The organism is Enterobacter sp. N5-15 (assembly GCF_057221635.1).
In genome coordinates this window covers 4,754,798-4,812,468 of record NZ_CM170150.1, presented here as the reverse complement: position 1 = coordinate 4,812,468, position 57,671 = coordinate 4,754,798, and the positions used below count along the sequence as shown (strand labels likewise).

Annotated in this window: 48 protein-coding genes (2 of these 48 running past the window's edge); 23 read left to right on the top strand and 25 right to left on the bottom strand. The window is 56.3% G+C overall.

The window, feature by feature from the left end; translation table 11 throughout:
* A protein-coding gene (dsbA, locus tag AC2TE5_RS22755) for a thiol:disulfide interchange protein DsbA (protein WP_484612418.1) crosses the window boundary here: on the top strand, positions 1 to 340 show its 3' portion. Its footprint begins 284 nt before the window's first position; only the last 340 of its 624 coding nucleotides appear in the window; its start codon lies off the left edge, out of view; the stop codon is at positions 338 to 340.
* A 23-nt stretch (positions 341 to 363) separates the two neighbouring features.
* On the opposite strand, the gene AC2TE5_RS22750 is transcribed toward dsbA, so the two are convergent.
* A complete protein-coding gene (locus tag AC2TE5_RS22750) occupies positions 364 to 1,272 on the bottom strand; it encodes an acyltransferase (protein ID WP_484612417.1) in 909 nt (302 codons plus the stop codon).
* A gap of 440 nt (positions 1,273 to 1,712) precedes the next feature.
* Here AC2TE5_RS22750 and polA point away from each other — a divergent pair, with 440 nt between their 5' ends.
* Together polA and spfP are read left to right on the top strand one after the other, a co-directional pair.
* The gene (gene polA / locus AC2TE5_RS22745; RefSeq protein ID WP_484612416.1) at positions 1,713 to 4,505 is read left to right on the top strand and encodes a DNA polymerase I; all 2,793 of its coding nucleotides are present in this window, start codon (positions 1,713 to 1,715) and stop codon (positions 4,503 to 4,505) included.
* Between the two features lie 166 nt (positions 4,506 to 4,671).
* Positions 4,672 to 4,719, top strand: a complete 48-nt coding sequence (gene spfP, locus AC2TE5_RS22740; protein ID WP_071892919.1) for a small protein SpfP — start codon at positions 4,672 to 4,674, stop codon at positions 4,717 to 4,719.
* A 97-nt stretch (positions 4,720 to 4,816) separates the two neighbouring features.
* On the opposite strand, the gene yihA is transcribed toward spfP, so the two are convergent.
* Positions 4,817 to 5,446, bottom strand: a complete 630-nt coding sequence (yihA, locus tag AC2TE5_RS22735; protein ID WP_023309768.1) for a ribosome biogenesis GTP-binding protein YihA/YsxC — start codon at positions 5,444 to 5,446, stop codon at positions 4,817 to 4,819.
* A gap of 577 nt (positions 5,447 to 6,023) precedes the next feature.
* Between yihA and yihI the strand changes: the two genes are divergently transcribed.
* Positions 6,024 to 6,539: a Der GTPase-activating protein YihI gene (yihI, locus tag AC2TE5_RS22730; protein ID WP_033146972.1), complete on the top strand. Its 516-nt coding sequence runs from the start codon at positions 6,024 to 6,026 to the stop codon at positions 6,537 to 6,539.
* Between the two features lie 188 nt (positions 6,540 to 6,727).
* The gene (gene hemN / locus AC2TE5_RS22725; RefSeq protein ID WP_484612415.1) at positions 6,728 to 8,101 is read left to right on the top strand and encodes an oxygen-independent coproporphyrinogen III oxidase; all 1,374 of its coding nucleotides are present in this window, start codon (positions 6,728 to 6,730) and stop codon (positions 8,099 to 8,101) included.
* A 100-nt stretch (positions 8,102 to 8,201) separates the two neighbouring features.
* On the opposite strand, the gene AC2TE5_RS22720 is transcribed toward hemN, so the two are convergent.
* The 4 genes from AC2TE5_RS22720 to glnA form a co-directional block, all read right to left on the bottom strand.
* Positions 8,202 to 8,312 carry a YshB family small membrane protein gene (locus tag AC2TE5_RS22720; RefSeq protein ID WP_484612414.1) on the bottom strand — a complete coding sequence of 37 codons (111 nt, stop codon included), beginning with the start codon at positions 8,310 to 8,312 and terminating at the stop codon, positions 8,202 to 8,204.
* A gap of 111 nt (positions 8,313 to 8,423) precedes the next feature.
* On the bottom strand, positions 8,424 to 9,836 hold the full coding sequence (gene glnG / locus AC2TE5_RS22715; protein WP_023309765.1) for a nitrogen regulation protein NR(I): 1,413 nt from the start codon (positions 9,834 to 9,836) through the stop codon (positions 8,424 to 8,426).
* A gap of 11 nt (positions 9,837 to 9,847) precedes the next feature.
* A complete protein-coding gene (gene glnL / locus AC2TE5_RS22710; RefSeq protein ID WP_023333897.1) occupies positions 9,848 to 10,897 on the bottom strand; it encodes a nitrogen regulation protein NR(II) in 1,050 nt (349 codons plus the stop codon).
* 170 nt (positions 10,898 to 11,067) lie between these two features.
* Positions 11,068 to 12,477, bottom strand: coding sequence for a glutamate--ammonia ligase (glnA, locus tag AC2TE5_RS22705; protein ID WP_484612413.1), 1,410 nt, complete (start codon positions 12,475 to 12,477; stop codon positions 11,068 to 11,070).
* Positions 12,478 to 12,855: 378 nt separating this feature from the next.
* On the opposite strand from glnA, the gene typA reads away from it, so the two are divergent.
* Positions 12,856 to 14,679, top strand: coding sequence for a ribosome-dependent GTPase TypA (typA, locus tag AC2TE5_RS22700; protein ID WP_029741474.1), 1,824 nt, complete (start codon positions 12,856 to 12,858; stop codon positions 14,677 to 14,679).
* A gap of 54 nt (positions 14,680 to 14,733) precedes the next feature.
* On the opposite strand, the gene AC2TE5_RS22695 is transcribed toward typA, so the two are convergent.
* Positions 14,734 to 17,580: an autotransporter outer membrane beta-barrel domain-containing protein gene (locus AC2TE5_RS22695; protein ID WP_484612412.1), complete on the bottom strand. Its 2,847-nt coding sequence runs from the start codon at positions 17,578 to 17,580 to the stop codon at positions 14,734 to 14,736.
* A gap of 71 nt (positions 17,581 to 17,651) precedes the next feature.
* Positions 17,652 to 18,269, bottom strand: a complete 618-nt coding sequence (locus tag AC2TE5_RS22690) for a helix-turn-helix transcriptional regulator (RefSeq protein WP_121423251.1) — start codon at positions 18,267 to 18,269, stop codon at positions 17,652 to 17,654.
* A 102-nt stretch (positions 18,270 to 18,371) separates the two neighbouring features.
* Here AC2TE5_RS22690 and AC2TE5_RS22685 point away from each other — a divergent pair, with 102 nt between their 5' ends.
* The 7 genes from AC2TE5_RS22685 (at position 18,372) to fabY (ending at position 23,009) form a co-directional block, all read left to right on the top strand.
* Complete coding sequence (locus AC2TE5_RS22685) at positions 18,372 to 18,746, top strand: hypothetical protein (RefSeq protein WP_213329839.1); 375 nt, start codon at positions 18,372 to 18,374, stop codon at positions 18,744 to 18,746.
* A 69-nt stretch (positions 18,747 to 18,815) separates the two neighbouring features.
* Positions 18,816 to 19,559: a winged helix-turn-helix domain-containing protein gene (locus AC2TE5_RS22680; protein WP_484612411.1), complete on the top strand. Its 744-nt coding sequence runs from the start codon at positions 18,816 to 18,818 to the stop codon at positions 19,557 to 19,559.
* Entirely contained in the window at positions 19,556 to 20,026 is a 471-nt protein-coding gene (locus AC2TE5_RS22675; protein ID WP_213329835.1) for a hypothetical protein, read from the top strand. The genes AC2TE5_RS22680 and AC2TE5_RS22675 overlap by 4 nt, the downstream gene beginning before the upstream one ends.
* Before the next feature lie 88 nt (positions 20,027 to 20,114).
* Complete coding sequence (gene yihX, locus AC2TE5_RS22670) at positions 20,115 to 20,714, top strand: glucose-1-phosphatase (protein ID WP_032662695.1); 600 nt, start codon at positions 20,115 to 20,117, stop codon at positions 20,712 to 20,714.
* Complete coding sequence (locus AC2TE5_RS22665) at positions 20,708 to 21,589, top strand: virulence factor BrkB family protein (RefSeq protein WP_063144322.1); 882 nt, start codon at positions 20,708 to 20,710, stop codon at positions 21,587 to 21,589. The genes yihX and AC2TE5_RS22665 overlap by 7 nt, the downstream gene beginning before the upstream one ends.
* A complete protein-coding gene (dtd, locus tag AC2TE5_RS22660) occupies positions 21,586 to 22,023 on the top strand; it encodes a D-aminoacyl-tRNA deacylase (protein ID WP_008501836.1) in 438 nt (145 codons plus the stop codon). The genes AC2TE5_RS22665 and dtd overlap by 4 nt, the downstream gene beginning before the upstream one ends.
* 44 nt (positions 22,024 to 22,067) lie before the next feature.
* Positions 22,068 to 23,009, top strand: coding sequence for a fatty acid biosynthesis protein FabY (gene fabY, locus AC2TE5_RS22655; RefSeq protein ID WP_008501835.1), 942 nt, complete (start codon positions 22,068 to 22,070; stop codon positions 23,007 to 23,009).
* An 8-nt stretch (positions 23,010 to 23,017) separates the two neighbouring features.
* Here fabY and AC2TE5_RS22650 read toward each other — a convergent pair whose 3' ends face one another.
* The 8 genes from AC2TE5_RS22650 to fdnG form a co-directional block, all read right to left on the bottom strand.
* Positions 23,018 to 23,938 carry an alpha/beta hydrolase gene (locus AC2TE5_RS22650; RefSeq protein WP_484612410.1) on the bottom strand — a complete coding sequence of 307 codons (921 nt, stop codon included), beginning with the start codon at positions 23,936 to 23,938 and terminating at the stop codon, positions 23,018 to 23,020.
* A 442-nt stretch (positions 23,939 to 24,380) separates the two neighbouring features.
* A complete protein-coding gene (locus tag AC2TE5_RS22645) occupies positions 24,381 to 31,784 on the bottom strand; it encodes a hemagglutinin repeat-containing protein (protein WP_484612409.1) in 7,404 nt (2,467 codons plus the stop codon).
* 19 nt (positions 31,785 to 31,803) lie between these two features.
* The gene (locus AC2TE5_RS22640) at positions 31,804 to 32,316 is read right to left on the bottom strand and encodes a toxin-activating lysine-acyltransferase (RefSeq protein ID WP_484612408.1); all 513 of its coding nucleotides are present in this window, start codon (positions 32,314 to 32,316) and stop codon (positions 31,804 to 31,806) included.
* A gap of 2 nt (positions 32,317 to 32,318) precedes the next feature.
* On the bottom strand, positions 32,319 to 34,004 hold the full coding sequence (locus AC2TE5_RS22635) for a ShlB/FhaC/HecB family hemolysin secretion/activation protein (protein ID WP_484612407.1): 1,686 nt from the start codon (positions 34,002 to 34,004) through the stop codon (positions 32,319 to 32,321).
* A gap of 197 nt (positions 34,005 to 34,201) precedes the next feature.
* On the bottom strand, positions 34,202 to 35,131 hold the full coding sequence (gene fdhE / locus AC2TE5_RS22630; protein ID WP_063144324.1) for a formate dehydrogenase accessory protein FdhE: 930 nt from the start codon (positions 35,129 to 35,131) through the stop codon (positions 34,202 to 34,204).
* Entirely contained in the window at positions 35,128 to 35,763 is a 636-nt protein-coding gene (fdoI, locus tag AC2TE5_RS22625; protein ID WP_008501832.1) for a formate dehydrogenase cytochrome b556 subunit, read from the bottom strand. The genes fdhE and fdoI overlap by 4 nt, the downstream gene beginning before the upstream one ends.
* Positions 35,760 to 36,662, bottom strand: coding sequence for a formate dehydrogenase subunit beta (gene fdxH, locus AC2TE5_RS22620; protein WP_152082874.1), 903 nt, complete (start codon positions 36,660 to 36,662; stop codon positions 35,760 to 35,762). Before fdxH ends, fdoI begins: the two co-directional genes overlap by 4 nt.
* A 12-nt stretch (positions 36,663 to 36,674) precedes the next feature.
* Positions 36,675 to 39,725 carry a formate dehydrogenase-N subunit alpha gene (fdnG, locus tag AC2TE5_RS22615; protein WP_484612406.1) on the bottom strand — a complete coding sequence of 1,017 codons (3,051 nt, stop codon included), beginning with the start codon at positions 39,723 to 39,725 and terminating at the stop codon, positions 36,675 to 36,677.
* Positions 39,726 to 40,097: 372 nt separating this feature from the next.
* On the opposite strand from fdnG, the gene fdhD reads away from it, so the two are divergent.
* The gene (gene fdhD / locus AC2TE5_RS22610; protein ID WP_484612405.1) at positions 40,098 to 40,934 is read left to right on the top strand and encodes a formate dehydrogenase accessory sulfurtransferase FdhD; all 837 of its coding nucleotides are present in this window, start codon (positions 40,098 to 40,100) and stop codon (positions 40,932 to 40,934) included.
* 114 nt (positions 40,935 to 41,048) lie between these two features.
* Complete coding sequence (locus tag AC2TE5_RS22605; protein WP_047345526.1) at positions 41,049 to 41,261, top strand: YdgH/BhsA/McbA family protein; 213 nt, start codon at positions 41,049 to 41,051, stop codon at positions 41,259 to 41,261.
* Between the two features lie 39 nt (positions 41,262 to 41,300).
* Here AC2TE5_RS22605 and AC2TE5_RS22600 read toward each other — a convergent pair whose 3' ends face one another.
* Positions 41,301 to 41,624, bottom strand: a complete 324-nt coding sequence (locus AC2TE5_RS22600; protein WP_484612404.1) for an AzlD domain-containing protein — start codon at positions 41,622 to 41,624, stop codon at positions 41,301 to 41,303.
* On the bottom strand, positions 41,624 to 42,283 hold the full coding sequence (locus tag AC2TE5_RS22595; protein ID WP_484612403.1) for an AzlC family ABC transporter permease: 660 nt from the start codon (positions 42,281 to 42,283) through the stop codon (positions 41,624 to 41,626). Before AC2TE5_RS22595 ends, AC2TE5_RS22600 begins: the two co-directional genes overlap by 1 nt.
* A gap of 103 nt (positions 42,284 to 42,386) precedes the next feature.
* On the opposite strand from AC2TE5_RS22595, the gene AC2TE5_RS22590 reads away from it, so the two are divergent.
* The 4 genes from AC2TE5_RS22590 to AC2TE5_RS22575 all read left to right on the top strand — a co-directional run bounded on the left by AC2TE5_RS22590 (position 42,387) and on the right by AC2TE5_RS22575 (position 47,498).
* Positions 42,387 to 42,935, top strand: coding sequence for a helix-turn-helix domain-containing protein (locus AC2TE5_RS22590; protein WP_484612402.1), 549 nt, complete (start codon positions 42,387 to 42,389; stop codon positions 42,933 to 42,935).
* A 17-nt stretch (positions 42,936 to 42,952) separates the two neighbouring features.
* Positions 42,953 to 43,948 (top strand): LacI family DNA-binding transcriptional regulator, encoded by a 996-nt coding sequence (locus tag AC2TE5_RS22585; RefSeq protein ID WP_484612401.1) that lies wholly within the window; start codon positions 42,953 to 42,955, stop codon positions 43,946 to 43,948.
* A 104-nt stretch (positions 43,949 to 44,052) separates the two neighbouring features.
* Complete coding sequence (locus tag AC2TE5_RS22580) at positions 44,053 to 46,176, top strand: alpha-galactosidase (protein ID WP_484612400.1); 2,124 nt, start codon at positions 44,053 to 44,055, stop codon at positions 46,174 to 46,176.
* Positions 46,177 to 46,220: 44 nt separating this feature from the next.
* A complete protein-coding gene (locus AC2TE5_RS22575; RefSeq protein WP_484612399.1) occupies positions 46,221 to 47,498 on the top strand; it encodes an oligosaccharide MFS transporter in 1,278 nt (425 codons plus the stop codon).
* Here the strand turns inward: AC2TE5_RS22575 and rhaM are convergent.
* The 5 genes from rhaM to rhaB all read right to left on the bottom strand — a co-directional run bounded on the left by rhaM (position 47,486) and on the right by rhaB (position 52,640).
* Positions 47,486 to 47,800 (bottom strand): L-rhamnose mutarotase, encoded by a 315-nt coding sequence (rhaM, locus tag AC2TE5_RS22570; protein WP_213329805.1) that lies wholly within the window; start codon positions 47,798 to 47,800, stop codon positions 47,486 to 47,488. The genes AC2TE5_RS22575 and rhaM overlap by 13 nt on opposite strands.
* Positions 47,797 to 48,945 (bottom strand): lactaldehyde reductase, encoded by a 1,149-nt coding sequence (gene fucO / locus AC2TE5_RS22565; protein WP_213329803.1) that lies wholly within the window; start codon positions 48,943 to 48,945, stop codon positions 47,797 to 47,799. The genes rhaM and fucO overlap by 4 nt, the downstream gene beginning before the upstream one ends.
* A 41-nt stretch (positions 48,946 to 48,986) precedes the next feature.
* On the bottom strand, positions 48,987 to 49,817 hold the full coding sequence (gene rhaD / locus AC2TE5_RS22560) for a rhamnulose-1-phosphate aldolase (protein WP_484612398.1): 831 nt from the start codon (positions 49,815 to 49,817) through the stop codon (positions 48,987 to 48,989).
* A 97-nt stretch (positions 49,818 to 49,914) separates the two neighbouring features.
* The gene (gene rhaA / locus AC2TE5_RS22555) at positions 49,915 to 51,174 is read right to left on the bottom strand and encodes an L-rhamnose isomerase (RefSeq protein ID WP_484612397.1); all 1,260 of its coding nucleotides are present in this window, start codon (positions 51,172 to 51,174) and stop codon (positions 49,915 to 49,917) included.
* Positions 51,171 to 52,640: a rhamnulokinase gene (gene rhaB, locus AC2TE5_RS22550; protein WP_484612396.1), complete on the bottom strand. Its 1,470-nt coding sequence runs from the start codon at positions 52,638 to 52,640 to the stop codon at positions 51,171 to 51,173. Before rhaB ends, rhaA begins: the two co-directional genes overlap by 4 nt.
* 301 nt (positions 52,641 to 52,941) lie before the next feature.
* Between rhaB and rhaS the strand changes: the two genes are divergently transcribed.
* Positions 52,942 to 53,778 (top strand): HTH-type transcriptional activator RhaS, encoded by an 837-nt coding sequence (rhaS, locus tag AC2TE5_RS22545; protein ID WP_484612395.1) that lies wholly within the window; start codon positions 52,942 to 52,944, stop codon positions 53,776 to 53,778.
* 73 nt (positions 53,779 to 53,851) lie between these two features.
* The gene (gene rhaR, locus AC2TE5_RS22540) at positions 53,852 to 54,700 is read left to right on the top strand and encodes an HTH-type transcriptional activator RhaR (protein ID WP_484612394.1); all 849 of its coding nucleotides are present in this window, start codon (positions 53,852 to 53,854) and stop codon (positions 54,698 to 54,700) included.
* On the opposite strand, the gene rhaT is transcribed toward rhaR, so the two are convergent.
* On the bottom strand, positions 54,701 to 55,735 hold the full coding sequence (gene rhaT / locus AC2TE5_RS22535; protein ID WP_484612393.1) for an L-rhamnose/proton symporter RhaT: 1,035 nt from the start codon (positions 55,733 to 55,735) through the stop codon (positions 54,701 to 54,703).
* Between the two features lie 288 nt (positions 55,736 to 56,023).
* On the opposite strand from rhaT, the gene sodA reads away from it, so the two are divergent.
* Together sodA and yiiM are read left to right on the top strand one after the other, a co-directional pair.
* Entirely contained in the window at positions 56,024 to 56,644 is a 621-nt protein-coding gene (gene sodA / locus AC2TE5_RS22530) for a superoxide dismutase [Mn] (RefSeq protein ID WP_010436906.1), read from the top strand.
* A 71-nt stretch (positions 56,645 to 56,715) separates the two neighbouring features.
* A complete protein-coding gene (gene yiiM, locus AC2TE5_RS22525) occupies positions 56,716 to 57,390 on the top strand; it encodes a 6-hydroxyaminopurine reductase (RefSeq protein ID WP_213329793.1) in 675 nt (224 codons plus the stop codon).
* Between the two features lie 53 nt (positions 57,391 to 57,443).
* Here the strand turns inward: yiiM and cpxA are convergent, their stop codons facing one another.
* Positions 57,444 to 57,671: the end of an envelope stress sensor histidine kinase CpxA gene (gene cpxA / locus AC2TE5_RS22520; RefSeq protein WP_023309731.1), read on the bottom strand. The gene runs 1,146 nt beyond the window's last position; only the last 228 of its 1,374 coding nucleotides appear in the window; the start codon falls outside the window, past its right edge; its stop codon occupies positions 57,444 to 57,446.

Sequence of the window (57,671 nt, the reverse complement as noted above, 5' to 3'; positions counted from 1 at the left end):
GGTAGCTATCGCGCTGGGCGTTGAAGATAAGGTAACGTCCCCAATGTTTGAAGCCGTGCAGAAAACCCAGACCGTTCAGACCACTGCGGATATCCGTAAAGTGTTCGTTGATGCCGGCGTGAAAGGTGAAGATTACGACGCAGCCTGGAACAGCTTTGTGGTGAAATCCCTGGTGGCTCAGCAGGAAAAAGCGGCTGCTGACCTCCAGCTTCAGGGCGTTCCGGCGATGTTTGTTAACGGCAAATACCAGCTGAACATGCAGGGCATGGACACCAGCAGCATGGATATCTTCGTACAGCAGTATGCTGATACCGTGAAATACCTGGTTGAGAAGAAGTAATTTCGCTGATGTTAAAACGCCGGTCACTGACCGGCGTTTTTGTATGAAGATTTAATCTTGTCTATCTGTTCGTCTTTCTCTTTCCAGAGCGTATTGAGCCACTGCTGGAAACGACGTTTGAAATTCTTATCGTTAACGTAGTCACCGTGCAGTCCGGCATCTATCGGGACCAGATCGACACGCACAACAATGCGCGTCAGTTTGCCGCTGAGCATATCGAAGAACGGCGTCTTATCATTTTCCGGATAGCAGAGCGTGACGTTCAGGAGTTTATCGAACTGTGCTCCCAGCACGTTAAGCGCCATCGCAATACCCGCCGCCTTCGGCGGCAGCAGATGCTGATAAGGAGAGCGGGTTTGTTGATGCTTCTCTTCCGTAAACCGGGAGCCTTCAACAAAGTTCACGATGGTTGTTGGATGCGCGCGAAACTTTTCGCAGGAACGGCGCGTGGTCTCCACATCTTTGCCGCGACGCTCGGGATGACGAATCAAATAGCTGCGCGAATAGCGTTTCATAAACGGCATATCGAGCGCCCAGCAGGCCAGCCCGATAAAAGGCACCCAGGCGAGCTGCTGTTTCAGAAAGTATTTATTCATCGGAATGTGTTTGCGAAACAGTACGCATAACACCACGATGTCCGCCCAGCTGTGGTGATTGCAGATCAGCAGATACCAGTTCTTCTTGTTAAGGCTCTCCAGCCCTTTAATATCCCACTTCAGATGCGGGTTCAGGCACAGCAGGATCGCCAGTCCTTCGCACCAGCAGTACATCATGAAGTTACAAAATGCGGACACGGCTCGCCACACCGCGGGGACAGGCAGCAGCAGTTTAGTGATCCCGGCGAGAATGATCGGCACAGAGCAGGCGACCGTCACCAGAATAGTTAAAATGATGCTTAACAGTAATGTTATTGCAGCGAGCAATCTCGGCATGATGAGCTTTTTCAGGTAGTTAGCTGTAAGTGAGCGGCCGGCAATGCGACGCTGGGCGCTGATTTTACCAGAAAACAGGCAAATTAATGGCGCTTTCACGTGATGATTTGGCCGCTTTTACCCTGTCGTAGACGATTTCACTGTCATTCGGCGCTTATCAAGGCTTATATCCACATAGACTAAATTGCCATCAGTTGGCCATATAGATAAGATCTAATGACATAACAATATGATAATTAAGATCTAAAAATTATCGCATATGTGATTTTTGCGTCTGTTATTCATATGAAGTGAAAATATGCACAAACTTATCCACAGTTTGATTTTTGCGAGCGATCCTCACGATCGCAAAATCTTTTCCTGTATCAGGCGCTAATAACTGATGTTTTCATCCTTCTGTGGCATCCTTTACCCATAAATTGATTAAAGGCACGGACATTATGGTTCAGATCCCAGAAAACCCTCTTATTCTCGTCGATGGCTCTTCTTACCTGTATCGGGCATACCATGCGTTTCCTCCTCTGACCAATAGCGCAGGGGAACCCACCGGCGCAATGTACGGCGTGCTGAATATGCTGCGCAGCCTGATCCTTCAGTATCAGCCAACCCATGCGGCTGTGGTCTTTGATGCGAAAGGTAAAACTTTCCGCGATGAGCTGTTTGAGCATTACAAATCTCACCGTCCGCCAATGCCTGACGATCTGCGTGCGCAGATTGAGCCGCTGCACACCATGGTAAAAGCGATGGGGTTGCCGCTGCTGGCCGTCTCCGGCGTTGAAGCCGATGACGTCATCGGTACGCTGGCGCGTGAAGCAGAAAAGATAGGGCGTCCTGTACTGATCAGCACCGGTGATAAAGATATGGCGCAGCTGGTGACGCCAGGTATCACCCTGATTAACACCATGACCAACACCATTCTGGGGCCTGAAGAGGTGGTCACTAAGTATGGTGTGCCGCCCGAGCTGATTATCGACTTCCTCGCGTTGATGGGCGACTCCTCCGATAATATCCCGGGTGTCCCTGGCGTCGGTGAAAAAACCGCGCAGGCGCTGCTTCAGGGGCTGGGCGGTTTGGATACGCTGTACGCGGAATCAGATAAAATCGCCGGGCTCTCCTTCCGTGGCGCAAAAACCATGGCCGGAAAACTGGAAGAGAACAAAGAGGTGGCTTATCTCTCCTATAAGCTGGCGACAATCAAAACCGATGTCGAACTGGAGCTGGGCTGTGAGCAGCTTGAAGTGCAACAGCCTTCCGCTGACGATCTGCTGAGCCTGTTTAAGAAATACGAATTCAAGCGCTGGATCACTGACGTCGAAGCCGGTAAATGGCTACAGGCAAAAGGGGCCAAACCTGCTGCAAAGCCGAAGGAGACGATCGTCGTTGACGCAGAAGAGCAGGCGGAAGAAGAAGTCGTGGCGCTTTCCTTCGACAACTACGAAACCATTCTTGAAGAGTCGCAGCTGATCGCCTGGATCGAGAAACTGAAAAAGGCACCGGTCTTTGCCTTTGATACCGAAACTGACAGTCTCGATAACATCTCAGCCAATATGGTTGGCCTGTCATTTGCGACAGAGCCGGGTATTGCCGCCTACGTTCCTGTGGCGCACGATTACCTGGATGCGCCGGAGCAAATTTCCCGTGAACGCGTGCTTGAGCTGCTGAAGCCGATCCTGGAAGACGAAAAGGCGCTCAAGGTTGGGCAAAACCTCAAGTACGACCGCGGCATTCTGCAAAACTACGGCATTGAACTGCGCGGGATTGCCTTCGACACCATGCTTGAATCCTACATTCTGGACAGCGTCGCGGGTCGTCATGATATGGATTCCTTATCTGACCGCTGGCTCAAGCACAAAACCATCACCTTTGAAGAGATTGCCGGTAAAGGGAAAAATCAGCTCACCTTTAACCAGATTGCTCTTGAAGAGGCGGGGCGCTACGCGGCGGAAGATGCTGATGTCACGCTGCAGCTGCACCTGAAGATGTGGCCAAAACTGCAGAAGCATGAGGGTCCGATGAACGTGTTCCAGCATATCGAGATGCCGCTGGTGCCCGTGCTGTCACGCATTGAACGTAACGGCGTGAAAATCGACCCAACGGTGCTGCATAACCACTCCGGGGAGCTGGCGCAGCGTTTGACCGAGCTCGAGCAAAAAGCGCATGAGCTTGCAGGCGAGCCGTTTAACCTCTCTTCACCGAAGCAGCTGCAAACCATTCTGTTTGAAAAGCAGGGCATCAAGCCGCTGAAGAAAACCCCAGGCGGCGCACCGTCAACCTCTGAAGAGGTGCTGGAAGAGCTGGCGCTGGATTACCCGCTGCCAAAAGTGATTCTGCAGTACCGTGGTCTCGCGAAGCTAAAGTCTACCTACACCGACAAGCTCCCGCTGATGATCAATCCGAAAACGGGTCGCGTGCACACGTCGTATCATCAGGCTGTCGCGGCGACCGGTCGTCTCTCATCTACCGATCCTAACCTGCAGAACATCCCTGTACGTAACGAAGAAGGCCGCCGTATTCGCCAGGCTTTCATCGCACCAGAGGATTATCTGATTGTCTCTGCTGACTACTCGCAAATTGAGCTGCGCATTATGGCGCATCTGTCCCGCGACAAAGGCCTGCTGACCGCGTTTGCGGAAGGGAAGGACATCCACCGTGCAACCGCGGCCGAAGTCTTCGGTTTGCCGCTGGACAGCGTGACCAACGAGCAGCGCCGCAGCGCTAAAGCGATCAACTTCGGCCTGATTTACGGTATGAGTGCATTTGGTCTTTCGCGCCAGCTCAATATTCCGCGTAAAGAGTCGCAGAAGTATATGGATCTCTACTTCGAGCGTTATCCGGGCGTGCTGGAATATATGGAACGTACCCGCGCGCAGGCGAAGGAAAAAGGTTACGTCGAAACCCTGGATGGCCGCCGTCTCTACTTACCGGACATCAAATCCAGCAACGCGGCGCGTCGCGCTGGCGCAGAGCGTGCGGCGATCAATGCCCCGATGCAGGGTACCGCGGCGGACATTATTAAGCGTGCAATGATCGCCGTTGATGCCTGGCTGGAAAAAGAGAAGCCTCGCGTGAAAATGATCATGCAGGTACACGATGAACTGGTATTTGAAGTGCACAAAGACGACCTCGAGGCCGTGTCGAAGAAGATCCACGAACTGATGGAAAGCAGCATGACGCTTGACGTGCCGTTGCTGGTGGAAGTGGGAAGTGGCGAAAACTGGGATCAGGCTCACTAACGGTTCTTCGCATAACGCGCTTTTTATGTAAGTTTGCAACATAACAACGCGCGTTTTGTGACGATCATTAGAATTCCCTATGTAAAGAATGAAAAAAAACTACAAAAAGTGCTTTTTCTGCAGCACAAAAAGGGGTAGAGTTATCGACGTAGGGTACAGAGGTAAGATGTTCTATCTTTCAGACCTTTTACTTCACGTAATCGGATTTGGCTGAATATTTTAGCCGCCCCAGTCAGTAATGACTGGGGCGTTTTTTATTGCGGCAAAGAAAAATTCTGGCAAAAAAAACGCGGCCATCGCCGCGTTCGGTATTACTCTTCTTCCGCTTCCGTCGCGGGTTCCAGCTCGCTAAACCAGGTGTCGAGCTTCTGACGCAGCTTGTCCACGCCCTGCTTTTTCAGGGAGGAGAACGGTTCAACCTGCACATCACCGTTGAACGCCAGCACCGCTTCGCGAACCATATTCACCTGCGCTTTGCGCGCGCCGCTTGCCAGCTTATCGGCTTTCGTCAGCAGCACCAGCACGGCGATATCGCTTGCTACAGCCCAGTCGATCATCTGCTGATCCAGATCTTTCAGGGGATGGCGAATATCCATCAGCACCACCAGACCTTTCAGGCACAGGCGTTTTTCCAGGTATTCACCCAGCGCACGCTGCCACTTGATTTTCATCTCTTCCGGTACCTGCGCGTAACCGTAGCCCGGTAAGTCGACCAGGCGTTTGCCCTCAGCGACTTCAAACAGGTTGATCAGCTGGGTACGGCCAGGTGTTTTTGAGGTACGCGCCAGGCTCTTCTGATTGGTCAGCGTATTCAGGGCGCTGGATTTCCCCGCATTGGAGCGGCCAGCAAATGCCACTTCAATACCGGTATCAGAAGGAAGGTGGCGAATATCGGGCGCACTGGTGACAAAATGCGTCTGTTGGTAGTTCCAGGTAGTCACGTGGTCGTCTCCAAAATCGTAATCTGAAGGGGATTATACCCGAATGCAGGCAAAAGGCTTTTCTGATTGCTATGACCTGTAGGCGAATGCCCCAACCGGTGTGAGAGATCGGCCTGTGATGCTATGGGAGATTTCAGAGAATTCGCAGGCGTCAAAAAAGCCAAACTGTTTTAAATCATAAGCTTATTTCCGGGTAATTGTCTGAAAATCCCTTTTTGTACCGTTTCGTTGCTTGTTAGTTTAACGGAACAAGGTAAAGTGTGCGTCAGGGCGAGGAAGCCAACAGGATATCGACTTAAGGACAAGGGTCAGGAACGCCAGGAGGCGAAGACGCAGGATTGTCAGGATGACCAGCGCCTGGAGGCGTTTTAACAGGAAACGGAACCGTATCACGGACGGTATTTGCCAAGGGATAAACAGGGTTTGTTGTTGGCAAACATGGAATGTCTGACCCGCTAAGGGTTGTGAGTCAGGAAAAAAGGCGACAGATTGCTCTGTCGCCTTTTTTCTTTGCTTGCTTTCTGCTAGATTTCGCCGCAATTCTATACTGAAGAAAACGACTTAAAGATAAAACATCATGAAAAAACCAACCTCCGCTGCGGGCGCGAAACGCCCTGCAAAAGCACGCCGCAAAACGCGCGAAGAACTGAACCAGGAAGCGCGCGATCGTAAACGCGACAAAAAACATCGCGGTCATACTGCGGGTAGCCGTGCCAACGGTGGTGGTGCAGCGGGTGCTTCTGCAAAAGGCAAACAGCAGAAAGACCCTCGTATCGGCAGTAAAACTCCCATTCCACTGGGCGTGACAGACACCCCGGTCACTAAGCAGCACAAACCAAAGAGCGAGAAACCTATGCTTTCACCGCAGGCTGAGCTGGATTTGCTGGAGAACGATGAGCGCCTGGACGCGCTGCTGGAACGTCTTGAAGAGGGGGAAACCCTGACCGCTGAAGAGCAGTCATGGGTGGATGCCAAGCTGGATCGTATCGATGAACTGATGCAGAAGCTGGGCCTGTCATACGACGATGACGAAGATGAAGAAGAAGACGAGAAGCAGGAAGATATGATGCGTCTTCTGAAGGGTGGAAACTAACATTTGCACCCGGCAGGCACGATAGTCCTGCTTATAACCCTTCCGGTTATATGTTATCTGGTGTGGTTATTCGTTAAACTACGGCGGTTGTCGCGGCGACAGAAGTGGCTGCGCACCCGAGTGATGGCCCGCAACGGGGCCAGAACGGGCCGCCGTATACGAACGCGACACCAACGGAAGGAGTGAGCATGTCAGCACCAACTATCGACTGGGATTTGGCCCTAATCCAGAAATATAACTATTCCGGGCCGCGTTATACGTCATACCCCACCGCGCTGGAGTTCTCCGATGCCTTCGGCGAGCGTGATTTCCAGCAGGCTGTCGCGCGCTATCCTGAGCGTCCGCTGTCGCTCTACGTCCATATTCCGTTCTGCCATAAGCTGTGTTACTTCTGCGGCTGCAATAAAATCGTTACCCGTCAGCAGCATAAAGCCGACCAGTATCTTGATGCGCTCGAACAAGAAATTGTCCATCGCGCACCGCTGTTTGCTGGCCGTCACGTCAGCCAGCTTCACTGGGGCGGCGGCACGCCAACCTATCTGAACAAAGCGCAAATCAGCCGCCTGATGACCCTGCTGCGCGGCAATTTCAGTTTTAACGCCGACGCTGAAATCTCGATCGAAGTCGATCCGCGTGAAATTGAGCTGGATGTACTGGATCACTTACGCGCCGAAGGCTTCAATCGTCTGAGCATGGGCGTGCAGGATTTCAATAAAGAGGTTCAGCGTCTGGTGAACCGCGAGCAGGACGAAGAATTTATCTTCGCCTTACTCAACCACGCGCGTGAGATTGGTTTCACCTCGACCAATATCGACCTGATTTACGGCCTGCCAAAGCAGACGCCGGAGAGCTTCGCCTTCACCCTGAAGCGCGTGGCCGAACTCAACCCGGACCGCCTGAGCGTCTTTAACTATGCGCACCTGCCGACGCTCTTTGCCGCCCAGCGCAAAATCAAAGATGCCGATCTTCCTTCTGCCCAGCAGAAGCTGGATATTCTGCAGGAAACCATCACCTCGCTGACCGAAACCGGCTATCAGTTTATCGGGATGGATCACTTTGCCCGTCCGGATGACGAGCTGGCGATTGCTCAGCGGGAAGGCGTTCTGCACCGCAACTTCCAGGGCTACACGACACAGGGCGATACCGATTTGCTGGGGATGGGCGTCTCCGCCATCAGTATGATTGGCGACTGTTACGCGCAGAACCAGAAAGAGCTGAAGCTCTACTACCAGCAGGTTGATGAAACGGGCAACGCGCTGTGGCGCGGCATTGCGTTAACGCGCGACGACTGCATCCGTCGCGATGTCATTAAGGCGCTCATCTGCAACTTCCGTCTCGATTTCAGCGACGTTGAGTCGCAGTGGGATCTGCATTTTAGCGATTATTTTGCGGAAGACCTGAAGCTGATTGCACCGCTGGCGAAAGACGGGCTGGTGGATGTGTCGGAAAGCGCGATTGAGGTCACGCCGAAAGGGCGTCTGTTGATTCGTAACATCTGCATGTGCTTTGACGCCTATCTGCGTCAGAAAGCGCGCCTGCAGCAGTTCTCGCGGGTGATTTAAACTGCGATGCCGGGTGGCGGCTTCGCCTTACCCGGCCTACAAAAATGCGAAATGTAGGCCGGGTAAGCGAAGCGCCACCCGGCTTTTCATTGACAGCTCGCTAGCTAAACAGCCCAACCAGCGCCGCGCACAACATAGCCGCAACGGCTGTTTGTGGCGTGTGGCTTTCAGCGGCTACGCTAGAGAGCATATTCACGATTGTTTCCAGCATGATGTTCACCCCCAATTTCCGGGCACGATCATACAAAACTCATCGGAACAGTAAAGCGCAAAATAACGGCAATTTGCGCTCAATTAATAACCTTTACACGGCGGCGTACGATCACTCCATTCCCAGCTCTTTAAGCTTGCGCGTCAGGGTATTACGTCCCCATCCCAACAGGCGAGCGGCTTCCTGCTTATGACCCTGCGTATGGCGAAGCGCGGTGGTTAACAGCGTACGCTCCATCTCTGGCTGAGCTTCAGACAGCAGGTTTTGATGACCGGAACGCAGCGCGCGGTCGGCCCACTGTGCCAGCAGCGTCGCCCAGCTGTCCGGCAGCGCGTGCCCGGTACTGCTTTCAGGCGCGGTTGCTTCAAACAGCTCGGCCGGTAAATCCTGAATCAGCACTTCCTGCCCGGCGGCCATCACGGTTAACCAGCGGCAGGTGTTTTCCAGCTGACGCACGTTGCCCGGCCACGCCAGACGCGTCAGAGCGGCATCGGTTTCCGGGTGAAGCTGCTTGGCTTCCACACCCAGCTCGCGGGCGGCCACCTGCAGGAAATGGCGTGCCAGGCGGGGAATATCTTCCCGACGCTCACGCAGCGGCGGCAGATGAACGCGGATGACGTTCAGACGGTGGAATAAATCCTCGCGGAATTTCCCTTCCTGCACGCGTTGCTCCAGGTTCTGGTGGGTCGCGGCGATAATACGCACGTCCACCTTCACCGGCGCATAGCCGCCCACGCGATAAAACTGCCCGTCGGCCAGCACGCGCAGCAGGCGGGTCTGGACATCCAGCGGCATATCGCCGATTTCATCCAGGAACAGCGTGCCGCCGTCAGCCTGTTCGAACCGCCCCTGACGAATGGTATTTGCGCCGGTAAATGCCCCTTTTTCATGGCCGAACAGTTCGGACTCAATCAAATCCTTCGGGATCGCCGCCATATTCAGGGCGATGAACGGCGCTTTTGCCCGCGGGCTGTGGCGGTGCAAGGCATGCGCCACAAGCTCTTTACCGGTTCCGGATTCACCGTTAATCAATACGCTGATGGACGAGCGGGACAAACGACCAATAATGCGAAACACGTCCTGCATCGCCGGCGCTTCGCCGATGATGTCTGTCGTTGGCCCAAAATCGGGCGCGTGGCGCGGCTGTTGCTGCTCCTGATAATGGCTAATCGCGCGCTCAACCAGCGCCACCGCTTCGTCGATATCAAACGGTTTGGGCAGATAATCGAACGCCCCTTGCTGGTAGGCGCTCACTGCGGCATCCAGATCGGAGTGCGCGGTCATTATGATGACCGGAAGCATAGGGTGGCGTTGTTTGATCTGCTTTAACAGCGCCAGCCCGTCCATGCCCGGCATACGAATATCCGAAAGCAGAACATCTGGCGTTTTGGTGGTGAGTGCGTCGAGCACTTCGCTGCCGCTCTCAAACGTCGTGCAGCTTAATCCCGCCCCTGTGAGCGCGCGTTCAAGCACCCAACGGATGGAGCTATCGTCATCGACTACCCAGACTATCCCTCGTTGCATAAACGTCACCTTTATTTTTTAATCGGCAGGAAAACCGAAAACTCGGTATGTCCCGGCCAACTGGTAAATTCAATTTTCCCGGAGTGTTGATCGATCAAACTGCGGGCAATGGATAAGCCCAGGCCGGTACCGCCTTCGCGACCGCTTACCATCGGGTAGAACAGGGTATCCTGTAGATGCGATGGAATGCCGGGCCCGTTATCCTCAACGTCGATTCGGGCCGCCAGCCGGTAGCGCACGCCGTGTAACGTGAGCTGGAAGGCGGTGCGGGTGCGTAAAATAATCTCGCCCCCTTCGGGTCCCAGCGCCTGCAGGGCATTACGCACAATATTCAACAGGACCTGCTCAATCTGGTCCGGATCATGGGCCAGTTCCGGCAGGCTTGGGTCGTAATCACGTACCAGGGTGACGTTCTCCGGCAGCTCCATTGAGACGAGCTTCACCACCCGCTCAGCCACTTTATGGATGCTTTCAGTGACGTGCATTCCCGGCTGCTGAGGACCGAGAAGACGGTCTACCAGATTCCGCAGACGGTCCGCCTGCTCAATGATGACGTTGGTATACTCCGCCAGCGCGGGGTCGGGCAGCGCCTTGGTCAGAAGCTGCGCCGCGCCGCGTAATCCACCCAGCGGGTTTTTGATTTCATGTGCCAGACCGCGCACCAGGTCACGGGCGGCAATTTGCTGCGCATGCTGAAGCTGCTCCTGGCTCAGTCGACGCTGGTTATCCATCGGCGCCATTTCCAGCAGGATCATCCCATCGGGAAGACGCTGCGCGGTCAGCGACAGAATGTGCGAGCGCCCGTCGATCACCAGCGTCACTTCGTTATCGGTAAACCCCTGGCCAGCCTGCAAACTTTCCTGCATCAGGCCAATATTCAGCGAAAAATAGCTCAGGAGTTCAGGAAGCGGGGTGCCGAACAGTTTACGTGCGCTTTGGGCGAGCAGCTGCTGCGCCGCCGGGTTGGCGTAATGAACGGCCAGCTCGTCATCGACCAGCAAAATGCTGTTAATCAAAGAATTGAGGATCTGCCCAGCATCGGGCAGCGTGCCAGTTGCCATTCAGCAGTCTCCTGGAGTTGTTTGCACTGTTTTAGTGCAGTATAGCGTTTTCGGTGTAAAAAGCGCGTGAGATCAGGTTGTTGGTGGAGAAAAAAGCCCATCCGGAGATGGGCTAAAAGTTTCCACGGCAACTACCCCCGGCGCTTATCACGCCGGGTAAAACAACTTTATTAAACGCTGTAGTACAGCTCGAACTCAACCGGGTGTGGAGTCATACGTACACGGTCGTTCTCTTCAATACGCAGAGCGATGTAAGCGTCGATCGCTTCATCAGTAAACACACCGCCCGCAGTCAGGAACTCACGGTCTGCGTCCAGCGCCTGCAGGGCTTCTTCCAGAGAGCCAGCAACCTGTGGGATCTCTTTCGCTTCTTCTGGCGGCAGGTCGTACAGGTTTTTGTCCATCGCTTCGCCCGGGTGGATCTTGTTCTTGATACCGTCCAGACCGGCCATCAGCAGTGCTGCGAAGCACAGGTATGGGTTAGCCGCTGGATCCGGGAAGCGCACTTCGATACGACGTGCTTTCGGAGAAGCAACAACCGGGATACGGATAGAAGCAGAACGGTTACGTGCAGAGTAGGCCAGCATCACTGGCGCTTCGTAGCCCGGGACCAGACGCTTGTAGGAGTTAGTGGTTGGGTTCGCCAGGGCGTTGATCGCTTTAGCGTGTTTGATAACACCACCGATGTAGTGCAGCGCCTGCTCGGACAGACCGGCATATTTGTCGCCAGAGAACAGGTTGGTACCGTTCTTGGACAGAGACATGTGGCAGTGCATACCGGAACCGTTATCGCCAAACATTGGTTTTGGCATGAAGGTCGCGGTTTTACCGAAACGGTGCGCAACGTTGTGCACGACGTATTTGTAGATCTGAATCTCATCCGCTTTCTTGGTCATGGTGTTGAAGCGGGTAGCGATTTCGTTCTGGCCAGCGGTCGCCACTTCGTGGTGGTGCGCTTCAACAACCAGGCCCATCTCTTCCATGATCAGACACATGGTAGAACGGATGTCCTGTGAAGAATCGACCGGAGGAACCGGGAAGTAACCGCCTTTCACGCCAGGACGGTGACCTTTGTTACCACCTTCGTATTTGGTGGAAGAGTTCCATGCGCCTTCGATGTCGTCGATAGCCACGTGGGAACCAGAAATTGAAGCGCCGAAACGGATGTCGTCAAACAGGAAGAACTCTGGCTCTGGCCCGAACAGAACGGTGTCTGCGATGCCGGTAGAACGCAGGTACTCTTCAGCACGTTTTGCGATAGAACGTGGGTCGCGGTCGTAGCCCTGCAGCGTGCCTGGCTCGAGGATGTCGCAACGGATGATCAGGGTTGGTTCTTCGAAGAACGGGTCAATGAGCGCAGTGGTCGGGTCCGGCATCAGAACCATGTCGGATTCGTTAATGCCTTTCCAGCCGCCAATGGAGGAGCCGTCAAACATTTTGCCTTCTTCAAAGAATTCGGCGTTCACCTGATGAGCAGGGATTGTGACGTGCTGTTCTTTACCTTTGGTATCGGTGAAGCGCAGATCAACAAACTTCACTTCATGTTCGTTCAGCATCGTCAAAACGTGTTCAGCGGACATACTTAACTCTCCAGATTGGTCATTGTCGTCGTGGTAACGAGGTCTTCAATTTCTGTTTGTACTGGCTGTTGCCATGTATTTTTTATAAAGCGAAATCTGTGCCAACTTTTAAAACACCCCAAAAAGGCGTTATCATGCGCACCATAGTGCAAAAGGGCTGCACCACGATGGATTTGTTGCACCAGTATAGTGCTTCAATGTGAACATTGAGCACCATATTGGTGCAATTTACGTTAAAGTGCCCTTTTACCGCTCCGTGAAAGCGATCACAAAGCATCTCTGCAAAACTTGTTTGCGGGGGATGTTTGTGATCCTGTTTTGTAGTGCGATTAATCCGTGTACAATAACGCGCTATTTCTAAATGCCTGAGGCAAAGTTGTGATCGAAAATTTGCGTAACATCGCCATCATCGCGCACGTAGACCATGGTAAAACTACCCTGGTTGACAAGCTGCTGCAGCAATCCGGTACGTTTGATGCGCGTGCCGAAACCCAAGAACGCGTGATGGACTCCAACGATTTGGAGAAAGAGCGTGGGATTACCATCCTCGCGAAAAACACCGCGATTAAATGGAATGACTACCGTATCAACATCGTTGATACCCCAGGGCACGCCGACTTCGGTGGTGAAGTTGAACGTGTAATGTCCATGGTAGACTCCGTTCTGCTGGTCGTTGACGCAATGGATGGCCCAATGCCACAGACGCGCTTCGTGACCAAAAAAGCTTTTGCCCATGGTCTGAAGCCAATCGTTGTTATCAACAAAGTTGACCGCCCTGGCGCGCGTCCTGACTGGGTTGTTGACCAGGTCTTCGACTTGTTCGTTAACCTCGACGCGACCGACGAGCAGCTGGACTTCCCTATCGTTTACGCCTCTGCGCTGAACGGTATCGCAGGTCTGGACCACGAAGACATGGCTGAAGACATGACCCCGCTGTATCAGGCGATTGTTGACCGTGTTCCTGCGCCAAACGTCGATCTCGACGGCACCCTGCAGATGCAGATCTCTCAGCTCGACTACAACAACTACGTTGGCGTAATCGGCATTGGTCGTATCAAGCGCGGTAAAGTGAAGCCTAACCAGCAGGTTACTATCATCGATAGCGAAGGCAAAACCCGTAACGGTAAAGTTGGTAAAGTACTGACTCACCTGGGTCTTGAGCGTATCGAGAGCGACATCGCTGAAGCGGGCGACATCATCGCTATCACCGGTCTGGGTGAGCTGAACATCTCCGACACCATCTGCGATCCGCAGAACGTCGAAGCGCTGCCAGCCCTATCCGTTGATGAACCAACCGTAACCATGTTCTTCAACGTCAACACCTCTCCGTTCTGTGGTAAAGAAGGTAAGTTCGTTACCTCTCGTCAGATCCTTGACCGCCTGAACAAAGAGCTGGTGCACAACGTTGCGCTGCGCGTTGAAGAAACCCCGGATGCAGACGCATTCCGCGTTTCTGGTCGTGGTGAGCTGCACCTGTCTGTTCTGATCGAAAACATGCGTCGTGAAGGTTTCGAAATGGCGGTTTCCCGTCCGAAAGTAATCTTCCGCGAGATCGATGGCCGTAAACAAGAGCCATTCGAAAACGTAACGCTGGACGTTGAAGAGCAGCACCAGGGTTCTGTGATGCAGGCTCTGGGTGAGCGTAAAGGCGACCTGAAAAACATGAATCCAGATGGCAAAGGCCGCGTACGTCTCGACTACGTGATCCCAAGCCGTGGTCTGATCGGCTTCCGTTCAGAGTTCATGACCATGACCTCCGGTACCGGTCTGCTGTACTCCACCTTCAGCCACTACGACGACGTGCGTCCGGGCGAAGTGGGCCAGCGTAACAACGGCGTGCTGATCTCCAACGGTCAGGGTAAAGCGGTTGCGTTTGCGCTGTTCGGTCTGCAGGATCGCGGTAAGCTGTTCCTGGGTCACGGTGCTGAAGTTTATGAAGGCCAGATCATCGGTATTCACAGTCGTTCTAACGACCTGACCGTAAACTGCCTGACCGGTAAGAAACTGACCAACATGCGTGCGTCCGGTACTGACGAAGCAACGGTTCTGGTTCCACCGATCAAGATGACTCTGGAGCAGGCTCTGGAATTCATCGATGATGACGAACTGGTAGAAGTGACTCCACAGTCAATTCGTATCCGTAAACGTCACCTGACCGAGAACGATCGTAAACGTGCGATGCGCGGTCCGAAAGAAGACTAATACGGCTAATGCGTATTAAAAAAAGCCGCTGAGAAATCAGCGGCTTTTTTGTTGTTATTTGAAGCTGTATTTCACCCCCAGCATCCCCTGGGTATCGCTGTAGCCTTTGTCGCCTATCTGCTGAGCGACATTGCCCCATACGCTAAGCTGCGGCGTAATTTGTCCTTCTACACCTGTCTTAAGTTCACCGATATTGCGAGTACCGCGCATTTCATTGCTGACGTCATCCATGCGGATGCGCGTGGTCTGGGTATTGTGGATCCAGTTCGCTTCGATAAACGGCTGGAAGGTGCGGGCTTTACCGTCGTCAATCGCGTTATGTCCGCTGATATAGGCCTTCACGCCGAGACGTGTCATCAGGTTCCCCTGAGTCTCGTCTTTCACCCGCGTGCCGTTGCGCTCGCGATGGTCGTCAGCCTGCACGTCCATCCAAACGGCCTGCGCCTTCGGCTGGAGCCAGTAGCTGTTGCGGCCGCTTTCGCCCATCTTAACGCTATAGCCAGCTTCTACAGAGGCGGTTACGCCGCTGGAGCGATAACGCTCAGTCGCCTGATCCTGCCCCATCACCTTATTGTCGAACCAGTTATACAGCATCCAGCTATCAACGTAGGTACCGCTTTTATCCGCGTCGTTTGCGTACCAGGTGCCGTACAGGCCTACGCTATAGCCATTCACTTCGCCACGTGAGTGGTATCCGGTCAGGCTGGAAGCACTCCGGCTCTGGCTGTTGCCGTAGCCCGCCATCAGGCCGAGATGCCACCGATCCAGGCCGTCTGTGCTCCACTGGGCGACATCACCACCCAGTTGCAGCACGTAGCGATTGGCGGTCGTTTTTAACTGGCCGCTGCCGTCTCTGAAACGCGTATGGCCGCCGACGTTACGCATCCACAGGCTCGTTACTTTTTGCTCGCCGGTGAGCAGGTCGGTGTACTGCGTTTCACCCAGACGGTCGTGCAGGCGGGTCATAAACAGCGTATTTGCCGCATAGCTGTTCGCCTGATAGCTACCAAATTCCGGGCGGTACTGATGCTCGCTTTTCGGTGGTGCAGCAGGAGGGACCGGTTCCTGCGGCGGAATCACCGGGTCGACGGGTGGATCTACCGGGTCGACTGGCGGGTCCACAGGGTCAACCGGTGGGTCAACGGGCTCAACCAGGCTGGTCAGAAACCAGTTTTTACCTTTTTGCACAACGTTATAGTCATAGCCTCCCGCCACGATACGGTTGGCCTTCTCAAACGTTCCGTCAGAGTTGCCGCCCACGCTGACAATTTCAATCCCTTCTACGGTTTGTGCGCCAGTACCGCCAATGTTGTTCACTTCCACCCCGGTATGACCGGAGGTGTTCCCTTCAACGATCAGTTTGTCCGTTTCCGAGGTATCGTCAAACAGCACGGTATTGAAAACCAGCTTGCCGCCGTTGCCGATAAAATCGTCACTGATGGTCAGGGTTTGCCACGCCGCATCCTCAGCATGCTGGAAGTTAATCGTGCCGCCCGCATTCAGCGTCAGGCTGGTCAGCGTCGAGCTGTCGCGCATATTCCACACGGCATCATTCATCGTAAGCGCTATAGTCCCGGTACCGTTGGCGTTGCTCTCAATGTAAGACGCCCCGTTCCAGAGTGAGTTATCCTGCATGGTTAGCGCGATCGCGCTGTTCTGCGCTGCGGCAGTGCTGGTGGCCGCGACGCCGCCTGCGGAGAGGATATCGCCGTTGAGGACGAATTTTCCGCCCGCAGAGGCATCAATCACGCCACCGTTGCCGGCGTTCAGGGCATAGCTTCCGCTGTCGCGCTGGCCTGCGGCGGTAACGGTTGCACCACCCTCGAGCGTAATCACGCCGCGTGACCAGGCATACATCCCGTGCGGCGCCTGCGCGGAGCTGCTGGTTTTCTCGCTGCTGTTGACCGCAATCGTGACCTTATCTCCAAGATTCACCGCGCCTGTGTACGCATAGACGCCATGCGCGCTGGCTCCGTTGGTGGTGATGGTCGCGCCCTCATCAAGGGTGATGGTTGACGAGCCGGTAGAATAAACCCCGGAGGCGCTGGCCGCGTCGGTGGTTATCGCCGCTTTTTTTCCCAGCTCAATTTTAGATGCGGAACCTGCATACAGGCCGTAGGCCGATGTGCCGTACGTTTCGATGGCGGCCTCATTCCCCAGACGAACGTATGAGCCGCTCTGGTTGGTACGAATCCCCTCGGCGTAGGTACCACGCGTTACAATATGCGCACGATCGCCGACGATAACGTTATTTTTGGCCTTTGACGCATCATTCAGTGCATAGGCGCTGATGCCTCGACCGGTACTGCCGGTGGTTTCGATATAGAGATCGTCACCCACATAAATATTGGCGGAGCCGAGAGAGCCCTGGCTGAAGGAGCTGTATCCGGCATTGATGCCGTCACCGCTTTGGCCATTGACGTAAATATGGGTGCGGTCGCCGGTAATGATAAACACCGGGTTGTCCGGCGTGTTCATACCATGGGTGCGAATGCCGTCCACGTCTTTACCATTATTGGCGGCCACTTTTGACTGGGTGCGAATAGTGAGATCGTTACCAAATATCACCCCCGGGCTGCCGGACGTGGAGTTCTGAATAACGGTGACCGAATGCTCAAAGGCTTCCGCCCCTGGTCCTTCGAGGGTGATCCCATCTCCGTAGATCGGGATATTACCCGCGCTGTACTGGTAGACATAGTTAGGATCGCCGGTATTTTTGCTAAAGTTCGCGTTTGCCGTTGCAGGAATCAACGCCTGTATTTCTGCAGGCAAATCCGTTACTGCTCCAGAGGCAGGTAAATTAGCAAAATCTATTACCGCCGCATGTGCGGTAAATAGCGCTGACGATAACGCCAGAGAAATCGCAGCGGCGATTGGTGAGTGTTTCATTAAATATGGCATAGATAGCCCCTTTCTTTCAGGCGTAGAACATCCTCCACAGCATTAAATGTGGGTATGTTAAGTGGTTGAAATTACAAAATAGAAACGAGAATTTTATGAATACTGGTACCTAACTTCCTCTCAAGTCGTATTTTATGAACATAAATTTTTTTAACATCAATGCTATCTGTTTTTATAATCTCCTGGAGGCACGCTCCTGATAAAAATCGGTTAAGTAAAGTGAATTCGACGGTATTCAACGTACTTCCTCGTCTGCTATTCACCCTTCTACCGGAGAAAAGATGGCTAATTTTTTCCTGTAATATAACGTCATTATCATCCGAATAAATAACTCCCTTTATTTCACTGCGGTGATTGAATAAATAATTAGCTAGCGCCTCCAGCCTGCGGTCCGTGATAATCACGATGTTCATGTTGGTTATCGCCAGACGTTCAATCCATTGCGGATCGGCAAGTACGCGCAGGTTGTACATCGAAAAATCTACAAAAATAAATCCACGTGATAAGTGATTCTTATTCCCGTGCAATATTTTATTTTCAACTGCAGTCTGCAGGAAATGGTTACCAACCGGCCAAACCGCGAACGAGGCGTTGCCACAGTATTGTGAACGTACTGCGTTGTCTGGATATAACTGACAGGACAATTCACAGCTTATACAGCGGACAACCTTTTGCGACGATGTTATCATCCAGTCCACTCCTGTCTTATTTTCATAGTCAATATTTCACTGCCGCTCAAATGTGTCAATCTTGAAACATATTTGGTGAACCTGCCTTATTTACGAAAAACAATGGCAGGGAATATAAATTCCTGGTGGTCTCTATTCCGTCAGGCCGTCGTCAAAGCGAAAGAACATCAGCTGGCAGAAGAAACCAGGAATATTCATCAATCCTTTAAGATTATTCGACAAAAAAAAGTCGAAAAGGAGATTTACGAAATAGCACTAATAGCTAAAGATTCGTTTCTTCTTTCTGCCGTTACGTCAGCCTTTTCTCTGGTTGCGGCTCAATATAGTTATTTAGCCTGGCGAAGTGTAATGAAATCTCATTATGTCGTTTTAGATGAGGTAAGCCTAAGAAAAGCAGCTTGTAACAGATTGAAAAGTAATACGTTGTTTTTAATTTTAGGTGGGGTGGTATCGCGTCCTAATCCATCTGACCTATAATGTTGTTAAATATACGTATATGTTTTTAGCGTATAAAGTTAAGCATTGTTATTGCAGAGGAAAGGAAAATTGTATCTCATTAACAAGTTGGTCGAGTATGATCCAGAAAACAAAACGCTGGTGAATCATATTACCGGGCGCTCGATACAATTGCAGCTTCCTGCCAATCTCTGTTTTCTTTATCTCGTCACTCATCCTGGGGAAATTATTTCGCAAAACCAGTTAATGGTGGTGGGGTGGGGGGAGCGCAATGACGTCACCACACCGAATACCTTTTACCAGGCCATTTTGACATTACGCAATGCTCTGGCTGAGGTGGGGTTACCGCGCGATACGGTAAAAACGATTTCTCGCCGCGGGCTGATGCTTTCCGAAGCCACTCAGGTTGAAGTATTTAGCCCAACCGCTGAGCTGACAATCGTCAATAAAGACGTGGCAATAGCCGAAAGCACCGCGAGGCAGAAGCCGGCCTGGTTGATAATTATCACCGCGACGCTTTTGCTGATCGCGCTTATCAACGGGGTGATATTATATAAACACCACCAGAACATGCCGTTTAGTCACTTCATTCCACTTTCAACGGGCAGCACGACCAACGCCTGCCAGCTTTTTTATGCACCTAATGAACATATTCAGGATCATTACTTGACCCTGTTAAAAAACAATCCCGGTCTGTGCGCCGAAAAACAATACGTTTTTCTCATCGGCTATAGTAAAACGGAGCGGATCGCGGCGTTTGTCTGTAATAACGATGCGCGACGGGACGCGGCAGCATTATGTACCACGCATTATTTTTGGGCGCATGAGCAATGAAGACACTCCGGAACCGTATTATTTTGCTGGCTGCGTTTCTGATGGCCGCTATCACCAGCGGCTGGTTAGCGTATTCGCATTTTTCGAGTACGCCGATACGCTGTACGGGAGATGTGGAATGGACGATTGGTAAAAACCGATTTGTGGGTACGGTGTCCTGGCGGATGCAGCATCGGGAGGGGTCTACCGTCATTAACGGTAAATTATTTGGTCAGACGGTTTCTGAAGTTAACCGGACCATCTATTTTCACTACAGCTATCATCAGAACGCGCGCGTATTAAATAACGATCGGATTGTTAAAACCTTCGCCGATGATGCGGATGAGGTTGATATCAACGCAACGCTGCCGGGTTTTTATCGTACGCCGGGAAGAGAGCTGAGCCTGATGATCGATGAGTATCGCGGGGCCTGGCTTTTCGCCGCGTCAAACGTCCCTTCACTTTACTGTCGTAAAAACGTGCCGTAGAAATCGATCGCACACCTTAGACGGCACGCATAGTCAAATCTCTCTATTCCCGCTACAGTTACTTCTCCACGGCGAGCAGGAGATAACCATGCTTTATATCTTTGATTTAGGAAACGTAATCGTCGATATCGATTTTAATCGCGTGCTGGGTGCATGGAGCGACTTTAGCCGCGTTCCGCTGGCGACACTGAAGCAGAATTTCGCGATGGGCGAAACCTTCCATCAGCATGAACGCGGCGAGATCGACGATGAAGAATTCGCTGAACGTTTCTGTCAGGAGATGGATTTACCCTTAAGCTACGAGCAGTTTTCACACGGCTGGCAGGCAGTATTTGTCGCCATCCGGCCTGAAGCGATCGACATCATGCATAAGCTTCGCGAGCAGGGCCATCGGGTCGTTGTGTTGTCAAATACCAACCGTCTGCACACCACGTTCTGGCCTGAGGAATACCCTGAAGTTAAGGCGGCGGCCGACAAGATCTATCTTTCGCAAGAGATGGGGATGCGTAAGCCTGAAGCGCGAATTTATCAGGCTGTTCTGCAGTCAGAGGGATTCACCGCGGCCGATGCGGTCTTTTTCGACGACAACGCCGATAATATAGAGGGAGCTAACCAGTTGGGTATAACGTCAATTCTGGTGACCGGAAAAGAGACGATACCAAACTACTTCGCGAAGCAGCTATGCTAAAAACCGTTCATCAAAAAGCCACGCATCATACTCGCCCGCTGAGGGCCTGGCTGAAACTGCTCTGGCACCGTATTGATGAGGACAACATGACCACGCTGGCGGGTAACCTCGCCTACGTGTCGTTGCTCTCATTAGTGCCGCTGGTGGCGGTCATCTTTGCCCTGTTTTCCGCCTTTCCGATGTTTGCGGACGTCAGCCTGCAGCTTCGTCATTTTGTCTTCGCGAATTTCATTCCTGCAACCGGGGATGTCATCCAGAACTACATTGAGCAGTTTGTCGCCAACTCCAGCAAGATGACGGCAGTGGGGGCATGCGGTCTTATCGTCACGGCGCTGCTGTTGATGTATGCCATCGATAACGCGCTGAACACGATCTGGCGGAGTAAAAAAGCGCGGCCAAAAGTGTATTCCTTTGCCGTGTACTGGATGATCCTCACGCTGGGGCCGCTGCTGGCCGGGGCGAGCCTGGCAATCAGTTCGTATCTCCTTTCCTTGCGCTGGGCGAGTGATCTAAACGGCGCTATTGATAATGCGCTTCGCATCTTTCCGTTGATCCTGTCGTGGCTCTCGTTCTGGCTGCTCTATAGCGTCGTGCCGACCACGCGCGTGCCTAACCGCGATGCGGTTGTGGGGGCGCTGGTAGCGGCGCTGCTTTTCGAGCTCGGTAAAAAAGGGTTTGCCCTCTACATCACCATGTTCCCGTCCTATCAGCTGATTTACGGCGTGCTGGCGGTGATCCCCATTTTGTTTGTCTGGGTCTACTGGACCTGGTGTATCGTCTTGCTTGGCGCCGAAATAACTGTCACTCTCGGCGTATACCGCGAACTGAAAAAAGCAGCAGAAGCTGAAAAACAACAAGAAGCAGACCAACCATGATTGCATTGATACAGCGCGTAACCCGTGCCAGCGTCACCGTGGAGGGAGAGGTGACGGGTGAAATTGGCCCAGGACTTTTGGTGTTGTTAGGTGTCGAAAAGGATGACGACGAACAAAAAGCCAACCGCTTGTGTGAGCGCGTGCTGGGCTACCGTATTTTCAGCGATGCGGAAGGCAAGATGAACCTGAACGTCCAGCAGGCGGGCGGCAGCGTGCTGGTGGTTTCCCAGTTTACGCTGGCAGCGGATACCGAGCGCGGCATGCGCCCGAGCTTCTCTAAAGGCGCCGCGCCGGATCGTGCAGAAGCACTTTACGAGTACTTTGTTGAGCGTTGTCGCCAGCAGGAAATGAATACGCAAACCGGACGATTCGCTGCAGATATGCAGGTTTCGCTGGTGAACGATGGCCCCGTCACATTCTGGCTCCAGGTATGAGCCAACTGGCGGCGTGGCCGCGGGTAACAAGAGAGAGTACAGCTATGTATCACCTTCGAGTACCGCAAACGGAAGAAGAGTTAGACGCTTATTACCAGTTCCGCTGGGAAATGCTGCGCAAGCCACTGCATCAGCCAAAAGGCTCTGAACGCGATGCCTGGGACGCGATGGCCCACCATCAGATGGTGATGGACGAAGAGGGTAACCTCGTCGCCGTCGGGCGCTTATACATCAACGCCGATAACGAAGCGTCTATTCGCTTTATGGCGGTTCATCCCTCCGTGCAGGACAAAGGTCTGGGGACGCTAATGGCGATGACCCTTGAGTCCGTTGCCCGTCAGGAAGGCGTTAAGCGCGTCACCTGTAGCGCCCGCGAAGATGCCGTAGAATTCTTCGCCAAACTCGGTTTTGTGAATCAGGGGGAGATCACGACTCCGCAAACCACGCCGATTCGTCATTTTTTGATGATTAAACCCATCGCCACGCTGGATGATATTCTTCATCGCGCCGACTGGTGTGGTCAGCTGCAGCAGGCCTGGTATCAGCACATTCCACTCAGTGAAAAAATGGGCGTGCGCATTCAGCAGTACACCGGACAAAAATTTATTACCACCATGCCGGAAACCGGCAATCAGAACCCGCACCACACCCTGTTTGCCGGAAGTCTTTTCTCGCTGGCCACGCTCACCGGCTGGGGGCTTATCTGGCTGATGCTGCGCGAGCGCCATCTGGGCGGCACCATCATTCTGGCCGATGCCCACATTCGCTATAGCGCACCGATAAGCGGCAAGCCGACCGCCGTGGCCGATCTGGGATCACTGGGCGGCGATCTTGACCGTCTGGCACGCGGCCGCAAAGCTCGCGTACAAATGCAGGTCGAACTGTTTGGCGATAAAACACCGGGCGCGGTGTTTGAAGGCACCTACATTGTTCTTCCGGCGAAGCCTTTTGGCGCGTATGAAGAGGGTGGGAACGAGGAGGAGTAATCTCTTGTTCATTCACCTCGGGCGTGCTTAATCCGCCCGGCGATATCCCGCATTACGTCTCGCGCTGACTGGCTGACGCCGCCAAGCTGAAAGAAGCCATGGATGACGCCCAGCCAGCGCTGAGCGGTACACTTCACACCCTGCTCAGTCAGATGCTGATACAACATTTCTCCCTCATCGCACAGCGGATCGTACTCTGCGGTAATGATATGCACTGGCGGAAGCCCGTAAAAATCATCGCGCCACAGCGGGCTAGCTTCCGGATGCTGGCGGTCAGTTTCTGCGAGATACATTTCATACCCACTAAGCAGGGTATCGCGGGTGATAATATAATCTGTGCCATTAAGGGCATAGCTTTCAAAACTGGCCGTGGCGTCGAGCATGGGATAGATAAGAATAAGCTGCACAGGTTGCCACAGCTTTTTAACCTTAAGTCGCAGCGCCGTTACCAGCGCCAGATGCCCTCCTGCGCTGTCTCCACAGAGGGTGAGCCGGTTCTTATCTACGCCTAATTTGTCTGCATACTGCCAGACCAGATCCGCACCTCTTTCAGCATCGTCATGCGCGGCGGGAAAGGTATGCTCCGGTGCCAATCTATACTGAATCGCAATTACCCGACAATTGCCGTAGTACGCTAACTGACGCAGTTGATTATCATGGGTATCAAAGCCGCCGCTGATAAAGCATCCGCCGTGATAGTAGATGGCTGCAGGCAATATTTCAGGCGCATTGAGAGGTGAAAACACCCGAATGGTAAGACCGTCAAGAACGAGCGTCTCCACCTGTACGCGCGTTTCTGTCTTCCCGGCAAGCCCCGTGCTGGCAATATACCCAGCTCGTCGTACCTCAATGGTCTGTCGACGCGACGAGGGCCGACCTGCAGCGATAAATCCCTGAACCAGCTGCGCAATGCCCTGTTCCAGTGCCATGAGAATTCCCTTTAACTGTATGGATATACAGTTTTATAACCTGGTTTGATCCAAAAGAAAATAAGAAAATTGTCGAGGATTAAAATCTGGAAAGCGCTTTGTTCGCCTCTCCTGCCAGAACATGTGCCTGCGAGTTATTTTCAAACGTATTCTTCCCAGCCTACGCGGCTGGCACTGTCGCTGTCAGATTATCTGCTTCGGTTTTTTCGGTAGTGCTGGTAGTAGATCCACCAACAACCTATTGCGCCAATAACTCCTCCCGCGATACTTCCTTTCAAAATTTTCACGTAATCAATAGAGGACAAATTCAAAGATAATCCATCAAGGAAAAAGTAAAAAACTCTGATTAAAATCTGCATAGTTACAGCAGCAATAAATATCCCAACCGGAAAGGCTATTAGCAGGTAAATGAAGATTAAAAACCATTTTGAGACTAAGATTTTCATTTCCCACCGCCCAGTTCTTTTCCTGCCTGATTCGCTTTATCACGGACAATCACCGTGCCATTTTCAACCGCAGCACGCGTGGTGCCCTCCGCGCTGCCGCTGCTGTCTGCCCCGCTCAGCATGCCGTTTGCCATATTCCCGGCAAACTGACCTGCGATACTGCCGCCGGTGCTGATGCCCGCGCTCTGGTGCTCCACGCTGTATTCGGCTGTGTTATGGATATCCCGCCAGCCGAGCGTGCCGGTGTCGAGGCGGTTTTTCTCCGCCGTGGCGGAGGAGGCGATAACCGCACCGTCCAGCTGCGTGTGGCCGCCCACCGTGACGTCAAACCCGCCGGAGCCTGCGAATATCCCGCTCTGCTCCCGCACGGAGGCAAAATCGCTGTCCATTTTGTCGCGGCTGTAGCTGATGCCGCCCGAGCCGGTCATGGTGCCGAAGCTGAAGCTACCGCCTGCGCTGATGTTTTTCTGGCTGCTGTCGTAGCGGTCGGTGTCCTGTTCGCTGGTAATGGTCAGGTTACGCCCGATGTCGGCCAGCACGCTCTCCCCGCTGACCTGCGCCCCGGTGAGATTCGTATCGCGGCCGCTGATAATCGTGAGCGTATCCCCCGCGTTAACCGTGGTTTCGGCGTGGGTGAGGGTGGTGCCGTTCTCCTTACCTTTCCCGGCATTCACGCTGGCGGAGATGTTGATACCCGCGCCACCGGAGCCAAAGCCAATCCCAATGCCCGCGCTGCCGCCGTGGCTCTCATTTTTGCCTTCAAGCGTTGAGGTGTTTTGCGCTGATATGAGGTTCACGTCGCGGCTGGCCTGAAGCAGCAGGTCGTTTCCGGCATCAAGCTGGCTTCCCTGCACCAGCACATCCCCGTCCGTCGCCACCACCGAGAGGTTATTTCCGGCGAAGAGGCTGCTGCCTTTCGCCGTGGTCTCCTTCATGGTCTGCGTCGATGTTGAGGACTGGCTGCCGTAAGAGAGGCTGATACCGACCGTGTTGTCATTGCCCGCCTGGTTGCCGGTGGCCTGGTCGGTGAGGACTGCCTGCGCTCCCTGTCCCGCGGTCAGCGCACCTTTGACCGCCTGCAGCGCGGCCAGACGATCGTTATCGGTCTCCCTGGCCTGTTTCAGGGTGCTCACGCTGATGTTAAGCGCGCTGCCCGCGGTACCGGAAAGGGCGAGCGTCAGGCCGGAGGATTTCTGCTCCACGGTGTGAGTCTGTGCGCTGCTGTCCGCGGCGGCGGTGATGCTGACATTTTTCCCGGCAAGCGTCATGTCCTGTCCGGCTATCAGGTCTGAGCCGTGCACCGTAAGATCATGACCTGCGCTGAGCGAGACATTGCCGTTTACGGAACCGATGGTACTGCCGCGATGGGTCACCTCCTGCGTATTATCCGTCACCTTCAGGCTCTGGCTGCCGTAGCTGATACCGATGCCGCCCGTGCCGGAGAGGCCGGATTTTTTCTCCTGTCGCTGATGGCTCTCCTGGCCGTGCTCTTCTGCGGAGGTGACGGTCAGGTTGTTTCCGGCGGCGAGCCGGACATCGTTATCTCCGACAATATCGCTACCCTGAACCCGTAAATCATGTCCCGCCTGCAGGGTTACGCTTTCGCCGCTGAACAGGGAACCCTGCGCCGTCTCGCTATTTACTACATCGTGCATGGTCACGGTTTTTTTCGAGAACGCGCCGCTGCTGCCGGTGGACTGATGGTGTGATTCAAATTCGCTGCTGTCGATGGCGGCGGTGATGGACATGTCGCGACCAGCGCTGACGGCAAGGCTGCTGCCCGCTTCGACGGTCGCGGCCTGAGCGCTAACGTCGCGCCCGGCCAGCATTGCGACATCGCCCCCGCCAGCCACCTCGCTACCCACCTGCTGCGTGGTGGACTGCTTCAGCCAGTTATTTTTATCCCAGGTCAGGTTATCGCTGGCGGAGGTGGTCACGGTAGTGAGGTTCAGGTCACGTCCTGCGTTAAGCACCGTCTGGCTCTCGCTGCCGCTGTTAACGACCTGCGCTCCGGTCAGGTTGAGATCGCGCCCGGCGTTAAGCACAAGCTTGCCGTCGTCGCCCTGAACGTAGATGCCCGCAACACGCTCAAGGGTGGTGCGCTCAAAGCTGTTTTTCCCGGCGGTACTTTTGGCGCTACGGATCGTGGTGGTGAGGTTGATATCCCGCCCGGCGGTTGCCAGTACGGAATTGTTACCTGAAATTGTGCCGCCGATGTTGTTAATGTCCGTGCGGGCCAACAGGCTGACATCCGCACCGTGAATGGTGCCCGCGCGGTTGGTGAGGGAGTCTGCGCTAAGCTGAACCCTCTCCTTGCCGTGGATCGTGCCGCTATTGACCAGATCGCGGTTCAGGTTCATCACCACGTTCTGACCGCCCATCAGCGCGCCAGCGCCGTCAACGTCACCCGGCTGTACGCGAACATAAACCTGCGGCACCATCACCGTCTGCCAGCTTCCGTCCGCAAGCTGGACGCGGGTGTTGACCAGCCAAACCATATCTTCCGTCAGCAGACCCATCTGCTCGGCGGTGAGCGCTACCCCCGGAACAAGCTGATGCGCCTTGCCGAAGGCAATACCGGCATCCATCAGCGCTTTGAACTGCGTTTCGTCGTCACGGTGATCGCCCAGGTAACGCTCGCCGGTAAGCGCAATCACCTGCTCCCGCACCAGCCGCTGCTCGTAATAGCCGTCGCCAAGACGCTTGTGCATATTGTCATGGTCCAGCGCGAACGCATCCTGCATGTAGTCGCTGCCCAGCCACTCTTTATTGTTCGTGAAGCGAGGGTCGGTCTCGATCAGGTAACGGGCATCGGGTGCTGGCAGCGTGTTGAACAGGCTGTTGTCCGGCAGGCGGATGTCGGGGGCGATTGCGCGGATCACATCGCCCTCTGCGCCGCTGGCAGGGATTTCAATCCATTTCCCTGCCGTATTGCTGGCAGGCAACACAGGGGAAAGTTTTTCCTGCTCCGGTGACGCCGCGTCGACGTCGACGGACAAGCTCCCCGTCCCATTGAGCGTGGCATCTGTTCCGTGCGCGGTGGCGGGCGAAAGGGTCATGCCGCTGCCCTCGGTCTGGCTGTATCCTTCCATTTTCCCCGGCGACAGGGTGATCGACTGGATCACCACGGGTGGCAGATAGTCCGAGGTACTTTTTCCCTGAGAGTCGCCGCCTTTTTTGGTTTTACGGCTGTAGTGTGTGACCGAGCCAGCATCCGTTATCCATCGGCTGCCTTCCGGCATGACGTTATCTACCGAATCGGCGGAAATACCGAGCGTACCACCCGCGACAATCTGGCTTTTGTCGTTCAGAACGTGGTTCGCGCTGATGGTCATTTGCCCTCCGGAGAGGATCTTGCCCGGGTCGCTCTCTGCGATAACCTCCTCTTCGATGGTGCGGGTGTAGTTGTACTCGTAAAAGTTGTCGTTGTTAGCACCGGTATCTTCCGGCGTGTTGAGGTTCAGCAGGTCGTCGGCCGAGTTATGGTCGACAAACACGCCTTCCTCATCAGCGCTCCAGCGGTTGGGCGATCCCTTGTGCTGGTACTCGTGGATCTGCTCGGTGGAAATCAGCGCCACCTCGGTGCTGAAATGGTCGTTGACGTTATTAAGCTGGCTGACGGAGAGTGCCATGTCACCTGCGGACTCTATGGTCGCGCTGTGGTTGTTCAGCGTTTGCGCCTGTCCGGTCGCAAAGCCGTTTTCGTCCACGCGTCCACCGATGGCGAGCACGCCATCGCTGTACATCAGCGCGTGGTCACGGTTGTTGATCGTCCCCGCCCCGATGTCCACGCGCTGGCGTCCGGCAATGGTTGCCGCCGTACCGTCCTGGGCGAGGTTATTGAGCGTTGTCGCCTGAAGTGAAAGATGGTCGCCATAAAGTCGCCCCGTTCCGACGTTGGTCAGCGTGGCAGCGTGAATCCACGTCTGGCTGCCGTCGATAAGACCGTAGTTACTGAGGGATGAGGAGACGGTCAGCCAGGTCGCTCCGGCGGCAATCTCACCGGACGCGGTATTGAGCAGGCTGGCGGCGCTGAAATTAAGTTTCTCACCTGCCTGCAGGTTACCGCTATTGGTCACGCTACCTGGCGTGGTGAATGTCATGCTGCCGTTGGCGATGACGTCGCCCGAATTGTTAAAGCTCTGCTGCGTACGAATCATCATGTCGCCGAGCGAGAGGAGCTGCCCATCGCCGGTCAGGGAATCGGCTTCAAGCGTGACGTTCTCGCCGCCAATCACGACACCGTCAGTGTTGATGAGGCGCAGAGCCGCGCCGCTCAGCGACAGCGTGCCCGCGGCGGACAGTTCGCCCTGAGCGTTATTAAGGGTATCGACGTGAGCAATCTGCAGCGTATCGCCTGAAATCACCGTTCCCTGCGCGTTATCAAGCTGCTGGCTGACGATGGCCACATCCAGCCCCTCAATCCCTTTCCCGGCGGCCTGGGTGTTCCGGTTGATCAGGCTGGCCGCGTTGAGCGTTACCGTTGCGCCGCTGCGCATCAGCCCAAGCGTATTGTCGATGACCCCCGAAACGGCGTTAACCATCAGGTTGCCGAGAGATTGTATTTGCCCCTCGTGGTTATCAAGACGTTCGAGATTTAACGCGATCGCCTGCTCGCTGACCACGCGCCCGCCTGCGCGATTATCCAGCGACGCGGCGTGCAGCGTGATATCGCTCTTTGCTCCGATCGTTCCATTCTGATTATTCAGGATGGCAGTCGCCAGCTGCATTGACGCCAGGCTGTAGAGCGTGCCTTGCTGGTTATCCAGCTGATATCCGTGTGTATCCAGGAAAATGCCTTTGCCCTGCATCACTCCCTGACGGTTATCGGTATCGCTGCGCGTTGCAAGCGTTAGCACGTCCAGCGCCACCAGCGTGCCAGCGATATTGCTAAAGCGGGTGGTGTCTAACGTCGCCTGTTTCCCCGCCAGCACGACTCCCGCATCGTTTTGCACATCGGCGGCCTGGATTGACATGTTCCCCTGGCTAACGATCCCCCCGGTGTCGCCGCTTTCGCGGTTGCTGATATGCCCCACGTTCAGCGTAAGGTCACCACCGCTCTGTACCAGACCGCCACCGTCGTTATCCAGCCGCTGCGCCGTGAGCGTAAGGTCGCGTTGGGCGGCGATAACCCCTCCCTGGTTGACGAGTTGCGCCGTTTCTATACGCGCACTGTCACCCGAGAGCAGCGTTCCCTGCGTATTCTCAAGCGTCCCGGTACGTGCATTAAGCGCTCCCGTCGCGCTGACCGTACCGTTGCGGTTATTCAGCGCGTCGGTTAAGTCCAGCGTCATGCTTTCGCCTGCGCTAACCGTACCGAACCGGTTGTCAACGGAGAGCGCATCCAGATGCAGGGTGGCTTCAGAGGCCAGTATGCCGTCGCGGTTATCCACGCGGGTGGCCTGAATCGCACTCTTTTGCGCACCGGCCAACATGCCGTGCTGGTTATCAATGGCGCTGGCGAGGATATCCAGCTCGCCAAAGCTGACGATGCCCCCCGTGGTGAGGGTGTCCTTATTTGAAATCGCATTGCCGTGCGTGTTGATGGACATTGCCGAACCCGACTGGATAAGGCCGGAATCATTATTCAACGCGCCGCTTTCGAGGGACAGCGTTGTGCGGGCGGCGATTTGCCCGCTGACGTTAGTTATCGACTTGATGCTGCTGAGCGCGATACGGCCCTTTTCCGCACTAATAAGCCCGCCGTCGTTGAGCAACTGGTCTGCGGTCACGCTGGCGCCTTCTGCGGCGGCCAGAACGCCTTCGCGGTTATCCGTCGCACCCGCGGTCTGCACTGACAGGCTACCCCCATCTGCGGCCAGGATCTGGCCTTTACGGTTATCCAGCGCGGCGGCATTGAGGGATATAGCGGCGTTGGCGGCAATGGTACCGTCGCGGTTATCAATACCATCCCGGTGGGTGAGCTCCAGCGCCTGCGTTCCGCTCTGGCTTATCTGGCCTTTCTGGTTTTGCAGCTTTTTCGCCATGAGCATGACGCGGTCGGCAGCAAGCAGGCCGCTGCTGTTATCGAGGGTGCCGGATGTCGTGACGCTGAGTCGCTCATTCGCGACGACCTGCGCGCTGGCGGTACTGATATCCCCTTGACCGGCATTAAGCGTGATGTTTTTTGCCTGCGTCAGGCTCCCGGTAGCATCGAGACCCAACCCGGTGGCGCTTACGTTACCGCCCGCCGCGTTCAGGCCATGCATCTCAAGTTTTCCGCTGGCGTTGAGCGTCATATCGCCCTCGCTGCCTAAGGTGCCGTCTGGCTGTACGCCTGCGGCCAGCGTGCCGGTGCTGGCAATCGTGTTGCCCGTCAGGCTGATGTTGTGCTGAGCTGCGATGGAGCCGCTGTTCTGTACGGAAGCCGTGCCAGAGAGGTCAACGTCTGCGGCAGACCAGATTGCACCGCTGTTTTCGATATGACCCTCGGCTGAGAGGGTGACCATACCGGCTTCTGCGCCAATGTTGCCCGCATTACGCACCCCGACGCCTTTTTCCGTCCCGCGAAGGCGAATTTTGCCGGCGTACATGCCGCCCACCTGCGATACATCCAGCGCCAGGCTGGGTTTTGCCGTGCCGTTATCCGCGAGCGCAGTAATCTGTTCGTGAGCGGCATCCACGCTGTTGCGCCCGGTCGTGACGCGTAAATCCTGGGCATGAATGGCCGCATTTACCTGCACCGCGCGGCCAATAATATCGGTGTGGCTCTGGCCGGTAGCGTTCATTCCGTTACCGTTAATGTGAATTTCACCCTGCTCGACCCGGTAGCCCGTTATCTGACCGTTCTGCATTTGCGCCGTGCCGGTGGTGAGCGTGGCACGCCCGGCGTTGATAAATCCGCAGCCGTCGCAGCTAATGCCCGACGGACTGGCGATGACGACGTCCGCTTTTTGTCCCGCCACTTCGATAAAGCCGTTAAGGCGGCTCGGATCGCGGGCGTTAACCTCGTTGAGGATAATTTTCGCTTCGCCTTTTGCCAGCCATGGGTTGGCTGCCACCATTCCACCAAGCTGGGTGGCGGCATTTTTATGGGAGTTGTTGAGAATGACGCCATTCTGCTCAACGTCGAACTGACTGAAGGTATTGCGGGAAACGCCACCCGCTGAAGGCGTCTGGATATTGACCTGCGGCGTACCGTTGGCGGTGCTGATAATGGTTGGCTGCTGTTTATTGGGTGCCGATGCATCCGCCACAATCCCTGCGGCCTGTACCGTTATTGCCCCGCTTGCCAGCCACAGGCTGAGGCTAATCGCCCCGACGCGGCAGATAAGTCGCTGGTGGTTATGTTGTAAACCGGAAGAGGGCGCGCTGCCAGAACAGCCGCGAGCCAGCTCCGATACCACCATCAGCATGCCGCGAGCTTTGTTAAAGACGATACGGTAAAGACGTTTGTTCATGTGAAAATCCTTTTATGTGTTATCCGTGCAGCGGGTGCGTCTTTTTCCAGTTCAGCAACGCGTCGCGCGTGACCCGTTTGCCGTAAAACGTTTTGATGCGGCGTCCTTTTTCTTCACCGCGATGCCAGAGAGAACGGGCCATGTGATGCGGGAAAATCTCTTCGCGTAACAGGCGGAACATGTCTCGCCCGTGGCCAAAGGGGGCGATAAAGTCGCGAAACCACAGGTGATCGCCGTTGCACCAGTCTTCCTCTGGCAGGGTAATGGCGGCCTCGTTGAGATAGCGGCGTTCAGCCTCTTCGCTCATCCACGCCCAGCTCAAAAAAAAGACCGGGCGACCTCCCATTTCCACCAGTACGTACTGCTGGCGCTTGATGACGGGCAGAAGAACCGCGGGCAGGACGTGCAGCGGTGCATCCCGATGGTTGAATGAGTGCATCCATAACCAGACCGATGCACCCAGCGCTTCCGCTTCGTTAAGGGTTTCGCCCAGCATAAGCGGACAGTGGACCGTGAATTCGCCATACCGCATCGTCAGAGATCCATGTTCAGGTTGAAACCGAAGGTGGCCGGGCTGGTTTTGAAGCCCTCGGGGCGAGAAAACGGAACGCCCGCAAACAGGTCGAAACCGACTTTCCAGAGCGTGCCGCGTAGCCCGGCTGCACCGCCGGCCAGATGATTTCCCGTCAGGTATTCCGTTCCGCTGCCCGCCACTTCTCCGTAGTCGGCTGCCAGATAAAACTCGGTGCCCGGGAGAGGGGTCTGTATGGAGAGATCGTTGCGTACCAGCCAGCCACGATCGGCGTTCAGGGTGCGTTCGCCATCAAAGCCGCGTACGGTCCAGCGCCCGCCAATGGAGAATTGATCCTGCGAAGTCAGCGGGGTGGTGCTGGTCTGACGCTGCCAGACTATGTCGTAGCGGAAATGCTGGTCGATCAGCTCAAACGGCAGGCTCAGGCGGGCATCCGTGCGAAGAATGCGGCTCAGCGCCGTGGCTTCATCGAATACTTCTTCTGGCGCAGGCTGTGCGCCAAACCAGCGAGTACCGCGCTGATAGCTGATTCCTGCATCCAGCGTTGCCGGGCCGATATAGTGACGGTGCGAAAGCCCCGCTTTCCAGGAGGAAACGTGGCGACGCTGCACCTCGATTTCCGTGTCGCTGATGTAATTTCGCGTTGTCCGGCTCTCGACGTCCCACGTGAATGATGTTTTTTGCGCGCTGTTGCGGTGCAGTACCCGGCTGAGCTGGGCAACCACGCTTTGGCTCTTGCCGCTGTAGCGGTAATCACCGCTCAACCCGGCGACCGTCTGGTGATAGTGGTAGTCGCTGCCGGTCAGGGAAAACCCCCACCAGCCAACCGGAACGGACCAGTGGGCGCTGAGGTTTTGGTTGCCTTTCTCCGGTCCGGTTTGCAGATCATGGTTAATGGAAAACCAGAAGAGATCGCTCAACGCCAGCGGGTTGTCCAGTGAGAGGGTCACTCCCCCCTGATAGCGTCCGGTTGATGACGAGCCGGAGTCGTCAAGCGACAGGCCAAGCCGCCAGAATTTGCGCTGCTGGCGGGAAATGACAATATCGCTCTCGCCGGGCTGTGCGGCAGGAACAATCTCCATTTCCACCTGCACGGTGGGCAAGCGCTGGAGGTTCTCAAGACCTTGTTCAATGTCCCGCAAATCGAGCAGATTGCCGTCATGCGCCGGGAAGGCGCCGTATAGCCAAATCCAGGGGCTGCTGTTGTCGGTTAAGGTGACGTGACGAATTTTTCCCGGTATCACAGCCAGCTTTAAGTGGCCGCTTTTTATATCCTGAGCGGGAGCCAGCACGCGTGCTGTCGTCCAGCCATGGGAAATCAGCCGGTTCTGAAGCGTGCTCATCAGATAATTAATCCCTTTTGCGCCGAGGCATCTCCCAGCCGCCCGATCCGCGAGGCGTTGCAGCGGCAGCCAGTGTGGCAATGCTTCTTGTCCCGAGAGCGTGACGTCGTGAATAACAAAGCAGGGCGTTTCGGCAGGAAAGGCCGTGGTGATGGCTTTTTCGGCGGGGGGTTGCAGGCGAATATCCGGCGCCTGCGGCGTCAACTGGGCTTCCAGTGCCTGCTGACGCTGCTGCTGAAGGATAAATTGCTCATCTGCCGGTGCGGCGACAGCCGTCGCTGAAAGGCTGAGAATAGCGCAGATGAAAAAGACGGCGCTTTCCGTCGTTAATCGTTGAAATTCCATTTCAACATTTTCCCTTACAAAAAGTAATGTTTTCTTGCGAGGGATAGTGACGAAGTAAGAGAGAGTTTTCTACGCGTAGCGGCTAAATAAAATCCTAAAATTTAGCGTTGTGACAGGCACTTGAGAAGTGTGAAAGCGGACAAAAAGAGAAATTACAGGCCGGGCAGGCTCGCGCCGCCCGGCACTGTCACAGGAAATTACTCCCCTTCACCCGGGAACAGGAACGGGTTGATCGAGCTGCGGGCAAAGCCCTCCTGCTCCATCTTCGCGTCCAGAATCAGCGAGGCGAGATCGTCGGCCACCGCTTCGACTTTCGGGTCTTTTTCCTGATACAGAATCTTCAGGTAAGTGCCGCAGTCGCCGCAGCTTTCCGCTTTCACCGCCGCTTCTTCATTTTCCAGCGACCAGTAGTTCAGATCGCGGGTCTGCTCGCAGTTGCTGCACTTGATGCGCACCACGTGCCACTCGGTTTCACACAGGTTGCAGTGCAGGTAGCGCAGCCCCTGAGTGGTGCCGATTTGCACCATGCTCGATACCGGCATGGAGCCGCAGACCGGGCAGAACTGGCGCGCCTCGCCGTATTCGGCGCGGGCTTTGCCCGGGATCAGGCTGGCCATTTGCGCCCAGTAGAGCGACAGCGCGGCCCAGATAAACGGGGCTTTATCGCTGCTGACCAGAGAGAAGTCAGAGGCAAACAGCGCGCTCGCCATCTCTTCCAGCTCCAGGTCAGAGGCTTTTTCCAGATTCTCAATGACCGCCAGCGCGGTGCCGCTCATCTCCGGCTTCAGCTCGGCAATCAGCGAATGCAGCAGCTTTTGCCAGTGTTTGTCGCGCGGCAGGACGTGAATGTCCAGCGGCGGCTTGCCCTGCTCGCTGGCTTCTTTGATGCGCGCGGTCAGGTCAATTTGCAGCGGGTGGTCGTACAGCACCACTTCCTGCGCGTGGGCAACCAGCGCGGCAAAGCGCAGAAAATCACCCAGCGGGTTGTTCTCTGCCAGCTCGCGCAGACGCTCTGCGCGGCGGTTGTAGAGGTTCTTGAGTCTGGGGAATAACAACGGCGGAATATAATCCGCCGTGCGTTTCTCGCTCGACCCCAGCTCATCTTGCGGGATTATGCGAATACTCATTCAGATGACTTTTCCTGTTTCTGGCGGACCTCTCGGTACCAGCGCGGGTGATGTTTCTTCGCCCACGTACTGGTTACCCATCCTTCCACCATCGCGGTAATGGTGCCTTTCACCCAGAGGGCGGCGTAGATATGCACCATGATAACCACAATTAACGCCACTGCGGCAAATGAATGCAGCATCAGCGCGAATCGGATCACCGGGATTGAGAAAGCAGGCGCAAAGTACGGACGCCAGATGATCACGCCGCTCACCAGCAACAGGACCAGGAAGATAATCGCCGCCCAGAATACGCATTTCTGGCCGAAGTTATAACGCCCGGTATCACCCACTTCCTCATTGACGACGATCTTACGAATATTCTTCGCCCAAAAGATATCATCCCGATTGATTAGGTTATGGTGCCAGTAGCGGAAAAACATGATGATAAACGACGCGAACATGATGACGCCCACAAACGGGTGCAGAATACGCGCCAGCTGTGGTGTCCCCATGATCTGCATCAGCCAGTTGAAGGACGGGAAGAAGAATCCCAGCCCGCTTATCGCCGCCAGCATGAAGCAGAAGGCGGTGACCCAGTGGTTGATGCGTTCCGGCGCGGTGTAGCGCACGATGGTGTCACGTTTTCTCATTTGCGCACCTCGTCTTTCTCTTCATGCAGGTTGTCGTCTTCCTCTTCCGCGCGGTTCGGACCAACGCCGACGTAGTGGAAGATGCTCGCTGCGAAGGTGGCAGCAAAACCGACCGCTGCCAGCGGTTTCCAGATGCCTTTCCAGAACTTCACGGTGGCGCTGATTTCCGGGTTCTCCGGCAGGCCGTGATACAGGTTCGGCTTGTCGGCGTGGTGCAGCACGTACATCACGTGCGTACCGCCAACCCCGGCTGGATCGTACAGGCCCGCGTTGTCGTAACCGCGGGTTTTCAGCTCGCCCACGCGCTCTGCCGCCAGCGTTTTCATATCCTCTTTGGAGCCAAAGTGGATAGCGCCGGTTGGGCAGGTCTTCACGCACGCTGGCTCCTGGCCGACGTTGACGCGGTCAACGCACAGCGTGCATTTGTAGACGCGGTTGTCTTCCGGGTTCAGGCGCGGAACGTCGAACGGGCAGCCCGCGATGCAGTAGCCGCAGCCGATGCACTGTTCGGACTGGAAGTCGACGATGCCGTTGGCATACTGAATGATAGCCCCTTCTGACGGACATGCCTTCAGGCAGCCCGGATCCGCACAGTGCATACAGCCGTCTTTGCGGATAAGCCATTCCAGTTTGTCGTTCTGCTCCACTTCCGAGAAACGCATCACCGTCCAGGACTTGGCGGTCAGGTCGGCCGGGTTGTCGTACACCCCGACGTTGTGACCCACTTCGTCACGCAGATCGTTCCACTCTGAACACGCCACCTGACAGGCTTTACAGCCGATACAGGTGGTCACGTCGATAAGCTTCGCCACTTCCTGCTGGTGGTCCCGCGCCTGAGGCGCGGGCGTGAAACTGTTTGTCGCGGAACGACGGATAATGTCTTGAGATTGATAAGCCATAAGTCGTCTCCGTTACACCTTTTCCACGTTCACGAGGAAGGCCTTAAACTCCGGCGTCTGCGTGTTCGCATCGCCGACGAACGGCGTCAGGGTGTTCGCAATGAACCCTTTCTTCGCCACACCCTCATAGCCCCAGTGGATCGGGATACCGATGGTGTCCACCTCCTGACCGTGAACGTTCAGCGTGCGGATACGCTTGGTCACCACCGCCTTGGCTTTAATATAGCCGCGGTTAGAGGAGACCTTCACGGTATCGCCATGGGCGATGCCGAGCTTGCCCGCCAGCTTCTCGCCGATCTCCACAAACTGTTCCGGCTGCGCGATGGCGTTAAGCAGCGCGTGCTTGGTCCAGTAGTGGAAGTGCTCGGTCAGACGGTAGGTGGTGCCCACGTACGGGAACTTGTCCTTTTTACCCAGCGCTTCGAAATCGCCCTTAAAGATACGGGCTGCCGGGTTAGAGACCACGTTCGGGTGCAGCGGGTTGGTGCCCAGCGGCGTCTCAAACGGCTCGTAGTGTTCCGGGAACGGACCTTCCGCCATCTTATCGATAGCAAACAGGCGTCCCATCCCTTCAGGCTGCATGATAAACGGCCCAACGTCGCTGCCCGGTGCGGCAGTGCTGTAGTCCGGAATATCCACGCCGCCCCATTTCGCGCCGTCCCACTTCAGAAGCTGACGCTTCGGATCCCACGGGTTGCCCTGCGGGTCAGCGGATGCGCGGTTATAGAGGATGCGGCGGTTGAGCGGCCACGCCCATGCCCAGCCCAGCGTATTGCCGAGACCCGACGGGTCGGCGTTATCGCGGTTGGCCATCTGGTTGCCCTTCGGCGTCCAGCTACCGGCAAAGATCCAGCAGCCGCTGGAGGTCGTGCCGTCATCGCGCAGGTGTGCGAAGGTGCTGAGCTGATCGCCTTTCTTCGCCAGCACGGTACCGGTGGCCGGGTCGATAACGTCCGCCAGCGCCTTACCGTTGCTCTCCATCGCCACTTCTTCCGGCGCAGGGTTTTCCGGCGTCGAGTAGTTCCAACTCATGTTCAGCACCGGTTCCGGGTTCGCGCCGCCTTCTTCCGCATACATCTTACGCAGGCGTAAGAAGATGCCGGCCAGGATCTCGCCGTCGTTCATGGCGATGCCCGGGGCGTCCGCGCCTTTCCAGTGCCACTGCAGCCAGCGTCCGGAGTTGACGATAGAACCGTTCTCTTCCGCGAAGCAGGTAGACGGCAGACGGAACACTTCGGTCTGAATCTTCGATGGATCAACATCGTTCGATTCACCGTGGTTCTGCCAGAAGGTCGAGGTCTCGGTATTGAGCGGGTCAATCGTCACCAGGAACTTCAGCTTCGACAGAGACTCAACAACCTTGTTCTTGTTCGGGAACGAGGCAACCGGGTTAAAGCCCTGGCACAGATAGCCGTTCACTTTGCCCTGGTGCATCATCTCGAAATACTGCAGAACGTCGTAGCCTTTGTCCCACTTCGGCAGCCAGTCAAAGCCCCAGCTGTTTTCAGCCGTCGCTTTGTCGCCGAAGAAGGCTTTCATCATCGAGACGAAGAACTTCGGATAGTTGCCCCAGTAGTTTACCTGGCCTTCGAGCAGCGGTTTAGGCGTGCTGGCCGTCAGGTAGGTTTGCAGATCGGTCTGTTTCTCGCTTGGCAGGTTCATGTAACCCGGCAGGCTTTGAGACAGCAGGCCGAGGTCGGTCAGACCCTGAATGTTGGAGTGACCGCGCAGGGCGTTCACGCCGCCGCCTGCCATCCCCATGTTGCCGAGCAGGAGCTGAACCATCGCCATGGTACGGATGTTCTGCGCGCCGATGGAGTGCTGCGTCCAGCCGAGGGCGTACAGGAACGATGCGGTTTTGTCCTTCGCGCTGGTTTCGGCGATCAACTCGCACACCTTCAGGAAGTCCGCCTTCGGCGTACCGCAGATGTTTTCGACCACCTCCGGCGTGTAGCGGGATACGTGCTCTTTCAGCAGGTTCCACACGCAGCGCGGGTGTTGCAGGGTGGTATCGCGCTTCGCAAAGCCTTTTTCATCCAGCTCGTAGTTCCAGCTGGTTTTGTCGTATTTGCGTTTTTCGGCGTCGTAACCGCTGAACAGGCCATCTTCGAAGTGGTAATCCTCACGCACGATCAGGCTGGCGTTGGTATAGGCTTCGGTGTATTCGCGGTTATATTTTTCGTTGGTCATCAGGTACAGCAATACGCCTGACAGGAAAGTGATGTCAGTACCTGAACGAATTGGGGTGTAGAAATCCGCCACTGACGCAGTACGCGTAAAGCGGGGATCGATCACAATCAGTTTCGCACCGTTGTGGATTTTGGCTTCCATCGCCCAGCGGAACCCGACAGGGTGCGCTTCAGCGGCGTTACCGCCCATCACCACAATGAGGTTGGCGTTCTTGATGTCGACCCAGTGGTTGGTCATCGCACCGCGACCAAATGTTGGAGCAAGACTTGCTACCGTTGGTCCGTGTCAGACACGCGCCTGGTTGTCGACCGCGAGCATACCGAGTGCGCGCGTAAATTTCTGGGTTAAATAACCGGTTTCGTTGCTGGAAGCAGAGGCACACAGCATCCCGGTGGAGAGCCAGCGGTTGACCGTAACGCCGTCGGCGTTCTTCTCAACAAAGTTGGCATCGCGGTCTTCTTTAATGTGTTTTGCGATGCGGTCGAACGCCTCTTCCCAGCTGATTTGCTGCCATTTGTCTGAGCCTGGCGCGCGATATTCCGGGAATTTGAGGCGGCTTTCGGAGTGGATAAAGTCCACCAGACCGGCCCCTTTCGGGCACAATGCGCCGCGGTTGACCGGATGATCCGGGTCGCCTTCGATATGGAAAATAGACGCTTTGGCGTTTTTAGCACCGTCGCCGAGGCTATACATCAACAGCCCGCAACCGACAGAGCAGTACGTACAGGTATTACGGGTTTCACGGGTGCGCAGCAGTTTATACTGCCGCGTTTCCGCCAGCGCTACGCCGGGCGCAAAGCCCAGTGCCGCTGCCGTGGTGCCTGCCATACCGCCAGCGCAGATCTTAAAGAACTGCCTTCTGCTGACCTGCATGGGTCACTCCTTGTTTCGACATTGCTTACATATGTAGTTTTGACTTCGCGGCTGAAGAATGACCGCAAAGGAAAAAAATTTGCGTTAATCCCTCAATTCCACGAGGGATATCATCAGAATACCACAATGTCGGTACAGCTGTTCTAATGGCGTTAATACAAAGTGAACGTATTATCACCATGTTGATTATAAAGTGTGATATCGATCACATTAACAGCTTCGCTTGTTAAAGGGGTGTAGCGGGTGTCGGGTTGCACCCCTTCTAAATGAGTAGGAGAATGATTGCTGAAAAGTTGATCCATACTATGCGTACAGCCTGTGGATTATGCTGCAATAGCAGGCTCACCTCTGTGGTTGTTCAGGAATACCGCTGTGTCTAAACAAAACCGTGCTCCCCACTCGTCACCACTGCCTGCGGGCATTGTGGAACTGTCGGTACACAGACCGCCCCACATCACCCATGCCACGCCGGATTTTCTGGCGGAAGAAGTGCCCGTTGCGCTCGTTTACAACGGTATCTCCCACGTGGTGATGATGGCTTCGCCGAAGGATCTTGAGCTGTTCGCCATCGGTTTTTCCCTCTCGGAAGGCATCATCGACCATCCGCAGGAGATCTACGGCATGGACGTGGTGCAGGCTTGCAACGGCCTTGAAGTGCAAATCGAACTCTCCAGCCGCCGCTTTATGGGGCTGAAAGAGCGCCGCCGCGCGCTGGCCGGGCGTACCGGCTGCGGCGTCTGTGGCGTTGAGCAGCTCAATGATATTGGCAAACCCGTTGCGCCACTGCCGTTTACTCAGACCTTTGATCTGGCTCACCTCGACCATGCGCTCGAGCATTTGAACGATGTACAGCCCATCGGCCAGCTGAGCGGCTGCACGCACGCGGCGGCATGGGTGTTGCCGTTGGGGGATATTGCCGGGGGGCATGAGGACGTTGGTCGGCACGTGGCCCTGGATAAGCTGCTTGGTCGCCGGGCGCGTGAAAGTGACGTCTGGAAGCAGGGGGCGGCACTCGTTTCCAGCCGCGCCAGCTATGAGATGGTGCAAAAATCCGCGATGTGCGGTGTGGAAATTCTGTTTGCGGTCTCAGCCGCAACGACGCTGGCGGTGGAGGTGGCGGAGCGCTGCAACCTGACGCTGGTGGGCTTCTGCAAGCCGGGAAGGGCGACCGTTTATACCCATCCACAGCGATTAATTGTTAGTCAATAATTTTGAATGATAATAGCAAATCCTTCCGCTTTTAGTTGTTCATGATGAGGTCTAGTATTTATCTCATCAAGGCACGGTGCCTTACCTAAACAACTTAATGAAAGGGTTTATATCATGAAAAGCATCAAAACTTTTGTCGCTGTAATCGCTCTGGCTGCTTCTTTCGGTTCTTTCGCTGCTCAGACCGTGACCGCAACCGCGTCGACCATTGACGGCGCAGAAGCGAAAATCGCGGCTCAGGCTCAGGAAGCCGGCGCGTCATCTTACAAAATTACCCAGGCGTTCTCAGGTAACCGCGTACACATGACTGCTGAACTGACTAAATAAGCCGTCACACCGTCGAAAGAGCGCCCCCGGGGCGCTTTTTTAGCTTATGCCCGCCACGCGCAGCAGCGCGGTCACCACCGCCGCCGCAACGATCACCACAATTAACGGCATCTTCCGCCAGGCCAGAAACACCGCAAACGCCACGCCCAGCACGCGCGCCATACCGGCAAAGTGGTCACCTTCATAAAACGTGGTCGCCAGCGCCACGGAAAACAGCAATACCGTTGCCGCATCGGACAGCAGAGCCTGTGAGCGCTCTGACAATGCCAGCCTGTTGCCCAGTTTCGCCCCGCCAAGACGCATCAGATACGTTCCCGCAGACAAAATGGCGATGCCGAGAATAAAAAACGTCATATTTCCCATTATTTTTTCCTCGCAGCGAGACCCAGTAAAGAGAGCAGCACCGGTAATCCCACCGGGGCAAACGGTACGGCGGCCAGCGACACAACGGCACCGCTGCAGGCGCGGATGAGCGTGGTACGGTTTTTAAACGCGGGAACCACCAGCGCCAGCAATATGGCCGGGAATACCGCATCCAGGCCAATGGTTTCCGGATCCGGCAGCAGTTTGCCGACCATGGCGCCCAGCAGGGCCCCCAGCGGCCAGACAATCGCCACGCCTAAACCACATAACCAGTACGCCGCTTTGCGCTGTTCGGGCGTTTTTTGCGACAGGCCAAAGACCACGCTTTCGTCGTTCATGATGTGGCAGCCTAAAAGGCTCAGGCTACGTTTGCCCACCAGTTCACGCACCGTCACGCCAAACGGCACGTGCCGCGCGTTGACCAGCAACCCCGCGGCCGCGGCCGCCAGCGGATTACCGCCGCTTGCCACAATGCCGATAAACATAAACTCTGACGCGCCCGCGAGTACGGTGATGGAGAGTACAAACGGTACCCAGACCGGGAAACCGTAGGCCATCGCCAGGGAGCCGTATGACATCCCGACCACGCCGACCGCGAGGCAGACCAGGATGATTGCTTTTATGGTGTCGCCTTTCAGGCAAGAGAGATGATGCTTCATACATTTTTAGCCATATCGAACGTGTATCCATTATAATGAACGCAACAGAAGTGTTTTTCAAGATGAACGATTCGTTCGATTTATAGAACAAAGAGGCCGTTATATGACGCAGCCAATCAGCCTGATCGCTAAAAGTCTGGTGCGAGAGCGCCTGCGAACCGGGCTTTCACTGGCGGAAATTGCCCGCCGTGCCGGGATCGCCAAATCCACCCTTTCCCAACTGGAGTCCGGCAACGGTAACCCAAGCCTGGAAACGCTGTGGTCGCTTTGCGTGGCGCTGGATATTCCTTTCGCCCGCCTGCTAGAGCCGCAGTTGCCGACCACGCAGGTGATCCGCCGTGGTGAAGGGACGAAAGTGGTCGCCGGACAGGCTAACTATGAAGCCATTTTGCTGGCAGCATGCCCCCCCGGCGCGCGTCGCGATGTCTATCTTCTGATGACCCAGCCGGGTGCAGACCGTATTTCCCAGCCGCATCCGCCGGGTTCGGTAGAGCATATTATTGTGACGCAGGGACGGGCGCTGGTTGGTCTGCTTGACGCGGCGGAAGAGCTCGCCGCAGGAGATTATATTTGTTATCCCGCCGACCAGCCGCATATCTTTAAGGCGCTGGAGCCGGATACGCACGCGCTGCTGGTGGCGGAACAAAACTAACAGAGATACGGAAACTCATGTCGCTTAAAGCCATTGCCAAAGAACTGGGGCTGTCAGTCACCACCGTCAGCCGCGCCCTCAACGGATATGACGACGTCTCCGCCGAGACGCGCGCACGCGTGGAAGCAGAGGCCCAGCGCCGTGGTTACCGACCGAACACCTTCGCCCGCCGCCTGAAGATGGGCAAAATTGACGCCGTCGGGCTGGTGTTTCCCGTACACCCTGTTCCGCTCAATAACAGCGTATTTACGGACATGGTCGGCGAAATTAGCCACGAACTGGCGCGACATGAGATCGACCTATTGCTTATCGCCGACGACGATCTGGCGGATAAGCACAGCTATATGCGCATGGTGCAAAGCCGCCGCGTCGACGCGCTGATCGTGGCGCACACGCTGGATCACGATCCCCGTCTTGAGCAGCTGCAGGCCGCCGGTTTTCCTTTCCTGGCGCTCGGGCGCAGCCACCTTCCGCAGCCGTACGCGTGGTTTGACTTCGACAACTACGCCGGTACGCATCAGGCTACCCGCTGGCTGATCGAGAAAGGCCATCAGCGTATCGCGCTACTTGGCGAAAGCAACAATCAGGCGTTTATCACCCAGCGCCGTCAGGGCTATCTGGACGCCCTGCGGGAAGCCGGGCTTTCCAGCGAATGGCTGCGCGCCATGCCGCCTTCGCGCCGCGTCGGGTATGCCACCACCAAAGAACTCCTTGCTCTGCCGCAGCCGCCTACGGCCATCATCACCGACTGCAACACCCACGGCGACGGCGCGGCGATGGCGCTGGCGCAGCTGGGGCGTTTATCCGGCGACAACGCCGTCGCGCTGGTGGTCTATGACGGACTGCCGCAGGACAGCATCGTCGATATCGACGTGGCGTCGGTGATCCAGTCCACCCGCCAGGGCGTCGGGAAACAGATTGCTGATATGGTGCGCCAGCTGATTAACGGCGACGATATTGAACAGCTTCAGGTGCTCTGGCAGCCAGAATTCTCTCCGGGCCAGACGGCCTAAAACCACAAAAATTCCAAACCCGATCACAGAACCGAAACGTTTTGGTTTGTATCCGAAACGTTTCGGATCAACACTCAGATCATCCCGATGACAGGAGATGTCTGATGCAAGATTCCGTTTTACGTCTCGAAACCACGACGGTAGACGTGGTGATTAAAACCCATCCGTTCGCCGAAATTCTCTACTGGGGGCCTCACCTTCGGCACTTTTCGCCGCAGGATGCTGCTATGCTCGCGCGTCCTGTTGCCAACGGCAGGCTTGACGTTGACTCCCCCGTCACGCTGATGGCAGAGCTGGGACACGGCCTGTTTGGCTCGCCGGGCATTGAGGGACATCGCCAGGGGCTGGACGGTTCCCCGGTGTTCAAAACCACGCAGGTGCAGCAGGACGTAAACACCCTGACGATAACCGCCGAAGATGAGCATGCGGGACTGCGCCTGACCAGCGAGCTGGCGCTGGATGCCAGCGGCGTGCTGGTGGTTCGTCACGGTTTAACGAACCTGAAAGCGATCCCCTGGCAGGTGGACCGTTTCGCCGTCACGCTGCCGGTGGCCGAGCGCGCGCAGGAGGTGATGGCCTTCCACGGACGCTGGATCAGAGAGTTTCAGCCGCACCGCGTAAAGCTTGAACACGACAGCTTCGTGATTGAAAACCGTCGGGGTAAAACCTCCCACGAGCACTTCCCGGCGCTGATTGCCGGTACGCCGTCGTTCAGCGAAATGCAGGGCGACGTCTGGGGCGTGCATCTGGGCTGGAGCGGTAATCACCGCCTGCGCGCGGAAGCGAAAACCGACGGTCGTCGCTATCTGCAGGCCGAAGCGCTCTACCTGCCGGGTGAAATGGCGGTTGAGGAGGGCGATACGCTCTGGACGCCGCGCCTGTATGCCAGCTACTCCACGCAGGGCCTGAACGGCATGAGCCAGCCGTTCCACCGCTACCTGCGCGACAACATCATCCGCTTCCCGGAAAACAAACCGCGCCCGGTGCACCTCAATACCTGGGAAGGGATCTACTTCAACCACGATCCGGACTACATCATGCGCATGGCCGACGAGGCCGCGGCGCTTGGGGTGGAACGCTTTATTATCGACGACGGCTGGTTCAAAGGCCGTAATGACGACCATGCCGCGCTGGGCGACTGGTATCTGGACGAGAAGAAATACCCGAACGGCCTGACGCCGGTGATCGACCACGTCAAACGGCTCGGCATGGAGTTTGGCATCTGGGTTGAGCCAGAGATGATCAACCCGGATTCCGATTTGTACCGTGCGCACCCTGACTGGGTGCTGGCGCTGCCGGGCTATCCCCAGGCGACCGGACGACACCAGCTGGTGCTCAATCTCAACATCCCGGAGGCCTTTGACTACCTCGTGGAGCGCATCAGCTGGCTGCTGGGCGAGCATGCGGTCGACTACGTGAAGTGGGACATGAACCGCGAGCTGGTGCAGCCGGGACACAACGGTAAAGCCGCCGCCGACGCCCAGACCCGCCAGTTTTACCGCCTGCTGGACATGCTGGGCGAGCGCTTCCCGCACATTGAGTTTGAATCGTGCTCATCCGGCGGCGGACGCATTGATTATGACGTACTGACCCGCAGCCACCGCTTCTGGGCGTCCGACAACAACGACGCGCTGGAGCGCAGCTCCATCCAGCGCGGCATGAGCTACTTCTTCCCGCCGGAGGTGATGGGCGCGCATATCGGTCATCATAAATGTCACGCCACCTTCCGCCAGCACAGCATCCAGTTCCGTGGTCTGACGGCGCTGTTCGGCCATATGGGGCTGGAGCTGGATCCGCTCACCGTGGACGCACAGGAGCGCGAAGGCTATCGCCATTACGCCGCGCTGCACAAGCAGTGGCGGGAGGTCATTCACCACGGTACCCAGTGGCGTATTGATATGCCGGATGCCACCACGCTGGCGCAGGGGATTGTGAGCGAAGATAAGGCGCAGGGGCTTTTTATGGTCAGCCAGCTTGCGATGCCGGATTACACCCTGATGATGCCGCTGCGCATGGCGGGGCTTGAGGCTAGCGCGCGGTACCGCGTCACGCTGCTCGATCACCAGAATATTCAGATTACGGGCAAGGGAGGGCACACCATGCGTAAGCTGCCAGAGTGGATGGAAACGCCGCAAACGGTGAGCGGCGAGTGGCTGATGCAGGCGGGCATTGCGCTGCCGATTCTGGATCCGGAAACCGCCATTCTGATTGGCGTCGAACGCGTGTAAGGGTGACGGGCCGGGCAGCCGGCCCTCCGTTGAGGATAAAAATAATGAACACAACAACCTGTACCCACAAAGACAACCCTAACTTCTGGATCTTCGGGCTGTTCTTCTTTCTCTACTTCTTCATCATGGCCACCTGCTTTCCGTTCCTGCCGATTTGGCTGTCGGACATCATCGGCCTGAATAAAACCCATACCGGGATTGTCTTCTCCTGCATCTCGCTGTCGGCCATCGCCTTCCAGCCGCTACTGGGCGTCATTTCGGACAAGCTGGGGCTGAAAAAACACCTGCTGTGGATCATCGAGGTGCTGCTGTTTCTGTTCGCACCGTTCTTCCTGTACGTCTTCGCGCCGCTGCTGAAAGCCAATATCTGGCTGGGCGCGCTGAGCGGCGGGCTGTATATCGGCTTTGTCTTCTCGGCCGGATCGGGGGCCATTGAGGCCTACATTGAACGCGTGAGCCGCAACAGCTTCTTTGAATACGGCAAGGCGCGGATGTTTGGCTGTCTCGGCTGGGGCTTGTGCGCCTCAACGGGCGGCATCCTGTTCGGCATCGATCCATCGTATGTTTTCTGGATGGGATCGGGAGCGGCATTGCTGCTGATGCTCCTGCTGGTGGTCGCGAAGCCGAAGCCCAACCAGACGGCGCAGGTCATGGATGCCCTGGGCGCGAACCAGCCGCAAATCACCGCAAAAACCGTGTTCAACCTGTTCCGCCAGCGCAGAATGTGGATGTTTATCCTCTACGTGATTGGCGTGGCCTGCGTGTATGACGTTTTCGATCAGCAGTTTGCCACCTTCTTCAAAACCTTCTTCGCCACGCCGCAGGAAGGCACCCGCGCCTTTGGTTTCGCAACGACTGCGGGGGAGATTTGTAACGCTATCATCATGTTCTGCTCGCCGTGGATCATTAACCGCATCGGCGCGAAGAACACGCTGCTGATCGCCGGGGTGATTATGGCGACGCGCATTATCGGCTCGTCGTTCGCCACCACCGCCGTGGAGGTGATTGCCCTCAAGATGCTGCACGCGCTGGAAGTCCCGTTCCTGCTGGTGGGCGCCTTCAAGTACATCACCGGGGTGTTTGATACCCGGCTGTCGGCCACCATTTACCTGATCGGCTTCCAGTTCGCCAAACAGTCGGCGGCGATTATTCTCTCCGCTTTTGCCGGGAATATGTATGACCGGATCGGCTTCCAGGAGACGTATCTGATGCTGGGCTGTTTCGTGCTGGCGATTACGGTGGTGTCGGCGTTTACGCTGAGCAGCAGGCGGGAGATTGCCGCCGCCGCGGGGGCAGCGGCGTTAACACATCAGTCCAGGTAAAAGACCTCTTTAAGCTCCGCACTCACCGGGCTGTTATCCGGGTTCGACGGCATGACGTCGCCCATATATTTCCACCAGCGCTGGCAGACGTCGGTATTCGCTACCGCGCTCCAGCGCTCCTCCGATTCAATCTCTACGGTCGCAAACAGCAGGTTGCGGGCTTTATCGAGATAAATGGCGTAGTGGTGTGCGCCATGGTCTTTCAACACCGATTCAAGCTCGGGCCAAATCGGGTTGTGGCGACGCGCGTACTCCTCGTGCGCGTCCGGGTTTACCTGCATCACAAACGCTTTGCGGATCATAAAGCCTCCAGGTACAGCTCACGGACCTCATCGCGGCTGGCGGTGCGCGGATTGCACGGCGCACACGGATCGGCGAGGGCTTTATCCAGCCAGCCTTCAATATCGGCTTTGGTTACGCCGAGCTGGCTGAAGCCCGCAGGGATACCGACGCGAGCGCTCAGGTCGCGAATCGCCTGAATGGCGGACATGCTGGCGGCTTCATCGCTCATGCCGCGCGTATCGACGCCCATCGCCTGCGCCACGCGGGCGAAGCGGACGACTGCGTTCGGGCGGTTAAAGTTTTCGATGACCGGCAGCAGGATGGCGTTGCACACGCCGTGCGGCAGGTTGTGGGTCGCGCCCGGCTGGTGCGCCAGAGCATGCACAAGGCCGAGACCCGCACTGTTAAACGCCATGCCCGCCAGATACTGACCAAACGCCATCTGCTCGCGTGCCTCAAGGTTATGGCCGTTGTCGACTGCTTCCGGCAGCCACAGGTTGATCAGGCGAATCGCTTCCAGCGCGTTGGCGTCGGTCAGCGGGTGCGCGCCGACGGAGACGTAGGCTTCAATGGCGTGGGTCAAGGCATCCATACCGGTTGCGGCGGTCACGGAGGCGGGAATATCGAGCATCACGCTGGCATCGTCCACGGCGATGTCCGGGATAATGTTCGGGTCAATAATCACCTCTTTCACCTGACGCGCGGAGTCGATGATCACCGCATTGCTGGTCATCTCCGCCGCCGTGCCTGCGGTGGTGTTGATCGCCACCAGCGGCACGCCCGCATTTTTCACCTTGCCGACGCCGGAATAATCGGTTGACGGGCCGGGGTTGGCGGTGAGGATTTTAATCGCCTTGGCGGTATCAATCGGGCTGCCGCCGCCGAAGGCAATCACGTAATCACACTCCGCGTCCCGGTAAGCCGAAAATCCTTTTTGCACTAGCGCTTCCGTCGGGTTCGGGAACACCTCGTCGAACAGGTGATACGACATCTGATGGGCGTCCAGAGAGGTAAACAGGCTGTCGAGCAGGCCCAGCTTTACCAGCTGGCCGTCGGTAACAATCAGCGCTTTTCCCCACTGCTTGTTCGCTACCAGGTTGACCATATCGCCGATTGCGCCCGCGCCGTGAAGGCTGATTTTTGGAAGTGCCAACATAAAGCTCATGATAATTTTCCTTAACGATCAACGTTTTTTCTGCGAAAGCGTTATGCGTACAAATCCAGCGCGGATTGCAACGGGCTCACGCCAAAGCGTTTGCCCAGTGCGATCAGTTCTTCCCGGGTGATGGTTTGCTTCATGCCGCCCATGGAGTACACCTTCACCAGCACTTCCGCTGATTTCTCGGCGGTGTCGATCAGGCCAAAGGTTTCATCCAGCGTTGGGCCGCTGCCGAAGACGCCGTGGAACGGCCACAGCACCAGGGAATGCTTCTGCATATCCACGGCGGTTGCCTGGCCGATTTCGTCGGTACCCGGCACCATCCACGGCAGAATGCCCACGCCGTCCGGGAATACCACCAGACACTCGGTGCTGCCTTCCCACAGTTTGCGGGTGATGAAGTCGGCGCTGTTTTCCAGCACGTAGGTCAGGGCGATCAGGTTGGTGGCGTGGCAGTGCATGATCACGCGGTCTTTGCCGTTAGTCGCCTTGATGCGCTCGCAGTGGGAGAGGAAGTGCGCAGGCAGTTCGGAGGTGGGCACCGCCTCGTCGGTCAGGCCCCACAGAATGTGGTAGCCCGCGCCGTCGCTGTCCACCTTCACCACGCCGAGGTTGGCCTCCGGGTTGAGCTGGACGTTGCGGAAGAACTTGCCGGAACCGGTGACGATAAACGGCGTGTTGGCGAGCAGCGGCATCGGCTGGCTCAGCGCAATATAGCGCGGTGTCTGGTGGAAATCGGCCGCGAACGGTTCGATATCCGCGTCGTCCAGGCGCAGCGTCAGGTTGCCGCCGTTGCGCTCGTCCCAGCCCTTCAGCCAGGCGTCGGAGGTGGCTTTGATCATGCCCTGGACGAACCAGGAAGTGGTGATGGTCTGCATACTGTGTGGTTCCTTTGAAAATGCCGGGTGGCGCTGCGCTTACCCGGCCTACGCTTAGCTGTAGGCCCGGCAAGCAACGCGCCGCCGGGCGATGTTTTTACTGACGAGCGGCGAGAACGTCTTTCTCATACGCCCGCACGTTGTCCAGCCACTGGCTGCCCGCCGGGGCGTCGTTACGCTGGCAGTACATCTCCCACACCGCCTGCCACGGCAGGGATTTCTGCTCTTCCAGCAGCGCCAGACGTGCGGTGTAGTCGCCGTTAGCCTCCAGCTGTTTTAGTGCGGCGACAGGCTCCAGCAGCGCGCGCAGCAGGGCTTTCTTCATGTTGCGGGTGCCGATAACCCACGCCGCGATGCGGTTGATGGAGGCATCGAAGAAGTCGAGGCCGATGTGCACGCGGTCAAAGAGGTCGTGACGGATGATTTCGCTGGCGATCGCCTGGGTTTCGTCATCCAGCAGCACCACGTGGTCGCTGTCCCAGCGCACCGGACGGCTGACGTGCAGCAGCAGGCGCGGCACGTAGAGCATGGCGGCGGAGATTTTGTCGGAGATCACCTCGGTCGGATGGAAGTGGCCAGCATCCAGGCACAGCGCGGTCTGGCGGCTGGTGGCGTAACCCATATAGAACTCGTTCGAGCCAACGGTGTAGCTCTCGGCGCCAATGCCGAAGAGCTTGCTCTCTACGGCGTCGATGTGGTGCGCCGGGTCCAGCTTCTCGCTGATGGCCTCATCCAGCGCGGCCAGCAGGCGCTGGCGCGGAGCCAGGCGATCGACGGTGATGTCCTTCATGCCGTCCGGGATCCAGATGTTCATCACCGACGGCGTGCCGAGCTGCTCGCCGAAATACGCCGAGACGCGGCGGCTGGCTTTCACGTGGTCGATCCAGAACTGGCGGATGTCGTCGTCCGCGTGGGCGAGGGTAAAACCGTCCGCGCTCAGCGGATGTGAGAAGCAGGACGGATTAAAGTCCAGGCCCAGCCCGTTGGCTTTGGCCCACTCCACCCAGTTCTTAAAGTGCTCCGGTTTGATTTCGTTGCGCGCCACCGGCTCGTCGGATTCGAGATAAATCGCGTGCAGGTTCAGGCGTTTTGGCCCCGGGATCAGGCTCAGCGCCAGCTCCAGGTCGGCGCGCAGTTCGGTCGCGTTACGCGCTTTGCCAGGGTAGTTACCCGTGGCCTGAATACCACCCGTCAGGGAACCGCCTGGGTTCTCGAAACCGGCGACGTCATCGCCCTGCCAGCAGTGCATGGAGACGGGCAGACGGTCGAGCTGGCGCAGCGCCTCTTCGACATCCACGCCGACGGCGGCGAAACGCTGTTTAGCCAGGCCCCAGGCTTGTTCTAATTGAGTGGTCATGCGCAAAGCTCCTTAGTCAGTCGGTTTTGCTGAAACTGCGCCCGAAAGCGGGCAATTTCACGGCAGGGATTGGGGGTAAAGGTGGTCAGACTGGCGTTCGCCGCTACCACCGAACGGAAGTCGTCAACGTTGGAAAGTTCGTCCAGGGTCATCAGCTGGATGCCGATATTGCCGAGCGTGGAGGCCTCCACGGGACCTGCCACCACGGTAATGCCGCAGGCATCCGCGCAGAGCTGGTTCAGCAGCTGGTTCTGGCAGCCGCCGCCCACGATGTGCAGCTGGCTGAACGGTTTTCCGCGAAGACTCGCCAGCTCGCTGAGGATGTCGGCATACAGCAGGGCGAGGCTGTCAAAAATGCACCGCGCCAGTTCGGAAGGGCTGGACGGCACCGGCTGCCCGCCCTCAACGCAGGCGGCCTGGATTTCGGCGCTCATATGCGCCGGGTTGATAAAGCGGTCATCGTTCGGGTTGATCAGGAACGTGCAGGCCTTCAGCTTCTCGGTTTCGGCGATAAGCGCAGGCAGGTCGGTAACGTTCTGCTCTTTCAGCACCCGCTGGAGCAGCCACAGCCCCATGATGTTTTTCAGTACGCGGTAGCGCCCTTCGGCACCGCCTTCGTTGGTAATGTTTGCGGCCATCGCGGCATCGCTGGCGTACGGGGTTTTGCTCTCAAAGCCCATCAGCGACCAGGTGCCGGACGAGAGGTACGCCGCGTCTTTACTCGCAAGTGGGGACGCTATCACCGCGCTGGCGGTATCGTGGCTGGCGACGGCAACGACGGGGATTGCGTTCCCCTGGGGGCAAATCCAGTGACCGATCACATTACCCGGGTGGGTTGGGGTGCCGAACCAGGAAGGCGATGCCCCCGTCCAGGCCAGCAGATGTTCATCCCAGCTATCCGAGTTGATATTGACCAGCTGCGTGGTGGTGGCGTTGGTATATTCCCAGTTCATGTTGCCGGTCAGGCGATAGCTCAGGTAGTCCGGGATCAGCAGCGCATGGGCCACGTCCGCGACCAGCTCCGGCTGTTGCTCGACCAGGGCACGCAGCTGATAAAGCGTGTTAAACGGCAGAAACTGGATGCCGCTGCGCCCGTAGATGTTGTCCTTGCCAAGCTGGGCGATAGCGTGCGCCATCAGGCCGTCTGTGCGGCTGTCGCGATAAGAAACCGGCAAGCCGACGCGCTCGCCATGGCTATCAAGCAGAACGTAGTCCACGCCCCAGGTATCAATGCCGATGCTGTCGATGCGAATGCCATCGTCGCAGACGTTGTTCAGTCCGATACGGATCTCCGCCTCCAGGGCATCGATATCCCAGGCCTCAAAACCGTCCTGCTTTTGCAGGCAGTTGGCGAAACGGTGCATTTCGCGAAGCGAAAGCGTGTGCTGCTCACGGTCCCAGCTCGCGAGCATTACGCGGCCGCTGGATGCGCCTAAATCGACAGCCACACAATGGCGAAAAGTCATGGTCGGGTCCTTTCTTAAGTCATTAGCGGTGAGTGTAAAAAAGGGAAGAAAAAGTCACCTTCTCACCACTGACAGGCCAAATCTCGCGCTGGCAAGAAAGCAAAGGTGAATGTGAGGGAGTTCACAGTTTCCGGCGGCGGCGGGATTCTCAGGCAGTGTGACGCTGGCCGCATTTCCCGATCTTTCCCCCTGTTTCTTGAAAAATGGACAGCTTTTGCGAGGTTTACTGCCAAAAATTGAAGGTGAGCGCGGGAGGCCTTAATTACTATTTTGAGAACATTTTTCATTGGTGGGGGCCGTTATGACCGTACTGCACTGCGTGGATTTTTTTCCTTCAGGAGGTTCGCCCGTCGCGATTGAGCCGCGGCTTCCTCAGGCCGCGTTCCCGGAGCATCATCATGATTTTCATGAGATTGTGATTGTTGAGCGCGGGACGGGTATTCATGTCTTCAATGGCCAGCCCTATACCATCAGCGGCGGTACGGTGTGCTTCGTGCGCGACCACGATCGGCACCTGTATGAACATACCGACAACCTGTATCTGACTAACGTGCTCTACCGTTCCCCGGACGCGTTCCAGTTTCTTTCGGGGCTGAATCAGCTGTTGCCCCAGGAGCAGGACGGACACTATCCGTCGCACTGGCGGGTGAATCAGTCCATCCTGCAGCAGGTGCGTCAGCTGGTGGGCCAGATGGAGAAGAGCGAGGACGGGCAGGAGACGCACGCCATTGCCACGCGCGAACTGCTGTTTATGCAGCTTCTGGTGCTGCTGCGCCGCAGCAGCCTGGTGGAAGGGCTGGAAGATAACAACGCGCGCCTGAACCACCTGATGGCCTGGCTGGAAGATCATTTCGCCGAGGACGTCTGCTGGGAAACGCTGGCGGATGATTTTTCACTGTCGCTGCGCACCCTGCATCGCCAGCTTAAGCAGTACACCGGGCTGACGCCGCAGCGCTACCTTAACCGTCTGCGTCTCATCAAAGCGCGTCATCTTTTACGTCATACCGACGAAAGCGTCACAGATATTGCCTACTGCTGCGGTTTTGGCGACAGCAATCACTTTTCAACGCTGTTTCGCCGGGAATTTAGCTGGTCGCCGCGCGATATTCGTCAGGGAAAAGACGCGATGCTTCAGTAACGCGAGGGCAGTCACCGTTTTATTTCCGCAAAAAAGCTAATAGTGTCAGGTTATTCGGCGTAGAGGTCGTGGTGTGGCTGCTCAGTTAATTCTTCGCAAAGATGATTTTTATGCCTCCGCGAGTCAGGCCGTCACGGTGGCCGATCGCTACCCGCAAGACGTGTTTGCCGAACATACCCACGAGTTTTGCGAGCTGGTGCTGGTGTGGCGCGGTAACGGCCTGCACATCCTCAACGACCGTCCCTACCGCATTACGCGCGGCGATCTGTTCTATATTCGCGCGGAGGATAAACACTCCTACGCCTCGGTTAACGACCTGGTGCTGCAGAACGTTATTTACTGTCCGGACAGGCTCAGGCTTAACGTGGACTGGGCCGCGAACATTCCAGGCTTTCATAATGCTAAGGGTTCTCCGCACTGGCGCTTAAGTAGTAACGGCATGGCTCAGGTCCGGCAGGTTATTTCTCAACTGGAGCAGGAGAGCCAGAAAAACGACCCGGTGTCTAACCAGCTGGCGGAGTTGCTTTTCGCCCAGCTGGTGATGACGTTGAAGCGCCACCGTTACGCCACTGATAACCCCTCCGCCACGACGCAGGAAGCGCTGTTGGATAAGCTCATCACCCGGCTTGCGGGCAGCCTGAATAAAAACTTTGTACTGGAGAAATTCTGCGAGCAGGAACAGTGCAGCGAGCGCGCGCTGCGCCAGCAGTTCCGCACGCTGACCGGGATGACGGTGAACCACTATCTGCGCCAGCTGCGCATCTGCCATGCACAATATCTCCTCCAGCATACGGAATGGATGGTCAGCGATGTAGCGATGTGCTGCGGCTTTGAGGACAGTAACTACTTTTCAGTGGTGTTTAACCGCGAGGTGGGGATGACGCCGGTACAGTGGCGTCATCGCAGTCGAAAAGGGTCGTAATCAATTTGCCATGCCGAGGCCGACGATATTGGCAGCGATAATAATCACCACGCAGCCGAGGCTCAGTACGCCAACCGGACGACGTCCGGCGTTCTTCCACTCTTTCAGCACCAGCCCTACCAGCCCGCCGCAAAGCACGTAGAAGCTCATGTGCAGCATCCAGCTTATGTAGTCGTACTGCGCCGGAATGCTGGCGTGGCCCCAGGCGTAGAAGAAGAACTGCAAATACCACATCAGGCCGCCGAGCGCGGAGAGCAGCACGTTGGTGATGATGAGCGATGTTGCCAGCGAGAAATCGGTTTTTACCGACAGGTTTTTGACTTTTGCCAGACGAATGAAGCAGAAGCCCAGGTTAACCATCGCGCCGCCACCCATAATCACGACATAGCTTGGCAGCGCAACGTACAGCGGGTCGACGCCCAGCGCGGCGGCCGCTTCGTGCATCGGTTTGGCGGCGTTCATGGCGAACGACATGCCCGCCGAGAAGATGCCGCACATGACCGCCAGCAGCAGGCCTTTCTTCAGGTTAAAATCTTCGGCCTTAATGCCCATCTTGCGCTCTTTCAGCTGCCCCGCGCGAGTCACAATTCCTACGCCAATGACCGCCACCAGCACGCCCAGGAGCGTCATCCGCCCACCCTGAGTATGAATAAGTACGTCGAAATTGCCGTTGAGAATTGGCGTCATCAGGGTACCGACGATCAGCGTGATGCCAATCGCGATACCAATGCCCATCGACATGCCGAGATAGCGCATGGTGAGGCCATAGTTGATGTTGCCGACGCCCCACATCGCGCCGAACAGGAACACCGGCAGCAGGGTGGAGGCGCTGAAGGAGGAGAAGTAGCCCCAGAAATCGGGCAGCAGCATGGCGCTAATGGTCCAGGGCAAAATCAGCCAGGAGAAGATCCCGCCAACGGACCACATGGTTTCCCATGACCAGCCCTTCACTTTTTTAAACGGAGCATAGAAACAGGCTGCACTGGCAGCACCTATCAAATGCCAGAAGATACCCATCGTAATCGCATGATTCATTTTTACACCCTCATCGTTTTTATCGTCAGTGGCTTCCCACCGACTTGAGGAGTGTAAAAATTAGGCGGTTTGGAGACCTTCAGAAGGTTGCCGCACATGTGTTCTGGATGGCAATCAGCACGTTAACCGCGTGAGTAGACGCACATTTTCGCTATTAATCGAAAAACGAATAACCTTATAAAAACTACGGCATTGATAATCATTTTCAATATCATTTAATTAACTATAATGAACCAACTGCTTACGCGGCATTAACAGCTGTGCCGCCCGACAATAATGGAGAGGATTATGAGTTATACACTGCCATCCCTGCCGTATGCCTACGACGCACTGGAACCGCATTTCGACAAGCAGACGATGGAAATCCATCACACTAAACACCACCAGACCTATGTGAACAACGCGAACGCCGCGCTGGAAAGCCTGCCAGAGTTCGCTAACCTGTCTGCTGAAGAGCTGATCACCAAGCTGGACCAGCTGCCAGCGGACAAGAAAACCGTTCTGCGTAACAACGCTGGCGGCCACGCAAACCACAGCCTGTTCTGGAAAGGCCTGAAAACCGGTACCACCCTGCAGGGCGACCTGAAAGCGGCTATCGAGCGCGACTTCGGTTCTGTTGACAACTTCAAAGCGGAATTCGAAAAAGCCGCTGCAACCCGTTTCGGCTCTGGCTGGGCGTGGCTGGTTCTGAAAGGCGACAAGCTGGCGGTAGTGTCTACTGCTAACCAGGACTCCCCGCTGATGGGTGAAGCAATTTCTGGCGCATCCGGCTTCCCAATCGTGGGCCTGGACGTGTGGGAACACGCTTACTACCTGAAATTCCAGAACCGTCGCCCGGACTACATCAAAGCCTTCTGGGACGTGGTGAACTGGGACGAAGCAGCAGCACGTTTCGCCGCTAAAAAATAAGGTTGCATTGACGCCTGTGAGAAGCGAGTCTTATGACTCGCTTTTTTTGTATCTGCGTAATGGAGGCAGCAATGCATTACCCGGTGAACGTGTTTACAGGCAAGGTAAGGGAGTACGACGGCAGCCGCCCGAGCGCCATCGCTAAAATTCAGGTCGACGGCGAGCTGACGCTAACCGACCTTGGATTGGCGGGTGACGAGCAGGCAGAAAAGAAAATCCACGGCGGGCCCGAGCGCGCGCTGTGCCACTATCCCCGCGAACACTATCAGCACTGGAAAACCGAGTTCCCCGAGCAGGCGGACCTCTTTGTCGCCCCCGCGTTTGGCGAGAATCTTTCCACCGAAGGGCTCACCGAAAAGAACGTGTTTATCGGTGATATCTACCGCTGGGGCGATGCCCTGATTCAGGTGACGCAGCCGCGCTCGCCGTGCTTCAAGCTCAACTACCATTTCGGCATTCAGGATATGTCTGCCCAGCTGCAAACAGCAGGCAAAACCGGTTGGCTGTACCGCGTGGTGCTGGCTGGGCAGGTTTCAGCGGACGCGCCGCTTGAGCTGGCGTCGCGCCTGAGCGATGTGTCTGTTTATGACGCCTGCGCCATTGCCTGGCATATGCCGTTTGATGACGAGCAGTATCATCGCCTGCTGTCGGCGGCGGGGTTATCCACCAGCTGGACAAGAACGATGCAGAAGCGGCGTTTAAGCAGCAAGATCGAGGATAATTCGCGGAGATTGTGGGGAAAGTAGTCCTTCGCAGAAAGTAGGCCGGGTAAGGCGAAGCCGCCACCCGGCACTAACAGCTACGAACGCTTATACAACGGTAGCCACAGCGTTAACCGTAGTCCACCCAGCGGGCTGTCGTCGGCTTTCACCCAGCCACGGTGCTGCTGCATGGCGGTTTCAACAATCGCCAGACCCAGTCCCGTACCACCCGATTCCCGGTCGCGCGCTTCGTCGGTACGGTAGAACGGACGGAAAATCTGCTCGCGGTCTTCCGGGCTGACGCCGGGGCCGTCGTCATCGACAAT

What these genes read in the sequence shown, in the direction of transcription:
- AC2TE5_RS22665 (WP_063144322.1), top strand. Translation starts at nt 20,708, where the DNA reads ATGCTAAAAACCGTTCATCAAAAAGCCACGCATCATACTCGCCCGCTG.
- yihI (WP_033146972.1), top strand. Translation starts at nt 6,024, where the DNA reads ATGAAAAAACCAACCTCCGCTGCGGGCGCGAAACGCCCTGCAAAAGCA.
- rhaT (WP_484612393.1), bottom strand. Translation starts at nt 55,735, where the DNA reads ATGAATCATGCGATTACGATGGGTATCTTCTGGCATTTGATAGGTGCT.
- dtd (WP_008501836.1), top strand. Translation starts at nt 21,586, where the DNA reads ATGATTGCATTGATACAGCGCGTAACCCGTGCCAGCGTCACCGTGGAG.
- fdxH (WP_152082874.1), bottom strand. Translation starts at nt 36,662, where the DNA reads ATGGCTTATCAATCTCAAGACATTATCCGTCGTTCCGCGACAAACAGT.
- glnG (WP_023309765.1), bottom strand. Translation starts at nt 9,836, where the DNA reads ATGCAACGAGGGATAGTCTGGGTAGTCGATGACGATAGCTCCATCCGT.
- hemN (WP_484612415.1), top strand. Translation starts at nt 6,728, where the DNA reads ATGTCAGCACCAACTATCGACTGGGATTTGGCCCTAATCCAGAAATAT.
- AC2TE5_RS22635 (WP_484612407.1), bottom strand. Translation starts at nt 34,004, where the DNA reads ATGGAATTTCAACGATTAACGACGGAAAGCGCCGTCTTTTTCATCTGC.
- AC2TE5_RS22645 (WP_484612409.1), bottom strand. Translation starts at nt 31,784, where the DNA reads ATGAACAAACGTCTTTACCGTATCGTCTTTAACAAAGCTCGCGGCATG.
- yiiM (WP_213329793.1), top strand. Translation starts at nt 56,716, where the DNA reads ATGCATTACCCGGTGAACGTGTTTACAGGCAAGGTAAGGGAGTACGAC.
- rhaB (WP_484612396.1), bottom strand. Translation starts at nt 52,640, where the DNA reads ATGACTTTTCGCCATTGTGTGGCTGTCGATTTAGGCGCATCCAGCGGC.
- AC2TE5_RS22595 (WP_484612403.1), bottom strand. Translation starts at nt 42,283, where the DNA reads ATGAAGCATCATCTCTCTTGCCTGAAAGGCGACACCATAAAAGCAATC.
- AC2TE5_RS22685 (WP_213329839.1), top strand. Translation starts at nt 18,372, where the DNA reads ATGGCAGGGAATATAAATTCCTGGTGGTCTCTATTCCGTCAGGCCGTC.
- fucO (WP_213329803.1), bottom strand. Translation starts at nt 48,945, where the DNA reads ATGAGCTTTATGTTGGCACTTCCAAAAATCAGCCTTCACGGCGCGGGC.
- AC2TE5_RS22720 (WP_484612414.1), bottom strand. Translation starts at nt 8,312, where the DNA reads ATGCTGGAAACAATCGTGAATATGCTCTCTAGCGTAGCCGCTGAAAGC.
- fdhE (WP_063144324.1), bottom strand. Translation starts at nt 35,131, where the DNA reads ATGAGTATTCGCATAATCCCGCAAGATGAGCTGGGGTCGAGCGAGAAA.
- fdoI (WP_008501832.1), bottom strand. Translation starts at nt 35,763, where the DNA reads ATGAGAAAACGTGACACCATCGTGCGCTACACCGCGCCGGAACGCATC.
- AC2TE5_RS22605 (WP_047345526.1), top strand. Translation starts at nt 41,049, where the DNA reads ATGAAAAGCATCAAAACTTTTGTCGCTGTAATCGCTCTGGCTGCTTCT.
- yihX (WP_032662695.1), top strand. Translation starts at nt 20,115, where the DNA reads ATGCTTTATATCTTTGATTTAGGAAACGTAATCGTCGATATCGATTTT.
- rhaM (WP_213329805.1), bottom strand. Translation starts at nt 47,800, where the DNA reads ATGATCCGCAAAGCGTTTGTGATGCAGGTAAACCCGGACGCGCACGAG.
- rhaD (WP_484612398.1), bottom strand. Translation starts at nt 49,817, where the DNA reads ATGCAGACCATCACCACTTCCTGGTTCGTCCAGGGCATGATCAAAGCC.
- AC2TE5_RS22600 (WP_484612404.1), bottom strand. Translation starts at nt 41,624, where the DNA reads ATGGGAAATATGACGTTTTTTATTCTCGGCATCGCCATTTTGTCTGCG.
- AC2TE5_RS22590 (WP_484612402.1), top strand. Translation starts at nt 42,387, where the DNA reads ATGACGCAGCCAATCAGCCTGATCGCTAAAAGTCTGGTGCGAGAGCGC.
- AC2TE5_RS22750 (WP_484612417.1), bottom strand. Translation starts at nt 1,272, where the DNA reads ATGCCGAGATTGCTCGCTGCAATAACATTACTGTTAAGCATCATTTTA.
- AC2TE5_RS22690 (WP_121423251.1), bottom strand. Translation starts at nt 18,269, where the DNA reads ATGATAACATCGTCGCAAAAGGTTGTCCGCTGTATAAGCTGTGAATTG.
- AC2TE5_RS22675 (WP_213329835.1), top strand. Translation starts at nt 19,556, where the DNA reads ATGAAGACACTCCGGAACCGTATTATTTTGCTGGCTGCGTTTCTGATG.
- glnL (WP_023333897.1), bottom strand. Translation starts at nt 10,897, where the DNA reads ATGGCAACTGGCACGCTGCCCGATGCTGGGCAGATCCTCAATTCTTTG.
- AC2TE5_RS22640 (WP_484612408.1), bottom strand. Translation starts at nt 32,316, where the DNA reads ATGCGGTATGGCGAATTCACGGTCCACTGTCCGCTTATGCTGGGCGAA.
- rhaA (WP_484612397.1), bottom strand. Translation starts at nt 51,174, where the DNA reads ATGACCACTCAATTAGAACAAGCCTGGGGCCTGGCTAAACAGCGTTTC.
- fabY (WP_008501835.1), top strand. Translation starts at nt 22,068, where the DNA reads ATGTATCACCTTCGAGTACCGCAAACGGAAGAAGAGTTAGACGCTTAT.
- AC2TE5_RS22575 (WP_484612399.1), top strand. Translation starts at nt 46,221, where the DNA reads ATGAACACAACAACCTGTACCCACAAAGACAACCCTAACTTCTGGATC.
- AC2TE5_RS22585 (WP_484612401.1), top strand. Translation starts at nt 42,953, where the DNA reads ATGTCGCTTAAAGCCATTGCCAAAGAACTGGGGCTGTCAGTCACCACC.
- AC2TE5_RS22650 (WP_484612410.1), bottom strand. Translation starts at nt 23,938, where the DNA reads ATGGCACTGGAACAGGGCATTGCGCAGCTGGTTCAGGGATTTATCGCT.
- glnA (WP_484612413.1), bottom strand. Translation starts at nt 12,477, where the DNA reads ATGTCCGCTGAACACGTTTTGACGATGCTGAACGAACATGAAGTGAAG.
- AC2TE5_RS22580 (WP_484612400.1), top strand. Translation starts at nt 44,053, where the DNA reads ATGCAAGATTCCGTTTTACGTCTCGAAACCACGACGGTAGACGTGGTG.
- AC2TE5_RS22695 (WP_484612412.1), bottom strand. Translation starts at nt 17,580, where the DNA reads ATGCCATATTTAATGAAACACTCACCAATCGCCGCTGCGATTTCTCTG.
- sodA (WP_010436906.1), top strand. Translation starts at nt 56,024, where the DNA reads ATGAGTTATACACTGCCATCCCTGCCGTATGCCTACGACGCACTGGAA.
- polA (WP_484612416.1), top strand. Translation starts at nt 1,713, where the DNA reads ATGGTTCAGATCCCAGAAAACCCTCTTATTCTCGTCGATGGCTCTTCT.
- rhaS (WP_484612395.1), top strand. Translation starts at nt 52,942, where the DNA reads ATGACCGTACTGCACTGCGTGGATTTTTTTCCTTCAGGAGGTTCGCCC.